This window comes from Deltaproteobacteria bacterium HGW-Deltaproteobacteria-4 (assembly GCA_002841765.1).
Lineage (GTDB): Bacteria > Desulfobacterota > Desulfuromonadia > Desulfuromonadales > UBA2197 > UBA2197.
On sequence record PHAV01000017.1, the window covers coordinates 1 to 57671 of the forward strand.

The 57671-nt window shown below is 56.1% G+C and carries 50 protein-coding genes, 1 pseudogene and 1 riboswitch (1 of these 52 running past the window's edge); of the genes and pseudogenes, 37 read left to right on the forward strand and 14 right to left on the reverse strand.

Annotation, left to right across the window (positions count from 1 at the left end; translation table 11 throughout):
- Positions 1 to 140: 140 nt before the first annotated feature.
- The 6 genes from CVU69_11430 to CVU69_11455 form a co-directional block, all read right to left on the reverse strand.
- Positions 141 to 1301 (reverse strand): hypothetical protein, encoded by a 1161-nt coding sequence (locus CVU69_11430; GenBank protein ID PKN11590.1) that lies wholly within the window; start codon positions 1299 to 1301, stop codon positions 141 to 143.
- A 148-nt stretch (positions 1302 to 1449) separates the two neighbouring features.
- Complete coding sequence (locus CVU69_11435; protein PKN11591.1) at positions 1450 to 2991, reverse strand: ATP-dependent protease; 1542 nt, start codon at positions 2989 to 2991, stop codon at positions 1450 to 1452.
- Between the two features lie 36 nt (positions 2992 to 3027).
- On the reverse strand, positions 3028 to 3972 hold the full coding sequence (trxB, locus tag CVU69_11440; GenBank protein ID PKN11592.1) for a thioredoxin-disulfide reductase: 945 nt from the start codon (positions 3970 to 3972) through the stop codon (positions 3028 to 3030).
- Positions 3973 to 4046: 74 nt separating this feature from the next.
- Positions 4047 to 4325, reverse strand: a complete 279-nt coding sequence (locus CVU69_11445; GenBank protein ID PKN11593.1) for a peptidylprolyl isomerase — start codon at positions 4323 to 4325, stop codon at positions 4047 to 4049.
- A 27-nt stretch (positions 4326 to 4352) separates the two neighbouring features.
- Positions 4353 to 4799 (reverse strand): hypothetical protein, encoded by a 447-nt coding sequence (locus CVU69_11450; protein PKN11594.1) that lies wholly within the window; start codon positions 4797 to 4799, stop codon positions 4353 to 4355.
- 126 nt (positions 4800 to 4925) lie between these two features.
- Positions 4926 to 5630: a zinc/iron-chelating domain-containing protein gene (locus CVU69_11455; GenBank protein ID PKN11639.1), complete on the reverse strand. Its 705-nt coding sequence runs from the start codon at positions 5628 to 5630 to the stop codon at positions 4926 to 4928.
- Positions 5631 to 5768: 138 nt separating this feature from the next.
- Between CVU69_11455 and CVU69_11460 the strand changes: the two genes are divergently transcribed.
- From CVU69_11460 to CVU69_11495, 8 genes are all read left to right on the forward strand, one after another.
- Entirely contained in the window at positions 5769 to 6362 is a 594-nt protein-coding gene (locus CVU69_11460; GenBank protein ID PKN11595.1) for a Cro/Cl family transcriptional regulator, read from the forward strand.
- A gap of 31 nt (positions 6363 to 6393) precedes the next feature.
- Positions 6394 to 7053 carry an isoprenoid biosynthesis protein ElbB gene (locus CVU69_11465; protein PKN11596.1) on the forward strand — a complete coding sequence of 220 codons (660 nt, stop codon included), beginning with the start codon at positions 6394 to 6396 and terminating at the stop codon, positions 7051 to 7053.
- A gap of 69 nt (positions 7054 to 7122) precedes the next feature.
- Positions 7123 to 7281 carry a rubredoxin gene (locus CVU69_11470; GenBank protein PKN11597.1) on the forward strand — a complete coding sequence of 53 codons (159 nt, stop codon included), beginning with the start codon at positions 7123 to 7125 and terminating at the stop codon, positions 7279 to 7281.
- An 86-nt stretch (positions 7282 to 7367) separates the two neighbouring features.
- Positions 7368 to 7553, forward strand: coding sequence for a hypothetical protein (locus tag CVU69_11475; GenBank protein PKN11598.1), 186 nt, complete (start codon positions 7368 to 7370; stop codon positions 7551 to 7553).
- Between the two features lie 12 nt (positions 7554 to 7565).
- Positions 7566 to 7674, forward strand: a riboswitch (TPP riboswitch).
- A 66-nt stretch (positions 7675 to 7740) separates the two neighbouring features.
- The gene (locus tag CVU69_11480) at positions 7741 to 9165 is read left to right on the forward strand and encodes a phosphomethylpyrimidine kinase (protein PKN11599.1); all 1425 of its coding nucleotides are present in this window, start codon (positions 7741 to 7743) and stop codon (positions 9163 to 9165) included.
- 91 nt (positions 9166 to 9256) lie between these two features.
- Entirely contained in the window at positions 9257 to 10561 is a 1305-nt protein-coding gene (locus CVU69_11485; GenBank protein ID PKN11600.1) for a phosphomethylpyrimidine synthase, read from the forward strand.
- Between the two features lie 9 nt (positions 10562 to 10570).
- Complete coding sequence (locus CVU69_11490; protein PKN11601.1) at positions 10571 to 11107, forward strand: hypothetical protein; 537 nt, start codon at positions 10571 to 10573, stop codon at positions 11105 to 11107.
- Positions 10800 to 14006 carry a hypothetical protein gene (locus CVU69_11495; GenBank protein ID PKN11602.1) on the forward strand — a complete coding sequence of 1069 codons (3207 nt, stop codon included), beginning with the start codon at positions 10800 to 10802 and terminating at the stop codon, positions 14004 to 14006. Before CVU69_11490 ends, CVU69_11495 begins: the two co-directional genes overlap by 308 nt.
- Positions 14007 to 14017: 11 nt before the next feature.
- Here CVU69_11495 and CVU69_11500 read toward each other — a convergent pair whose 3' ends face one another.
- A complete protein-coding gene (locus CVU69_11500) occupies positions 14018 to 14467 on the reverse strand; it encodes a hypothetical protein (protein ID PKN11603.1) in 450 nt (149 codons plus the stop codon).
- Between the two features lie 249 nt (positions 14468 to 14716).
- Between CVU69_11500 and CVU69_11505 the strand changes: the two genes are divergently transcribed.
- The 3 genes from CVU69_11505 to CVU69_11515 all read left to right on the forward strand — a co-directional run bounded on the left by CVU69_11505 (position 14717) and on the right by CVU69_11515 (position 19430).
- Complete coding sequence (locus tag CVU69_11505; protein PKN11604.1) at positions 14717 to 17497, forward strand: isoleucine--tRNA ligase; 2781 nt, start codon at positions 14717 to 14719, stop codon at positions 17495 to 17497.
- A 154-nt stretch (positions 17498 to 17651) separates the two neighbouring features.
- A complete protein-coding gene (gene lspA, locus CVU69_11510; protein PKN11640.1) occupies positions 17652 to 18152 on the forward strand; it encodes a signal peptidase II in 501 nt (166 codons plus the stop codon).
- A 9-nt stretch (positions 18153 to 18161) separates the two neighbouring features.
- Positions 18162 to 19430 (forward strand): MFS transporter, encoded by a 1269-nt coding sequence (locus tag CVU69_11515; protein ID PKN11605.1) that lies wholly within the window; start codon positions 18162 to 18164, stop codon positions 19428 to 19430.
- 174 nt (positions 19431 to 19604) lie between these two features.
- Here CVU69_11515 and CVU69_11520 read toward each other — a convergent pair whose 3' ends face one another.
- The 3 genes from CVU69_11520 to CVU69_11530 form a co-directional block, all read right to left on the reverse strand.
- Complete coding sequence (locus tag CVU69_11520; protein ID PKN11606.1) at positions 19605 to 20258, reverse strand: hypothetical protein; 654 nt, start codon at positions 20256 to 20258, stop codon at positions 19605 to 19607.
- A 168-nt stretch (positions 20259 to 20426) separates the two neighbouring features.
- Positions 20427 to 21098, reverse strand: coding sequence for a two-component system response regulator BaeR (locus CVU69_11525; GenBank protein PKN11607.1), 672 nt, complete (start codon positions 21096 to 21098; stop codon positions 20427 to 20429).
- 12 nt (positions 21099 to 21110) lie between these two features.
- Positions 21111 to 22550, reverse strand: coding sequence for a two-component sensor histidine kinase (locus tag CVU69_11530; protein PKN11608.1), 1440 nt, complete (start codon positions 22548 to 22550; stop codon positions 21111 to 21113).
- 687 nt (positions 22551 to 23237) lie between these two features.
- Here CVU69_11530 and CVU69_11535 point away from each other — a divergent pair.
- The 7 genes from CVU69_11535 to CVU69_11565 all read left to right on the forward strand — a co-directional run bounded on the left by CVU69_11535 (position 23238) and on the right by CVU69_11565 (position 30478).
- Complete coding sequence (locus CVU69_11535) at positions 23238 to 23510, forward strand: hypothetical protein (GenBank protein PKN11609.1); 273 nt, start codon at positions 23238 to 23240, stop codon at positions 23508 to 23510.
- A 136-nt stretch (positions 23511 to 23646) separates the two neighbouring features.
- On the forward strand, positions 23647 to 24228 hold the full coding sequence (locus tag CVU69_11540) for a hypothetical protein (protein ID PKN11610.1): 582 nt from the start codon (positions 23647 to 23649) through the stop codon (positions 24226 to 24228).
- 128 nt (positions 24229 to 24356) lie between these two features.
- The gene (locus CVU69_11545) at positions 24357 to 24572 is read left to right on the forward strand and encodes a [Fe-S]-binding protein (protein PKN11611.1); all 216 of its coding nucleotides are present in this window, start codon (positions 24357 to 24359) and stop codon (positions 24570 to 24572) included.
- Positions 24573 to 24574: 2 nt separating this feature from the next.
- Positions 24575 to 25249 carry an FAD/NAD(P)-binding:oxidoreductase gene (locus CVU69_11550; GenBank protein PKN11612.1) on the forward strand — a complete coding sequence of 225 codons (675 nt, stop codon included), beginning with the start codon at positions 24575 to 24577 and terminating at the stop codon, positions 25247 to 25249.
- Positions 25236 to 26975 (forward strand): succinate dehydrogenase/fumarate reductase flavoprotein subunit, encoded by a 1740-nt coding sequence (locus tag CVU69_11555; GenBank protein PKN11613.1) that lies wholly within the window; start codon positions 25236 to 25238, stop codon positions 26973 to 26975. Before CVU69_11550 ends, CVU69_11555 begins: the two co-directional genes overlap by 14 nt.
- 135 nt (positions 26976 to 27110) lie before the next feature.
- Positions 27111 to 28532 (forward strand): peptidase, encoded by a 1422-nt coding sequence (locus CVU69_11560; GenBank protein PKN11614.1) that lies wholly within the window; start codon positions 27111 to 27113, stop codon positions 28530 to 28532.
- A 293-nt stretch (positions 28533 to 28825) separates the two neighbouring features.
- Positions 28826 to 30478, forward strand: a complete 1653-nt coding sequence (locus CVU69_11565; GenBank protein ID PKN11615.1) for a spore coat protein — start codon at positions 28826 to 28828, stop codon at positions 30476 to 30478.
- Positions 30479 to 30857: 379 nt separating this feature from the next.
- Here the strand turns inward: CVU69_11565 and CVU69_11570 are convergent.
- Both CVU69_11570 and CVU69_11575 read right to left on the reverse strand, forming a co-directional pair.
- A pseudogene (locus tag CVU69_11570) lies at positions 30858 to 31192 on the reverse strand (hypothetical protein).
- 92 nt (positions 31193 to 31284) lie between these two features.
- Positions 31285 to 31605 carry a cytochrome C gene (locus CVU69_11575; protein PKN11616.1) on the reverse strand — a complete coding sequence of 107 codons (321 nt, stop codon included), beginning with the start codon at positions 31603 to 31605 and terminating at the stop codon, positions 31285 to 31287.
- Between the two features lie 286 nt (positions 31606 to 31891).
- Here CVU69_11575 and CVU69_11580 point away from each other — a divergent pair, with 286 nt between their 5' ends.
- From CVU69_11580 to CVU69_11630, 11 genes are all read left to right on the forward strand, one after another.
- Entirely contained in the window at positions 31892 to 33736 is a 1845-nt protein-coding gene (locus CVU69_11580; GenBank protein ID PKN11617.1) for a 3-octaprenyl-4-hydroxybenzoate carboxy-lyase, read from the forward strand.
- Complete coding sequence (locus tag CVU69_11585) at positions 33733 to 35751, forward strand: hypothetical protein (GenBank protein ID PKN11618.1); 2019 nt, start codon at positions 33733 to 33735, stop codon at positions 35749 to 35751. The genes CVU69_11580 and CVU69_11585 overlap by 4 nt, the downstream gene beginning before the upstream one ends.
- 12 nt (positions 35752 to 35763) lie before the next feature.
- Positions 35764 to 36369, forward strand: a complete 606-nt coding sequence (locus CVU69_11590; protein ID PKN11619.1) for a LemA family protein — start codon at positions 35764 to 35766, stop codon at positions 36367 to 36369.
- 37 nt (positions 36370 to 36406) lie between these two features.
- Positions 36407 to 37234, forward strand: a complete 828-nt coding sequence (locus CVU69_11595; GenBank protein PKN11620.1) for a hypothetical protein — start codon at positions 36407 to 36409, stop codon at positions 37232 to 37234.
- A 25-nt stretch (positions 37235 to 37259) separates the two neighbouring features.
- Positions 37260 to 39650, forward strand: coding sequence for a hypothetical protein (locus CVU69_11600; protein PKN11621.1), 2391 nt, complete (start codon positions 37260 to 37262; stop codon positions 39648 to 39650).
- The gene (locus CVU69_11605) at positions 39647 to 40456 is read left to right on the forward strand and encodes an MBL fold metallo-hydrolase (GenBank protein PKN11622.1); all 810 of its coding nucleotides are present in this window, start codon (positions 39647 to 39649) and stop codon (positions 40454 to 40456) included. Before CVU69_11600 ends, CVU69_11605 begins: the two co-directional genes overlap by 4 nt.
- A complete protein-coding gene (locus tag CVU69_11610; GenBank protein ID PKN11623.1) occupies positions 40456 to 42285 on the forward strand; it encodes a TIGR04442 family protein in 1830 nt (609 codons plus the stop codon). The genes CVU69_11605 and CVU69_11610 overlap by 1 nt, the downstream gene beginning before the upstream one ends.
- A 739-nt stretch (positions 42286 to 43024) precedes the next feature.
- Positions 43025 to 44290, forward strand: coding sequence for an MFS transporter (locus tag CVU69_11615; protein PKN11641.1), 1266 nt, complete (start codon positions 43025 to 43027; stop codon positions 44288 to 44290).
- A gap of 156 nt (positions 44291 to 44446) precedes the next feature.
- A complete protein-coding gene (locus CVU69_11620; GenBank protein PKN11624.1) occupies positions 44447 to 44842 on the forward strand; it encodes a phage holin family protein in 396 nt (131 codons plus the stop codon).
- A 45-nt stretch (positions 44843 to 44887) separates the two neighbouring features.
- The gene (locus CVU69_11625) at positions 44888 to 46216 is read left to right on the forward strand and encodes a peptidase M23 (protein ID PKN11625.1); all 1329 of its coding nucleotides are present in this window, start codon (positions 44888 to 44890) and stop codon (positions 46214 to 46216) included.
- Positions 46217 to 46456: 240 nt separating this feature from the next.
- On the forward strand, positions 46457 to 47701 hold the full coding sequence (locus CVU69_11630) for a hypothetical protein (protein PKN11626.1): 1245 nt from the start codon (positions 46457 to 46459) through the stop codon (positions 47699 to 47701).
- 86 nt (positions 47702 to 47787) lie between these two features.
- On the opposite strand, the gene CVU69_11635 is transcribed toward CVU69_11630, so the two are convergent.
- Positions 47788 to 49704 carry a hypothetical protein gene (locus CVU69_11635; protein PKN11627.1) on the reverse strand — a complete coding sequence of 639 codons (1917 nt, stop codon included), beginning with the start codon at positions 49702 to 49704 and terminating at the stop codon, positions 47788 to 47790.
- Positions 49704 to 50162 (reverse strand): hypothetical protein, encoded by a 459-nt coding sequence (locus CVU69_11640; GenBank protein ID PKN11628.1) that lies wholly within the window; start codon positions 50160 to 50162, stop codon positions 49704 to 49706. Before CVU69_11640 ends, CVU69_11635 begins: the two co-directional genes overlap by 1 nt.
- A gap of 202 nt (positions 50163 to 50364) precedes the next feature.
- On the opposite strand from CVU69_11640, the gene CVU69_11645 reads away from it, so the two are divergent.
- The 8 genes from CVU69_11645 to CVU69_11680 form a co-directional block, all read left to right on the forward strand.
- A complete protein-coding gene (locus tag CVU69_11645) occupies positions 50365 to 51237 on the forward strand; it encodes a hypothetical protein (GenBank protein ID PKN11629.1) in 873 nt (290 codons plus the stop codon).
- Between the two features lie 11 nt (positions 51238 to 51248).
- A complete protein-coding gene (gene gspD / locus CVU69_11650) occupies positions 51249 to 53321 on the forward strand; it encodes a type II secretion system protein GspD (protein ID PKN11630.1) in 2073 nt (690 codons plus the stop codon).
- Entirely contained in the window at positions 53314 to 55002 is a 1689-nt protein-coding gene (gspE, locus tag CVU69_11655) for a type II secretion system protein GspE (protein PKN11631.1), read from the forward strand. The genes gspD and gspE overlap by 8 nt, the downstream gene beginning before the upstream one ends.
- A gap of 1 nt (position 55003) precedes the next feature.
- Positions 55004 to 56215 carry a type II secretion system protein GspF gene (gene gspF / locus CVU69_11660; GenBank protein ID PKN11632.1) on the forward strand — a complete coding sequence of 404 codons (1212 nt, stop codon included), beginning with the start codon at positions 55004 to 55006 and terminating at the stop codon, positions 56213 to 56215.
- An 84-nt stretch (positions 56216 to 56299) separates the two neighbouring features.
- Entirely contained in the window at positions 56300 to 56734 is a 435-nt protein-coding gene (gene gspG, locus CVU69_11665) for a type II secretion system protein GspG (protein PKN11633.1), read from the forward strand.
- 23 nt (positions 56735 to 56757) lie between these two features.
- Entirely contained in the window at positions 56758 to 57270 is a 513-nt protein-coding gene (locus tag CVU69_11670; protein ID PKN11634.1) for a hypothetical protein, read from the forward strand.
- Positions 57248 to 57646, forward strand: a complete 399-nt coding sequence (locus CVU69_11675; GenBank protein PKN11642.1) for a hypothetical protein — start codon at positions 57248 to 57250, stop codon at positions 57644 to 57646. Before CVU69_11670 ends, CVU69_11675 begins: the two co-directional genes overlap by 23 nt.
- Positions 57643 to 57671 carry the start of a hypothetical protein gene (locus tag CVU69_11680; GenBank protein ID PKN11643.1) on the forward strand. Its footprint extends 586 nt past the window's final position, so only the first 29 of its 615 coding nucleotides appear in the window; its start codon is at positions 57643 to 57645; its stop codon lies off the right edge, out of view. Before CVU69_11675 ends, CVU69_11680 begins: the two co-directional genes overlap by 4 nt.

Here is a 57671-nt window from a genome sequence, read left to right on the forward strand (position 1 = left end):
AGGCAGTCGAGCACGTCTTTCGGTATGGCCATCGGTTCCTCCAGTGGTTACGGGTTGTAACCGACGATGACCATTTACACAAAGTTTTTTACACCCTCTCTTGCTTTCAAATATAACGAATAAATTTTTCATCTTCACCTCTATTTAAGTGGACATTTCTTGTTGTAACAAACGTCGACACCGAGTGAAATTCCTATCCCCAAACTTAAAGGGGATTTTACCCCACCACTTACAGAAACACCTGATGGTCCTCCACTTACGCCGCCACCAGCACCCTCATTAAAGTAAGCAAAATCTGCTCCTGCACCTACACCCCAACTTTCCTCACAAGACTCTTCACATACATCTTTTGAGTCAGAATCGGGGCCAATAGATCCGCCAATTTCGGTTCCGCCCCCTAAAAACATACCGGGACCCAGCCTCCCGCAAATTGAGGTAATAGTATAACAACCACCCGAACCGCATTCGATATGTGAATGAGCGTTTAAGCCTATGAAATACAAATGAAATCCCCCTCCTAAACCTGCGCCACCAGTAGCTGACAATAATCCGTAAGGGTCGACAAAATTTGTTGGACTGTTTTGAACATAGCCATAAAGCACCATATCGTTGCCTTTGAAGCCAATCGGATCCTTGCTCACAAACCGTCCCTCCATCGGATCATAATACCGCGCCCGGTAGAAGTAGAGCCCGATCTCCTTATCCCACTCCCGGCCCGTGTAGGTATAGCTGTTCACAAAATCCGTCTGCGGCGTCACCATCCCGAAGGAATCATACTCGTAACGCTGCACGACATTCTTCGCGGTATCAGTGATGGCGACGATGCTACCCAGCCCGTCGGCGTGGTAGTAGTGGAAGCCACCGCTGCGCTCCAGCGCCAGATGCTCGTCGACGCCGGCGCCGTGGGTGTAGTAAGTCGAGGTGATCGCGCCACTGTCGTCGGTGTAAATCTCCAGGGCGATGTTGTCGTTGTCGTAGATGTAGCTCCAGCGGCTCGTTTTGGTCACTCCGTCGATGACCGTGGTCAGCTCCTTGCTGATCCGCCGTCCCTGAGGATCGTAGGCAAAGGTCACGGTCCTCTTTTCCGTCCCCTTGACCTTCTCCATACTTGTCAGCCGGTTCTCGTCATCCCAGCTCTGCACCCAGCTCTTCTCTGCCGCGCCGGGGACAATCTTGACGGTCTGGTTGCCGTTGTCGTCGTAGCCGTACTGAAGCTGGCGCCCCTGCTCCATCCGGTTGGCCGCGTCGTGCTGGTAGCCGCTGTCCTTGGCGCCGGGGCCACTCTCGCGGTTGGGTGCCAAATAAGGGTGTCAGGGCTACACATTTGACAGAATGCCTTTAGCTGATACTGTTTCGAGCTATCAAAAAGTCCTTCGATAATCACCGAACGACAAAGCACCGCCATCGTAGCGGGGTTTTGTCGTTCGGTGATTATTGAGGCATTTATTTTTACCCCATCCTTCGGTCCAAACTCCGATACTGAATCGCCTCGGCGAGATGCTGTTCGCGGATATGCTCGGAGCGCTCCAGATCGGCAATCGTCCGTGCAACCTTGAGGATGCGCGAGTAGCTGCGGGCGGAGAGGCCGAGGCGCTCGGTGACGAGTTTGAGGAGGCGGTGGCCGGCTTCGTCCGGTTCGCAATGTTTGCGGATGAGGCGCGCCGGCATCTGGGCGTTGCAGTGGATGCGGCTGTGGCTGTGGCTGTGGCTGAGGCGTTCTTTCTGGATGGAGCGGCAGGCTTCGACGCGACCGGCGATGATCTCTGACGCTTCGGTGTCGGTGCGGTCGACGAGATCGCGATACTTGACCGCCGGGACTTCGATCTGGATGTCGATGCGGTCGAGCAAGGGGCCGGAGATCTTGGAGCGATAACGCTGGATGATCACCGGTGTGCAGGAACAGGGATGGGTCGGGTCGGAAAGGTAACCGCAGGGGCAGGGGTTCATCGCCGAGACGAGCATGAAGGAGGCGGGGTAAGTGAGGCTGGTGGCGGCGCGGCTGATCGTCACCTGACCGTCTTCGAGGGGCTGGCGGAGCATTTCGAGGACATTCTTCTTGAACTCGGGGAGTTCGTCCAAAAAGAGGACACCGTTGTGGGCCAGGGAGACTTCGCCGGGGCGGGGTATGGCGCCGCCGCCGATGAGGCCGGCATCGGAGACGGAATGGTGCGGCGAGCGAAAAGTGCGGTGGGTCATCAGCGAGCGGTTGCAGGGGAGGAGACCGACGATCGAATGGATCTTGGTCGTCTCCAGCGCTTCGTCGAAGCTCATCGACGGCAGGATGGTCGGCAGCCTGCGGGCGAGCATGGTCTTGCCGCTGCCGGGGGGACCAATCATTAAAATATTGTGACCACCGGCCGCGGCGACTTCGAGGGCGCGCTTGACGTGCTCCTGACCCCGCACTTCGCTGAAGTTGTCGGTGTATTCGGTAGACTGGGAAGAGTGTTCCTGGGGATCGATGACGCAGGGAGGAATGTTGATTTCGCCGCGCAAAAAGGTGACGAGGGTGCCGAGATCGGGGAGGCCGTAGACCGGTACACTCGGAACGATTGCCCCCTCTTCGGCATTCTCGGTGGCGACAATCAGCCCGTCCAATCCCCAATCGCGGGCCCCGACCGCTACCGGCAGGATTCCCCGCACCGGCTTGATCCGTCCGTCGAGGGAGACTTCCCCCATGAAGAGATAGCGGCTTGCCGCTTTCTGGGGGATGACGCCCATCGCCACGAGGATGCCGATCGCCATCGGCAGGTCGAAGGCGGCGCCGTCCTTGCGGATATCAGCTGGGGCGAGGTTGATGGTGATGCGGCGGGCGGGAAATTCGTAACCGGAGTTCTTGATCGCTGATTTAACGCGATCCTTGCTCTCTTTGACTGCCCCCTCCGGCAGACCAACGGTGGAGAATTGCGGCAGCCCCTGGGCGATATCAACTTCAACCTCGACGCGGTAAGCGTCGATGCCGATCAGGGCACCTGAAAAGATCCGTGCAAGCATTTGTTTTCCCCTCCCTTTGCTTTGTCAGTAGCTCCGTTATTCTTTCAAAGATTCCAGATAATGTTCAGCATCGATGGCGGCCATGCAGCCGGTTCCTGCCGAGGTGATCGCCTGCTTGTAGTACTGATCCTGCACATCGCCGGCGGCAAAGACGCCGGGGACGCTGGTGGCGGTCATATTCCCTTCACCGCCGCAGAGGGTGCGGATGTAGCCGCTCTCCATCTCCAGTTGTCCGGCAAAGATCTCGGTATTGGGTTGGTGGCCGATGGCGATAAAGACCCCGTGCACCGGAATTTCTTTGGTCGAGCCGCTTTTATGGCGGAGGCGGATGCCGGTGACGCCGCTGGCATCGCCGAGGACTTCGTCGAGCTGGTGGTGCCATTCGATAGTGACATTCCCCCCCTTGGTCTTTTCGATCAAGCGGTCGGACAGGATCTTTTCGGAACGGAATTTGTCGCGGCGGTGGACAACGGTGACGTGACTGGCAATATTGGCAAGGTAGAGCGCTTCTTCGACGGCGGTATTGCCGCCACCAATGACCGCCACCGCCTTGCCGCGATAAAAGAAGCCGTCGCAGGTGGCGCAGGCCGAGACCCCCTTCCCCTTGAAAGCTTCCTCTGAGGGGAGGCCGAGGTATTTGGCAGTGGCGCCGGTGGCGATGATTAGCGACTTGCACTGATAGGTAGCGTTGGCGCCGGTGAGGGTAAAGGGACGCTGCTGCAGGTCGACGGCGCTGATGTGGTCAGAGATGATCTGCACATCAAAGCGTTCGGCATGACGGCGCATCCGCTCCATCAACTCCGGGCCCTGCACCCCGTCGGGGTCGCCGGGCCAGTTATCGACTTCAGTGGTGGTCGTCAATTGCCCGCCCGGCTCCATCCCGGCAATCAGTGCCGGTTTGAGGTTGGCGCGGGCGGCATAAACCGCCGCGGTATAGCCGGCCGGGCCGGAGCCGAGGATAATCACATCATGGACAGACATCGTGCTTAGCGTCTCCAATGTTTAAAAGTTAAGAGGGAAGATGAAACAGAAAGGGGCTGCCTGCCAAGAGCATACTACCAGCGCTTGGTGATCTCGATCAGGTGGTAGCCGAACTGGGTCTTGACCGGGCCGAGGCACTCGCCGACCGGGCCGGAGAAGACGACTTCGTCGAATTCACGCACCATCTGCCCCGGCGTAAAGGCGCCGAGATCGCCGCCCTGCATGCGCGAGGGGCAGGAGGAGTTGGCTTTGGCCACCGCGCCGAAATCGGCGCCGGCCTCGATGTCGCTCTTGAGTTTCAGGCATTCAGCTTCGGTGGAGACAAGGATGTGGCGGGCTGTTGCAGTTGCCATGGTGAACTCCTGTATGAATTTTCGGGGTTAATTTTCGTTGGCGCCGGCTTCCGCCTTTTCGGCGGCCTCGGCTTCCGCCTGACAGCGTTCCACGGCCTCTTTCAGCCAGACAATCTCTTCCGGAACAAATTGTTTCGAATGGTCGGTCCCGACATTCAGCGCCCAGCACAGCGGCGGCTCCGAAGTGGCGGCGAGGAGAAAGCCCGGCACTTCGACACATTCAATCTCGGCGTCAGCCCAGGCATTCATCCGCTCGCGGCTGTCAAAGAGCATCAGATAGTCACAGCCCTCCGCTTCAATGACCAGGGGTAACACCCCTTGTCCGGCGGAAATCCCGGCCTTTTCCTTTTCATCTTCCGGGACAATCGGCACAAAGAAAGTGGTATTGAGAAAGAGATCGAAGAATTGCGATTGGTTTTCCTGATTGTTGGTGTCCTGGCGGAAGATTTCCAGGGCTTTGTCGATAGCGGTCATGGAATGGGTTGGCCTTTCTGTTCAGCGGTAGGGATTACGACGATGGTTTTCTTGCTAAAATGGTCGTTAGAATAGAGGATTGGTGCGGGAAGGTAAAGAGAGAAGATTACGTTCAAGGGTGTAAAGTTAAAAGCCGGCGGACTCATGGCCCGCCCGATGAAAATCCGCGCGCTGTTGCTCGCCCCACGCTTGCCAATCAAAGCCGTCGAAATCGATCAGCATCGCAAGGGGGATAAAGGTATCGAGCTCGGCGCTGTCAAGACCGCAGAGCTCCTTGGCAAAGGCGCGCAATAAGATAAACTCTTCAGTAAAGAGTTGCTGGAAGTCATGGCGCAGTTTGTCGATCTCCAGCGGGTTGAGGCCGATAAAGTTGCGGGAGCACCACTCCCCGAGAAAGATCTCACCGCTGAGATCGATCTGCGGCAGGCCGTGCAATCGGCAGGTCATCGGGCGATAGGCATAAACGAGGCAGCGGCCGGCGGGATCAAGGAGAGGGCAGGGGGTGAGATCATTCTCGGGCATCTCGGTCCAGAGGCTGTCGTCCATGTGGTTGAGGAGGTAGGGAGGGGAAAAACCGGGCCAGCGTTCCTGCAAATCCACCAAGCGGGTTTCGGCCTTGGCCACCACCCCGGCGCGAATAACGGCGGGGAGTTGATCGAAGCCGGCCCGCAACAGGCAAGCATCAAGGAGGGAGATATCGAAGAGGCCGCGGCAGCAGCCGCTGCAACCGTCGGCGCAGACTATGGCGTTCGGCATTTCGCCCTGTTGGGCGGCAAACCATTGGTCAAGGGAGGTGAGGAGAGCGCGATAGCGCCGGAGAAGTTCGTGCATGGTCGCCATTGTCGCAGAATCGCAGCGGCAGTGCAATCCGGCGCAAAGAGGGAGCGGAAGCGCTTGACTTGTCGATTGGGGCAAAGTAAAACATTGTCACAGCAGAAGGAATGTGCCGAATCAATAAAAGGTGAGCTTATGGATTGTTTTCGTGAAGAAGTCCGGGAGTTACAGATCGGCTTTAAAATCCGCCGGATCCGCCAGGAACGGCGGATGACGCTGCAGGCTCTTGCCGATGCCACCGGCCTCTCCAAGCCGCTCCTTTCCCAGATCGAAAATGAGCAGGTGATTCCGCCGCTGGCGACTTTGCTGCGCATCGCCAAGGCCTTTCGCGTGCCGCTGCAATCCTTCTTTCAGGAAGAGGGGAGTTCGGCCCGCTGTGTTCTGACCAAAGCCGGGGAGAGCCGCAAAATGTTACGTCGCCCGGTCGATGGTGAGCATCCTATCCTTTATACGTATCACTCCCTCGCCTACGGCAAGAAGAATCGCAGTCTCGAACCGTTTCTCGTCGAATTCGATCTGGGTGAATGGCGGGATGAAATGATGGTCAGCCATGAAGGGGAGGAATTTGTCTTTCTTCTCGACGGTGAAATCGACCTGCACTATGCCGACCAGATTTATGCCATGAGTGCCGGCGATTCGGCTTATTACGATTCAACGGAACCCCATGCCTTTATCGCCAAGGGGACGGTGCGGCCGCGCGCGGTGGCGGTAATTTTTTCGCGGAATTGACAAAAAAATATTTCAGTAAAGGAGTGCGACGATGAAGAAGATCGGTGTCATCCTCTCAGGCTGCGGCGTTTATGACGGCAGCGAAATTCACGAAGCAGTCATCACTCTACTCGCCATCGATCGGGCCGGGGCAGAAGCGGTGTGCATGGCGCCGAATGTGGCGCAGCTGCATGTCGTCAACCATCTCAGCGGGGAAGTCGAAGCTGGCGTGAGTCGCAATGTCCTGGTCGAAGCGGCGCGTATTGCTCGCGGCAAGATTCGCGATCTCAGTACGGTCAGTGCCACTGATCTCGATGCGGTGATCCTCCCCGGCGGTTTCGGTGCGGCGAAGAATCTTTCGACCTTTGCTCTGAGTGGGGCCGATTGCTCCCTCAATAGCGAGGTCGATCGTTTGCTCAAGGAGATGTTTGCCGCCAGGAAACCGATCGGCGCCATCTGTATCGCTCCGGCGGTCCTGGCCCGCGCCCTCGGTAAGGTCGCCCCGATTACCGTGACCATTGGCAACGATATCGGGACCGCGGCGGCGATCAAGGCGACCGGGGCGCAGCATGAGACCTGTCCGGTGCGGGAATTCGTCATCGATCGCGAGCACAAGATCGTCAGTACGCCGGCCTATATGCTTGCCGGTCGGATCAGTGAAGCCGCCGACGGCATTGAGAAGACCGTGCGGGCGGTGATCTCTCTTCTCTGATTTCTCCTTGCGTCCTAGTGCAGATCTGTTAGTCTTTTTCGCGTTAACCCTCAACCTAAGGAGCGAACTATGAAGAGTTATCGTTGTGTGATCTGTGACTACATCTACGACCCTGTCATCGGTGACCGGGACAATGGCGTTGCTGCCGGCACCCCTTTTGAAGATATCCCTGACGATTGGGTCTGCCCGATCTGCGGGGCAGACAAAAGCAACTTTGAAGAGGTCTGATGGTTGTGGTAAAAAGGAGTGTTTGCGGTTGACAGCAAACGCTCCTTTCCGCTAGTTTGAACATCCCTTACTCAGAAGGTCTATCCATGTGCAGCGATCACGGCCCCTTCCTGCTCGTACAGGGAGAACAAGAAGAGTCTCTGGCTGAAATCAGTTCGATTCTGGTCCTTGCCGACGGACTGAAACTTGTCGATGTTTATGGCAGGAGTCGCACTGTCAGGGGGGCGATCCGGGAGATAAATATCCTCGAACACCGGGTCATCATCGACTGATATTTTCATTGTAGCAACCGCTAGGGGAGTGCAACGGCACTGAGAGTTCCATTTGACGATGGAACGACCCTTCGAACCTGATCCGGGTGATACCGGCGTAGGGAAGCGGCAGGACGGACCGATAACGGACCGCCGTGCCTTCCCGGTACGGCGGTTTTTTCATGCGCGCACGCGCGACAGAAGAAATATGACGATTTCCGGCCTTTACCTGATCACTGACGATAATCGCGATGGCGCCCTGCTCGGCCGGATAACGGCGGCGCTGCGCGGCGGCGTCCGTATTCTCCAGTACCGGGATAAGCACGCCACGCCGACCGAGCAGGGGGCGATGGCGATGCGCCTCGTTGCCCTCTGTCATCAAGCCGGAGCGATCCTGATCATTAACGACGATGTACAGCTCGCCCGCGACTGCAACGCTGACGGTGTTCATCTCGGTCAGAAGGACGGCGAAGTTGCCGCCGCCCGCGCTCTTCTCGGTCCGGAAAAATTGATCGGTGTCTCGACCCGCACCGTGGCCGAGGCGCAACGTGCAGCCGCGGCCGGCGCCGATTATATCGGTCTCGGCAGTCTTTATCCGACCACGACCAAGGGTGACGCCGTCGTCATCGGCCTCGATGGATTGCGGGCGGTGCGGGCCGCGGTGGCTCTGCCGATCGTCGCCATCGGCGGCATTGCTCGCGACAATGCCGGCGCGGTGATTGCCGCCGGCGCCGACTGCGTCGCGGTGGTCTCGGCGGTGATGGGCACGCCCCGTCCTGAAGTGGCCGCCAAAGAGCTGAACCTCCTCTTTAACCGTCTGCTCCCCAGGCCGCAAGGGCGGGTGCTGACGATTGCCGGCTCCGATTCCGGGGGCGGCGCCGGTATTCAGGCCGATCTCAAGACCATCACCCTCCTCGGCAGTTACGGGATGAGTGCCATTACCGCTTTGACCGCCCAGAATACTTGCGGCGTCAGCGCCATTCACGCCGTGCCGCCGGAGTTTGTCGACGCGCAACTCGAAGCGGTCCTCAGCGATATCGGCGCCGATACGGTCAAGACCGGTATGCTCCTCAACGCCGGGATTATCGCCGTCGTTGCGGCGGCGATCCAGCGTCACAGCCTTCTTGCGGTGGTCGATCCGGTAATGATTGCTAAAGGGGGGGCTGCCTTGTTGCAGGACGAAGCGATTGCGACGCTGCGTCACGAGTTGATCCCGCAGGCCTATCTCCTTACCCCTAATCTCCCCGAGGCCGAGGCTCTCACCGGATTGACGATCAGCAACGAAGCGGAGATGAGCCATGCCGCCAGGGCGTTGCAAGGATTCGGGGCTGCCAACGTTCTCCTCAAGGGCGGGCACCTGGCCGGTGACGAGGCGGTCGATCTCCTCCTTTGCGGCGACCAGTTGCACCGATTTGTCACTCCGCGCATCGTCACCACCAACACCCACGGCACCGGTTGCACCTTTGCCGCGGCCATTGCGACTTTCCTTGCCCAGGGCTGGCCGTTGCCGGAAGCGGTCGGCCGCGCCAAGACGTTTCTGCAGGCCGCCATCGCCAGTGCTCTGCCGCTGGGAAGTGGGCACGGCCCGGTCAATCACTGGCAGGGAGCAAAGGCAGTGACGCGTGACTTGTAACGCGTGACAGGCCGCAATTAAAATATTATATTTTACCAGCATTTGTCACCGGTCACGCGTCACGCGTCACCGCTTTACCCGCGAGGTTCCCATGACCACACTTGAAGCCGCCCGTTCGGGCCTGATTACTGATCTCATGCAACAAGCTGCTGTTGTCGAAGGGATCGATCCGGAGCTCCTGCGCCAGCGCATCGCCGACGGCACCGCCATCATCTGCCACAACAACCGCCGCCCCAACGGCATCCCTCTGGCGGTCGGCCTCGGGCTGCGCACTAAGGTCAACGCCAATATCGGCACCAGCCGCGACGATACCAGTATCGACAAGGAGCTGGAAAAGGCGCGGGTGGCGGTGGCCGCCGGCGCCGACGCGATCATGGACCTCTCCACCGGCGGCCCGGTCGACGAGATCCGTCGCGCCATCATCGCCGAGACCGATGCCTGCATCGGCACCGTCCCCCTGTATCAGGCCGCACTCGACGCCATCAACCGCCAGAAGAAGGCGATCGTCGACATGACCGTCGAGGATATCTTTGCCGGGATCATCAAACATCTCGATGACGGCGTCGACTTTATCACCGTCCACTGCGGCGTCACCCGCGCCACCGTCGAACGGATGGATCGCGAAGGCAGGATTATGGATGTCGTTTCGCGCGGCGGCTCCTTCACTGTCGAGTGGATGGCGCACAACAATGCCGAAAATCCTCTTTTCGAGCATTACGATCGCCTCCTTGAGATCGTCAAACCTTACGATGCCGTCCTCTCCCTCGGTGACGGTTTCCGCCCCGGCTGTCTCGCCGATGCCACCGACCGCGCCCAGATTCACGAACTCATCCTCCTCGGCGAACTCACCCAGCGCGCCTGGGATGCCGGCATCCAGGTGATGATCGAAGGGCCGGGGCATGTCCCCCTGCATCAGATTACCGCCAACATCCAGCTGCAGAAACGCCTTTGTCACGGCGCCCCTTTTTATGTCCTCGGCCCCCTGGTGACGGATATCGCGCCGGGCTACGATCACATCACTTCCGCCATCGGCGGGACGGTCGCCGCCGCTGCCGGCGCCGACTTCCTTTGTTACGTCACCGCCAGCGAGCATTTGCGTTTGCCGACGGTGGAGGATGTCCACGAAGGGGTCATTGCCTGCCGGATTGCCGCCCATGCCGGCGATATCGTCAAGGGGGTCAAGGGGGCGATGGAGAAGGATATCGCCATGGCCCGCTGTCGCAAGGCTCTCGATTGGGAAGGGCAATTCGCCCTCGCTCTCGATCCGGCCAAGGCGCGGCGCCTGCGCGCCGAATCGGGGGTCGATGAAGAACACGGCGCCTGCACCATGTGCGGCGAGTTCTGCGCCTACAAAGTGATGAACGAGCGCCGGGAAAAACAGAACGCCAGCCACTGAGGATAAATTATGAGCAAAGATCTTTACGTTAAAAACCTGTCGCAGCAAACGACGGAAGAGGATATCCGCAACCTCTTCGCCGTAGCCGGCAAGGTGACTTACATCCACATGGTCGTCGATCCCAAGACCGAGCAGTTTCTCGGTTGCGCTTATGTGAAGATGTCGAGCGAGGCGGAAGCCAAAGATGCCATCAACGCCCTCAACGAAGCGCGCTATATGAATTCGTATATTTCGGTCGATGTCGCTTTACCGCGCACCCCGGCGGGGAGTGTTCGTCCAGCGCCGCCCAAGAAAGCCGCCCGGCCGGCAACCGCAGTTGCGACCCAGAAAAAGCGCGACAAAGCGATCGCCAAGGGCGACTGGACGGCTCCAGCGCCGGGCAGGAAGGCGACACCCCGCCGCAAGGAAGGGGAGGGGGAAAGAAGCAGCACCCCGGACTGGACTGCCGCGCCGACCGGGAGCACGCCGACGCAGCGCCGCAAGAGCAGCGCTCCCCCCCGGAGTGGTTCGCCGCGAAAAGGGCCGGGTACGAAACGGGACAAGTAAAGCAGGAAATGAGGAGGAAGGGATGAAACGTTCAACGTTCTGTTTGTTACTCTTCCTCCTCGCCGCTTTGGGCGTCCCATCGCCGGGGGAATCCCGTCTCGATCCCCGCTTGAACTGGTCGACCCTGGAGACCCCGCACTTTTCCATCCTCTTTCACGACGGCGGGGACGTGATCGCCGCCCGCGCTGCAACGATCGCCGAAGAGGTCCATCAGTTACTGTCGCCTGATCTGCTCTGGCAACCGGCGGAAAAGACCCGCCTGATCCTCGCCGACGTCAGTGATGCGGCCAACGGTTTGGCCACCCCCTTCCCTTTTAATCGCATCATTATCTATCTTCGTTCCCCCCTGGAAGAACCATTTTCGATCACCGACAATGAGGATTGGCTGCGCATTGTCATCATCCACGAATATGCCCATATTCTCCATCTTGACAATGTCCAGCAGGGCCCGGCGATTTTACGCCGGATTTTCGGTCGCCTCTACTTCCCGAATCTCTTCCAGCCGAACTGGCTGATCGAAGGGCTGGCGACCTACGAGGAGACTGCTCTGAGCCAGGGCGGTCGCGGGCGCTCCAGTTATACGGAGATGCTGCTGCGCACCGCGGTGCTGACCGGGACTTTCCCCGATCTTGCCCAGGGGGCAACGTCTCCCGACAGCTGGCCGGGAGGTGAACTTCCCTACCTCTACGGAGTAAAGTTTTATCAATATCTCGTCGCCAAGTATGGCCCGACCCTCCCCGGTGCGCTCAGCCAGCGCTACGCCGGGCGCTCCCTTCCCTTTATGGTCGATTCGACTGCTCGCGCCGTCTTTGGCTCTACTTTCAAGGCAGAGTGGCTCCACTGGCAGCAACAGTTGCAGCGCGAATATGAAGCCAAAGCGCTGGAGCTCACGGCCCTTGGTCTGACCGAAATAACCACCTTGAGCAGTGACGGTGGCTATACCCTCTTTCCCTCCCTGGCCCCGGCTGGCGACCGCATCGCCTATAGCAACCGTACGGCCGACCGCTCCTCCTCGCTGATACTGGCAGGGGCGGATGGGAGCCATTCCCGGCCGCTGCTGCGGCGGGCGGTGACGCCGGAAAGTGCCGCCATTGCCTGGCTGCCGGATGGCTCGGGACTGATCTACGCCAAGCTCGAAAGGGATCGTTACGACAATCTCTATAGCGACCTGTACCGCTACGACCTCTCCTCCGGAGCAGAGACCCGCCTGACGCACGGCTTGCGGACCGGCAGCCCTGATCTCTCTGCGGTCGGTCATGAAATCCTGTGCACGGTGGCCCATTCTCAGGGTAATCGATTGACCGTGGTCACTCTGGACGGCCAGGTTAAGCGTTATCTTTCCCCGGAAGGCGACCCGCGCCTCTTTGCCACCCCGCGCTGGTCGCCGGACGGGAACAAAATCGCCGTTGCGGTCAAGGAGCCGGACGGGCGTTTTCTCCTCCAGCTTCTTGATCCGGACGGAGCCCTTCTTGCCACCCTCCCGGAGGGCGGGGCGATCAATGCCAGTCCGGCCTGGAGCCGCGACGGGGAGTTCCTCTTCTTTACCTCCGACCGCGGCGGAATTTTCAATATTCACGCATATCGACTGGCTGGCGGCGCTCTCTTCCAGGTGACCAACCTCCTTGGCGGCGCCTTTTCACCGCAAGCGAGCCCGGATGGGCAGAGCCTCCTCTTTGTCAACTACGGGCCCGCCGGTTTTGATCTCGCTCGCCTCCCTCTGCGCCCGGAAGAGTGGCAATCGCTCCTCCCTGAAACAGAGGCATCCTCGATGGTTGCTTCGGAGTCGGAAAGTTCAAGCGCGCCGGCGCATCCGGTCCGCCCTTACTCCCCCTGGAGCGACCTGCGTCCGCGCTATTGGCTCCCCTGGTTCGGCGTCGATGAGCTCGGCACCCAGCTCGGACTTTATACCTCCGGAAACGACGCCGTCGATCGTCACAGCTGGGCGGCTGCCGCCACCTACGGGCTGAAGACGCATCGTCCTGCTTACAGCCTCCTTTACCGTTATGAGGGCTGGACGCCGACGCTGCAACTCCTTGCGCGCGATGAGGCGATTGCTTATGCCGATTTCTTCACTTTTTCCACCGGGGCAAAAGAGAGCTACTGGGAGCGCCGCCGTTCCCTCGGCCTCGATCTGATCTTCCCCGGCGCCGGTCTTTGGTCGCGCCAGGAACTGAGCACGGGGCTGCACTATCAGGACTTTGCCGCCGCAGCAGATCCTCCCTCCAGCTTTATTCCCCCGGAAGAAGGGCAGTTGGCGAGTCTTCGTTTTGCCTACTCCTTTACCAATAGCGTCCGTCCGCCCAAGGCGATCAGTCCCGAGGAGGGCCGGGCGTTGACTGTGGCAGCAGAGATCAGTGCGGCCGGCCTGGGGAGCGACTTTTCCCGGCGCAAATACACCTTGGACTGGCACGAGTTCACGATTTTGCCCTGGGGCGCGCATCAGGTTCTCGCCACCCGCCTCTTCGGCGGCCTGGCGCAAGGCGACCTTCTCGCGCAGCGCGCCTTTCAGGTCGGAGGCGACAGTCCTGGCGATCTTCTCCTCGGGCTGGATAATGAGAATCTGTCTTTGCGCGGCTATCCGCTCAATGCGCTACGCGGGCAGCGGGTCCTGTTGGCGGGCGCCGAGTATCGCCTCCCTCTCCTGAACCTGGAGCAGGGGATCGGCAACGGCCCCCTCTATTTTCGGCGCTTGCATGGGGCGATCTTTGTTGAAGGGGCCGATGTTTACGACGAGGGTGGCGTGACGATCAACGACTTTCGCACTGCGGCCGGCGCAGAGCTGCGCTGTGATCTTGATCTTGGTTACCGGTTGCCGCTGACCCTGCGGCTGGTTGTTGCCAAAGGTTTTGATCAAGGGGGGGAGGGGCAGGGCTATCTCACGCTGTGGCTGCGCTTTTGAGGGGGAGAAGATCAGAAAGGAACTTGAACTCCAAGCTTGAAGCATTTACCCTCACTCCCGGGTTCAATGTCGACCCCAAAAGGGCGAACGAGCTCGTCGACTTGATCTGAGGGGAGGGTGTAGCCGAGATTGAATTTTACCGTGCCGAGATTGATATCGACCCCCGCCGTGACTTCCGTTCGCTCCAGAGGCCCGACATCATCGGCGGCAATGGCCGGCCGCTCCAGAGGAGACTGAAGGCTTGGCACCTGTCCGGTGTCGATAAATGGGGTGATCGCCCCCGCGGATTTTTCCTTTGTCACCATCCCTTTCTGACACGGCAGGGGGGCAAGGAAGGCGGGGGGATCGACCATGGCAATAACCAGTCTCGGCTGGAAGTCCTGCTGGCCCGATGGTATCAGCACCGGGTCGTAAGCAAAGACCGGAGGGATCAAGGTGCCAAGACAAAGGACGAGGATCATACCGATTCTGCACAAAAGATTCTTTTTAGGTGACAAATGTTGCATAACGAACACACCCTCTGCGCCTTGCGCGGAACATCACCAGGTATTTCCCGTGAGATTCCGCTTACCCAATTTAAATATTATAACTCTTACTCTCTTTTGAAGCACGAAGCGTTCCATTTTTCCGGTTTTCCCTTGACTTTTCAGGGAATTTTGCTAAGTTGTGAGGCTTGTTTTTGCCCAAAGACTGACGGACTGGAGTAAACCATGGACTATAAAGAGACGCTCAATCTGCCGAATACCGACTTCCCGATGCGCGCCAATCTCCCGCAGCGTGAGCCTGAACTCCTCAAGAAATGGGAAGGGATGGGGTTATACCGTCAGATCGAAGTCGTCGGACAGAATCGCCCGTCCTTTATCCTCCACGATGGCCCTCCTTATGCCAACGGTCATACCCATATCGGCCATGCCCTCAACAAGATTCTCAAGGATGTCGTCATCAAGAGCCGGCGCATGAGCGGTTTTTATGCTCCGTACGTTCCGGGCTGGGATTGCCATGGTCTGCCGATCGAACTGATGGTCGACAAGCAGCTCGGCAACAAAAAGCGGGAGATGACCAAGGGGGAGATCCGCAAGGCCTGCCGCGCTTATGCCGCCGACTGGGTTGAGATCCAGCGCCGGGAATTCGAACGTCTCGGTGTATTTGGCGAGTGGGAGAATCCCTACCTGACCATGAGCGAAGGCTACGAAGCCGCCACTGCCCGTGAATTGGCGAGATTTGCTGAGCGAGGCGGTCTTTTCAAGGGGAAGAAGCCGGTGCACTGGTGCTCTTCCTGCGTCACTGCCCTCGCCGAAGCCGAAGTCGAATACGCTGATCACACCTCCTATTCGATCTACGTCAAATTCCCCTTTAACGGATCGTTGCCAGCGGAGCTTGCCGCTTTTAGCGACAAGGCCCTTGCCTTCGTCATCTGGACGACGACCCCCTGGACCATCCCCGCCAACCTCGGAATCTGCCTTAATCCCGACCTCCCTTACGCCATGGTTGAAGTCGGTGGTGAGTATCTGGTGATTGCCGAAGGCCTGGTTGAAGAGGTCGCCAAGGTTCTTGGCTGGGAAGAATACCGGATCGCCACGACTTTCGACGCGGCCCTCTTTGAAAAGCAGACTTGCCGTCACCCCCTGTATGATCGCCCGTCGCTGATCGTCCTTGGGCAACATGTCACCCTTGAAGCCGGCACCGGCTGTGTCCACACCGCCCCCGGCCACGGCCACGACGACTATCTCACCGCTCTGCGTTACGGTCTGGAGATCTATAATCCCGTCGATGATTACGGCAAGTACCGTCCTGATGTCGAGCTCTTTGCCGGACTCAAGGTCAATGAGGCGCATACCCTGGTCAGCGAGAAGCTCGATGCCGCCGGCGCTCTTCTTAGGATGGGCAAGATCAGTCACAGCTATCCGCACTGCTGGCGCTGCAAAAAGCCGGTGATCTTCCGCGCCACCGAGCAGTGGTTCATCTCCATGGAGGCGAACAGTCTACGCGATCAGGCCTTGAAGGCGATCAACGATGTCGAGTGGATTCCGCGCTGGGGCAAGGAACGCATCTTCGGCATGATCGAAAACCGTCCTGACTGGTGCGTCAGTCGCCAGCGCAGCTGGGGAGTGCCGATCACCGTCTTTTACTGTGCTGCTTGCGGCGAAGCTCTTGCCGACGGCAAGACCATGCATCATGTCGCCGATCTCTTTGAACAGGGCGGCAGCGACCTGTGGTACGAAAAGGAGGTCGAAGAGCTTCTGCCGATCGGGACGCTCTGTGGCCAGTGCGGTCATGCCAAGTTTACCCGCGAAAGTGACATCCTCGATGTCTGGTTCGATTCCGGCGTTTCGCATGCTGCCGTCCTCGAGCGGCGCGGCAACCTTGGCGCCCCCGCCGACCTTTACCTTGAAGGCTCGGATCAGCATCGTGGCTGGTTCCATTCCAGCCTGTTGGCCGCTGTCGGTACCCGCGGCATCGCTCCCTACAAGGCGGTCCTCACCCACGGTTTTGTCGTTGACGGAGCCGGCAAGAAGATGTCGAAATCGCAGGGGAATGTCGTCGCCCCGGATGAAGTGATCAAGAAGTACGGCGCCGAGATCCTCCGCCTCTGGGTGGCGGCGCAGGATTATCGCGATGACATCCGGATCAGCAACGAAATCCTTGAGCGTCTTGCTGATGCCTATCGCCGCATCCGCAATACCGCCCGCTATATCCTCGGCAATCTTCACGACTTCAATCCGGAATCGGATTGGGTGAGCGATGGCGATCTCCTTGAGATCGACCGCTGGGCCCTCTCCAAACTCGAAGGGCTGATCCAGCGGGTGGAGCGTTGTTACCAGGAGTATGAGTTCCACGTCCTGTACCACGCCGTCCACAACTTCTGCAGCGTCGAGCTCTCATCTTTCTATCTCGACGTACTCAAGGATCGTCTTTACACCGCCAAGGCGGGGAGTCTGGCACGGCGCAGTGCCCAGACCGCCATGTACCGGATCCTCGATGCGCTCACCCGCTTGATCGCGCCGGTCCTCTCCTTTACCGCCGATGAAATCTGGTGGTGCCTCCCCGGGACACGGGAAGACAGTGTCCATCTCGCCACCTTCCCGAAGATTGAGACCAGTCTCCTCGACGCTGCCCTCGAAGCCCGCTACGAGCAGATCCTCATGGTCCGCTCCGATGTCTCCAAGGTTCTCGAAGTCGCCCGCATCGCCAAGACTATCGGCCACTCCCTCGATGCCCGCGTCACCATCTATGCCCCGGCCGGCCCTTGGCGCGACCTTTTGGCTGCTTATTGCGACGAGCTTGCCACCCTCTTCATCGTTTCTCAGGTCGCACTGGCGGAGATCGCGCCGAGCGGCGGCGTGGCCGGCGAAGAGCTCAAGGAGTTGGTGATCCACGTCGAAAAGGCAGCGGGCGACAAATGCGAACGCTGCTGGAACTACTCGACCAGCGTCGGCGTCAGCTCCGCCCACCCCGCTTTGTGTCCGCGCTGCGAAGCTGTTATTGGTTGATTTGAACCGACCACCCCCGCCCCTCCTTAAAAAAGGAGGGGAGCTAAAAGCTTAAAGCTTGAGTCCCCCTCCTTTTTTAAGGAGGGGTTAGGGGTGGTAAGGTGTCAGCTTGAAAAACTTTTTAAAATTTCCCCTGCAACCCCCCAAGGAAAATATTGTGCCCTTTCGTACCCGTCTCCTCCTCATCGTCGCGCCGCTGCTCCTGGTCCTTGATCAGCTCAGCAAGATCTATATCGACCGCAACTTTTTTCTCGGCGAATCGGTCACCGTCTTTGAGAACTTTTTTCACATTACCTATATCCGCAACAAGGGTGCAGCCTTCGGCATCCTCGCCGGCAGTCCCTGGCGCGTCCCCTTCTTTGTCACTGTCGGCGTGATCGCTTGCGTCGGCCTCCTTTGGTACCTCTACGCCACGCGCGCAGATCAGAAACTTTTACAGATTGCGCTGGTGCTGATCTTCGCTGGTGCCATCGGCAACATTATTGACCGGGTGCGCCTTGCCGAAGTCATCGACTTCCTTGACGTCCACTGGTATCAGTACCACTGGCCCGCCTTCAATGTTGCCGACTCGGCAATTACCGTCGGCGTCGGGCTGATGATCCTCGACCTCTGGTTTGAAGAGCGGCGGAATAAGAAGGCTAAACGAGCGGAGTAATTCTCCACCATGGATACCTTCTCCCTCCCAGCTCACCTCTCGCGCCGTCGCTGGTCCCTCTTTGCCTTCCTTGCTCTCATCTACATGCTCGTCTACTTCTACCGGGTCTCGCTGGCGGTGATCGCCGGTGATGTCAGCCACGACCTGCAGCTCACCCCTGAAGAACTCGGCACGCTGGCCGGCATCCTCTTCTATGTTTACGCCTTTGCCCAACTTCCCCTCGGCCCCCTGATCGATCGCTTTGGCGGCCGCCTGGTGATCAGCGGCTGTGGCCTCCTCACCACCGCCGGCGGCCTCCTCTTCAGTCAAGCGCAGAGTTATGGCAGCGCTATGGCGGCACGCATGCTCATCGGCGTCGGCACCGCTTCGGTCCTGATGGCAACCTTTGCCATCTTCAGCCGCTGGTACAGCCGTCAGGAGTTCGGCCGCGCATCGAGTCTGATGATCGCCTTCGGCAACCTCGGCAACCTCTGCGGCACCGCTCCCCTCGCCCTCGGGGTTGCGGCAATCGGCTGGCGCGCCTCCTTCCTCACCATTGCCGTGATCCAGGGGCTCGCCACCCTCCTGATCTTCAGCATGGTCCGTGACCGTCCGCCCACAGCTACCAGCGCCGCAGCCGTGGAGATAGCGCGGCCGATCGGCATCTTCGCTGCTTGGAGGATGATCTTCAGCAGCGGCAGCTTCTGGCTTTTGGGGATTCTCTGCTTCTTCTGGTATGGAAACTATCTCGCCGTGCAGGGATTGTGGGGCGGGCCGTATCTGCGGCAGGTCATGCAGCTCAGCCGCACTCAGAGCGGGCAGATGCTGATGTGTATTTCGGTCGGTTTTGTTGTCGGCAGTTACTTCAGTGATCTCTGCGTCCGCCGCCTCTTTGCCGGCTCGCAGAAGCGGATGCTCATCGTCGGCTCATCTCTTCTCGCCCTGCTCATGACCGCTTTTCTCGGCTGGGGGGATGGACTTCCTCCCTTCCTCCTCGGACTCACGCTTTTCCTGATAGGGATTACCGTCTCCAGCGGTGTCCTCATCTATCCGATCATCCGCGCCAGCTTCCCGGTGAGTATCGTCGGCACCGCCATGACCTCGCTCAACTTTTTCGTCCTCCTCGGCGCCGCCGTCACCCAGCAGCTCATGGGGATTATTATCGGTGCGCAGACCCCGGCCGGAGGAATCTCGCCGCCAGCGGCCTACCACAGCGCCTTCCTCCTGCCGATCATCGGCCTCGTTGTCGCCATCGCTCTTTACACCTTCGCCCGCGACACCTCGAAAGAGCACGGATGATTTGGTGCTGAAGTACCTCTTGGGGATGTTTGTAAAACCGTTGGGTCCCGGTCCGACAGCCTAGTTTCCCTAGGAAGAGGCATCGGGTTAGCCCGCAGGGAGTAACCAGGCGCATGCACGCATTCGACCAATGTCGGGTTACGCTGCACTAACCCGATCTGCGAAGCTGTCGTGCTAATGGACCTTGATAAAGGCATCGAGCTCGGCATGCCATTGGTCAGGCTCGAAGGTGCCGGGATCGGTCTCTTCGCCGAATAACAGGTCGACCAGGTAGCGAGGCTTTCTGCCGCCGATGTGCATCGCCTTGATGCAGGAGACACAATAGACGACCACGTCGGTGGCGGGCATTTCGCCGGCACGTCTTTGCATCTGCTCCTTGACCTTTTCGACGGGCATTTTGCCGTAAAAGCTGTCACCGCAACAGCTTCCCTGCGGACCGGTCTTTTCCGGTTCGACCAGATCAACATTCATCTTTCGCAGCAGGGTTCGAATCGCCTGATGCACTCGCACCTGGTCGCGGGTGGGGCAGGCATCAAGGATCGTCATCTTGCGCTGGCGATAATCCGGAAAAGGGAAAGTTTCGCTGCTAGCCAGAATTTCCCAGAAAGAGACGGTCGTAATGCCCTCGTAAAGTTCCCGGTAACGCCGGTCACAGCCAGCGCAGGTGTTGATTACCCGGGAACCCATCGCCAACTGCGGCTCATGGTGACAACAAATGGTATACTCCTCGAAGCTGGGGAATTCCTTTCTCAAGAAATCCATCATTTTTTCCGCCAGCTGCGGTTTGTAGATAGAGAGGGCGCAACCCGGCGCAAACACATGATTCATCAAAAGACTCCTGTTAAAGTTATTGCAGCAGCTTCGAGGCCGTCACCAGTTCAAATCCGCGCTGCGGGGACACTTTTTTTATTTCTGCGTTTTGCTATGGACCGGACAGGGACTGGCAGTATTACCGTGTCTGCAACGGAATCGCTCAAAAAGATGAGGCAAAGAGCTTCAGGGGGTTTCGTATTTATAGCCGACGCCATAGATAGAGTGGATCAACTCTAAATCAGGGACGATGCAAGCGATTTTTTTTCGCAGATTTTTGATGTGACTGTCGATCGTCCGGTCACAGATGATGCGCTGATCGAGGTAAAGTCGATCCATCAGTTGATCGCGGGAATAGATTCTCCCCGGCTTGGCGGTGAGAATGCTCAGCAGTTGAAACTCGACGGCGGTGAGTTCAAGTCGTTGTCCGTGCAACGTCGCCAGATATCTCTCCTCATCAAGGAGCAGATGTTCACCCCCCTGCGGTGAGGGATGGGAACCGCGGCGTAGAACAGCCTTGACTCGTGCCACCACTTCCTTGGGACTGAAGGGTTTACAGATGTAATCGTCGGCACCTGATTCAAGGCCAATGAGTCGATCGATCTCTTCGACGCGAGCTGTCACCATGATGATCGGTACGTTGGAGAAAGTTCGAATCTCTTTGCAAATATCCAGACCATCCCGGCCGGGGAGCATGAGATCGAGAAGGATAAGATCGGGTCCGTTCTCCCTGACCCAGGGAATCACCTTCCTGCCATCCTCCAGCCAGGCACTTTCATAGCCGGCTTGTACGAGATAATCACGGTGCGTTTCTGCCAACCTCTTTTCATCTTCAACGATCAGAATCGTCAACTTCATTTTACTCTCTCCTCATGAACGCAGGGGGAACTCAATCTTGATATCGAGACCGCCAAGGGAAGAGATGTTCGCATCGATCTTTCCGTGATGGGCCTCAACGATATTTTTACAGATCGCCAGGCCGAGTCCTGCACCGCCCTTGGTGCGATTGCGTGACTCCTCGCCCCGGTACAAGCGATCGAATAACTTCGGCAGTTGTGACGGGCTGACGCTCGGCGCTGAATCTTCAAAGTGGAAGAAGACAGAAGACTTATTGACGAGCATATGGATTTCCAGCAAACCCGGTGTGTCGGTGTAGCGCAGGCTGTTCTCCAATAAATTAGTGAAGAGTTGCTGCAATCGGTCGGGATCGGCCAGGACTGAAATGGCGAGGTTCGCCGGCAGGTCGACCGTGAGTCTGATTTTGTTCTGGGACAGACGTTGCTCAAAGAGTTCGATGGACCCCTTTAATATGCTGACGGGATCGACCATGACTTTTTTATAAGTAAGCGCCCCGATATCGGACATGGAGAGCTCGTAAAGGTCGTCGACCAACCGTCTCAGGTGCACGGTCTCTTCATGCAAGATCGCCAGGTTTTGTGGGCTGGGATGGCGGATTCCGTCCTGTAGTGCTTCGATATCGCTGTACAGGACCGCCAGCGGGGTGCGTAATTCATGGGAGATATCGGCCACCCATTGCTGCCGTGCTTTTTCGTTCTCTTCCAGCGTCATGGCCAGGTTGTTGAAATCGCAGGATAGCTGACCAAGTTCGTCGTTAGTCATGACCGAGATACGGGTCTTGAACTGCCCGGCTATTAGCTTGCTTGTCCCCCCGGTGAGTTCCTTGATCGGGCGCAACAGGTGAATAGTCATCGGATAAGAAAGGAGCAACGATAGCACTGCCATTGCCATTGCCATCAGCGCAAAGGATTCGCTCTGTTGTTCAAGAAAGAGGAGATCGCCCTCCCCCGAGAGCTTCTCCGCCGGGATCAGTCCCAGGTAACCAATGGTCAAAGATTGATAAATGACCGGTTTCAGCTTGAGGTCGGGCTCGAATACTGCATCATGCGGCCCCCCAATGACCCTCTCTTTGTTGACGTCGAAGAGGACGAGCCTCGGACCAATGCCCTTTAAATTCCCGGGAGGAGGTTGTGGTCCGCCCAAACGGTTATGCCCCCCCCCTTGTTCCGGATGTCTCCCCATTGATGGCAAAGAGAAGATGTCACGATGGAGTTGCAGCCAGAGCCTCTTGTCTTCTATCAAAAACTGCCAACTGCCATGCTCGGCGTAGCCTTTCGCCAGTCGTTCATCGAGTTGGTCCAGTTGTTCTAATTGCGCCAATTCCTGTCTGTTAACGTAGTGGAGGAACCCACGATCAAAACTTATTTGGATAAACCAGAACATGCCGGCGGCGACCACGGTACTGGTCAGTAGCAGGGTGAAAAATAGTTTGTGCTTAATTTTAATCTTCACAGTGGCCTCTTAAGAAAATCAAATTTTTGAATACAGAAAAATAAATCAGCTGAGAGTTTCTCCTCCTCTTGGCAGCAGTGACAGCATAGAGCGCAAATGTGGAGGAAATATGAAGGGTTTGATTTCTCCCGTTGTATTTTGGATCGTCCGGATCAGGCTCATTCTCGCATCATATAATATCTTAGTATTGCAATAAATTGTGAACTCTAGATCTTCTTCTGAAGAGGAAAAATAAAAAAGATCTCCTCCATAATCTCTCCACATTTCTCCCTTACAGTTCACCTTAACCTTCAGGAAGACTCGTAGATGCAGGAAACAAACAAGATTGAAAAAGGGAGTAAGTACGCAGCTACTCTATCGTAGATACTGGTCAAAAAGACTGCTACGACAGTGGTGTTGAGATCTCCTGCCCAGCCGATGGGGAAGCGTTCTATGGCCAGGATGCGCAACACGCTGGCAATCCTGCCAGCTTTACAGATAATGGCGACGGAACCATCACCGATCAGGTCACCGGCCTGATCTGGCAGCAGAGGGCCGTTACCGACGGCGATGGCGATATCGGGCGAACCCGGCTGATTATCCCACCGGCAACGGCCCTCAGGGCGACGCTATTCGTATCTACAACTTCGTCCGCCTAGTGTGGGACGCTAACCCAGAATAGGTCGATAGACCTAAAGGAGTTTCGAGATGAAAAAAACTCATTTGATCAAAGTGGCACTGATCGTCGGTTTGATAAGCGTGATGCCAATGTACGCCTCTGCCGCCGCCAATCAAGGTCAGGGGCGCCCGTCTAAAGGCGCGCCGCCTGAAGCGATTGCCGCATGTAAAGACAAGAGTGCCGGCGCGAGTGTTGAATTCAAGGGCCGCGAGGGCGAGACTCTCGAAGCGACCTGCCAGGAGAAAGACGGTCAAATGGTTGCTGTCCCCAAGAATATGCCGCAAGGCGGTGGCCCGCGCTAAGAGAGAATTGGCCCCCTTTCCGTTCTGAGAAACAAAAAGACCAGGGGAGCCAGGCAATTCTGCCTGGGCCCCTGGTCTTATTTGTCTCCATAGCCCAGCGCAGAGCCATTTATACTGACAATAATCGGAGAATATAATGTCCAGAGCATACGAATTTCGGAAACAACTTGCGATACTTGCCTGGTTTCCCCTACTCCTCTTGGTCGGCTGCGGGAGCACGACTACACCACCGAGCATTACAGGGTTTTCACCCTCTGAAGCCACGGTTGGCACGACCGTTACCATCACCGGTACGGACTTCGACACAACAACGACATACAATGTAGTTACATTCAATGGAGAGGAAGCTACCGTCTCCAGTTGTACCAGCGAAAAAATTGTTACCACCGTTCCGTCTGGAGCAACAACAGGTCCAATCAGCGTGACCATTGATGATGTCACAGGAATATCTGACGATGATTTTGGCGTGATCCCGAGGATCACAAGTTTTTCCCCAACTTCCGGCGCGACTAGCTCGTATATTACCATCGTCGGAACCGGCTTCACTTCTACCGACCCCGACATTATTGTCACGATCGGCGGCACGACAGCTACAGTCATAAATTCCAATAGTACTTCGATTATTGTCCAAGTTCCATCAGGTGTGACGTCAGGGCAGATTACCGTGACGATAGCCAGTCTAACTGCTACGACTTCGACAAGCTTTACTGTCGATTAATTGGTACGCAAAATGAAAAATGGAAGCGAGTTAATTCGGCGGATATCATAAAAGACGGGCCGCTTTGCGCTCGCTATAAGGAGAGCCCGCCCCATAGGGATCGGTCACGCGATGGAAAGGAGACATACATGCCCATTAAATCAATCAAGGGGTGCATCGGCTGTGGCGACTGTGTAAAAACCTGCCCCACTGATGTTATTCGCCTAGATGCGGGGGCAAAAAAAGCATTCATCAAATATCCGGCGGATTGCCAGATTTGCCACCTCTGCAGGATGTACTGCCCGGTGGACGCCATCACTATTTCACCGGAAAAGAGCATCCCGGTTGTGGTTTCGTGGGGGTAGCGATGAGTGAATATCTGAAAAGTCGATTTTTCGTTCAGTCAATGTTGATCTTTACCGGCGGACCGCTCTTTATCTGGGGAATGGGACGTATGACGGAGCGATCGTTTTTGAAGGAATCCCTCTCGATTCTGACTATCCTGGCCTTTTTTCAGGTGATCAGTCAGTTTTATCTCTCTCGGTCGAACGGGCCAGCGGTTGCAGAAGTGACGATGGGCAGAATGGCCCGCGTGCATAATTTCAGCGGCTATACGGCTATCACAATATTGCTTATCCACCCTGTCCTTCTGGTCATTCCCAGGTTTTTTGAATCAGGCGTTACCCCACTTGATGCTTTCTGGTCCATTTTGACCAGAGCTGGCGTTGCCATCCAGACATTTACCACCCCGGGTGTTATCCTGGGCGTCATCGCCTGGTGCCTGCTTCTACTGCTTGGTGCAACCCCTCTCCTCCGAAAAATACTACCTCTTAAATATACGACCTGGCGGCTTATACACGGCATGTTGTCAGCTCTGTTTATCTTCAGTGCTTCATGGCACGTTATCGATCTCGGACGTCATTCAAATAGTTCCATGGCTCTGTATATCGGAATTTTGTCCGCCAGTGGAGTTTTCCTTCTGCTGAAGAACTACTGTTCAAAATCTGCAAAGCTAAATGGAGATACCAATGGAAACGTCTGAAAACACGAAAGGCCTGTCACGCCGGAATTTCATGGCGATTGCCGGTGGTGCGGCCGGTCTGGCCGCCGTGGCCGCCATGGGGTTCTCCGCACGGGATGGAGAGATAGGCGGAAATATCGCTGAAATCGATATCGACAAAATGACCTATTCCGAAAATGAAGCGGATGTGCTGGTGATCGGCAGTGGCATGGCGGGGCTCTTTGCCGCAGTCAAGGCCTATGACGCCGGGGCGAAAGTGCTGATGGTCTCCAAGGGGAGGCTGGGGGCTTCGGGACAGACACCCTTTGCCAAAGGAATCTTCGCCTACGATCCGGCCAAGGAAAAAGTAGGCCTCGATGAGTTTGTGGCTACGGTCTCCCGCTCTGCACTCGGCACCAATAATCCGGTCTTTACCCGGCAGATGGCCGAGCACTCTCTGGCCCGGGTCAAGGAGTTGCGGGAATGGGGTTTTTTTGACTCACCCCTGTACTTCAATTCGTTCAGCAAACCGCTGAACGAGCGTGGAATTGCAGTTATCGAACGGGTCATGCTGACTCATCTGGTCAAGGAAAACGGGAAAATTGTCGGGGCTGCCGGTTTCAGTCTTGATGAAGCAAAGGTTCACTTCTTCACCGCCAAAAGCGTAATCCTCTGCACCGGAGCCGGTGGTTTCAAGCCCAATGGTTTTCCCATCTGCGACCTGACCCATGACGGGACGATGATGGCCTATGAAATCGGCGCTAAGGTCACCGGCAAAGAGTGGAACGACGGCCATGTGGGGTCAGCGACCAACTCTGCGGCCTGTTTTGACGGCTGGCATGGCATGTTCGAAAGAAAACCGGACACAACAGGAGTAGAGGTTCATCACGACCTGGGGGTAGAAGATTGCTACCAGGCATATATGCAGGGCAACCCCATGGCAGGTGGCCCTCCGGGGCAAGGAAGAGGAAGAATCGTCACAGGCGGCCCCTTTCGGCCGAAAGAATTTGCTGAGGATCAGAGCCGCAGACCTCCACCGCCCGGTGGTGACTCAAAAAAGGGTGGTCCGCCTCCCGGCAGAGGTGGGGGGGCCTCTGTCGCCGGCTCATCCGCCGGTATGTCTATTCATAAATCGGAGGGGCTGGTGCCGATCAACGACCAGGGCGCCACCAATATCCCCGGGCTCTTCGCCGCCGGAGACGCGCTCGGCTCCCATATGGCGGGCGGCATCTATACCCAGGGTGGCTCTTCACTGGCCGGATCTGCAGTTCAGGGTGCCATTGCCGGCGAAGCGGCGCAGAGTTATGCGACCGGCCTGGCGATGCCGGTAATTTCCAGAAACAGACGCAAGGAAATCGAGGCCGATATTCTGGCACCACTGAAAAGGAAACAAGGCTACGGGCCGGCCTGGGTGACCCAGACCCTGCAGGGGGTCATGATCCCCAACTTTGTGCTGTATATCAAAAAGGAGAAAATGCTGACTGCGGCCCTGGCCTATATTGAAGAGCTGCGGGATCATCATCGGCCGATGCTGCGCGCCGCCGACCTGCATGAACTCCGGCTGGCCCATGAAACCGCCAACATGATTCTGAATGCCGAGATGAAACTGCGGGCTTCAATCATGCGCACAGAGAGCAGGTGCAGCCACTATCGACTCGATTACCCTGAGGTGGACACTGAAAACTGGAATGCCTGGATCAATATCTACAAAGGAAGTGATGGTTCGATGCAGTTGGAAAAACAGGCTTTCGGGACGTGGCCATCGTGAGTTGTCAGATCAGATTGCGGTCCCTCCCCGCATCGCGGGTTTTCCAGCACGGATTCTTGCTTCTCCATCTTCGGCTGCAATTTGTTTCTTTGTTATTAATGGTTCCATCTCAATTCATCCATATTGATAAGGAGAATGCAGATGCGTAGATCAATCATGGCCGTCAGTACAGTGCCTTTACTGGCAGTCTTGTTCTATTTGTTCCTGGCAGGCGCTACAGGGGCTCAGATTCCTCCTTCTGATTGGGGAACTGTTGCCAAAGCCACCAAAAACATTGTAGTCAACATCAAAGTCATTAAGCTTTATTCCCAAAAAGGTAACTCCAAGGAGATAGGCGTTACCGACAAAAGAGATGATTTGCCAAGCGAAAATGAGCCGTCCGTGGGAGAGGGACTGTCACCCCGCTCCTATAAGGAACAGGCTTCCGGTTCGGGCTTCATCATCAGCAATGATGGATATATCCTGACAAATAGCCATGTTGTGGATGGTGCTGCCCGAGTAAAAGTGAATCTTTCCGACGGGCGATCTTTTGCGGCAGTCATAAAGGGGCTTGACAGAAAACTCGATCTTGCACTCTTGAAGATCGAAGCAGAAGCACCGCTTCCGGTGGCGAATCTCGGTGACAGCGATCTTCTAAACGTCGGCGATGGAGTGATCGCAATAGGCAACCCCTTTGGGCTTACGCAGACGGTAACGGCTGGAATAGTCAGCGCCACCGGGAGAATGCTCTATGAAAATAACCCCGACAATTTCATTCAAACCGATGCCTCGATAAATCCCGGTAACTCGGGCGGTCCGCTGGTCAACAGCCGTGGTGAAGTTGTCGGAATCAATACTGCCAAGATAGCTGGAGGTGATGGGTTGGGCTTTGCCATTCCAATTAATGTGGTAAAGACAGTCCTCTCCCAGTTGAAAGAGACCGGTCAGGTGAAAAGGGGCTGGATTGGTTGTTCCTTTCAGCCCCTTACTCCAGATCTAGCCAAATCGTTTGGAGCGCCCAACTCTGAAGGGTTACTTATTGCGAATATCGACAAGGGGCATTCCGCCGATCGTGCCGGATTCAGGCGTGGTGATTTAATTCTGGAGTTTGATGGAAAGATCATTCGAAATATAAGTGATTTCGTCAGTATTTTTCATGCCACTCCTGTCGGGAAGAAAGTCGCAGTGGTGTTATTGCGTAATAATAAACGGGAAAGTGCAGAGGTCTTGATCGAAGATCTTAATGAAGTAAAGGCAAGCGAGCGGAAAAGTCTCGTGTATGAAAAACTTGGTCTCATGGTCGTCGATTATTCTGATGGGGAACCCCGCAACATTGCGGATAAAGAGGCGAATGGACTCCTGGTTGCTAGTATTAAATTGGGGGGAGTTGCAGATGAGGCCGGAATAAAGGAGGGGGATGTCGTTAAAGATGTTGACGGAAACTCCATCGACGGATTCGTTTCATTTGAAAAGGCCATGAATGACCACAATCCCTCAATACCCCTACGATTTCTGATCTTTCGAGGGGGTAGCTGGATATACATCACTTTACAGCCTGACCGAGTGCTTGCAGTTTAGGAGTGGAGTTCGGTCACGGGGACAAATCCCCCCGCCGGTCGAAAAAAAGCTCTATTCACGCCGACCACGGGTCTCGCTCTTCAATACTTAACAGCGTGTAAATTTTTCCCATGCAACATTATCTCCATGAAGTTGAATTGGTCGTGTCACACTCCAGAACGCATAATAATGTCAATGCACTGTTGACTCCGGAACAGCGGGAATTGCTGTCTAATCTCATGGAAAATGGTAGATAGTTTAGTTAGGAAGAGATAAGCGAAAGCACTTTTCAAAAACAACAAGGAGAACTCACTATGAGATACCGCTTTCTTCTATTTAGCACAATCAGCCTGTTTATCTTCTCTCTGATCATTGGGTGCAGTGGGGGGGATATATCATCCGACAGCAACGTAGCAAGCACAAGCAAGCCAGTCATTTCAGCCATGTTCCCGGCGACCACCTACGCAGGGTCATCGGCACAGACTCTTACCATTGTGGGAAGCGGCTTTCTAAGCGGAGCCATGGTAAGTTTCAATGGCATCAGTCGCCCGGCTACGTATGTCAGTAACACCCATCTGACGGCTGAACTCACGACTGAAGAACAGGCAGTAGCGGGTACGTACCCTGTGACCGTTACCAACCCGGAGCCCTCCAGCGGGACATCAAGCAGCCAGGTCTTTACACTTACCAGCCTGATCTTTGGCGATACTGTCATCGCGACACCTGATTGGACTGCCGAGACGCATGGAAAGCTTAAAGCCCCCGCCATTACGACCAACTTGAGTAAAGTCTTTGATAACAGCCAGGTACAAAGATTGGATATTACCATCGATGCCAGCAACTGGGCCGTGATGCAGAGCAACCTGACAACACTCAGAACGAAACTGTTGGCACCGAACAATTATTATCTGATGGATGATCCGATCTGTGTCCCTGGCGAGGTCAAGTATAACGGCAAAGAATGGTATCGGGTCGGTATCAGATATAAGGGGAACTCCAGCCTTTATGGCGCCAATAGTAACAAGCTCCCCTTTAAGCTGAAGTTTAACGAATTCGAGGATATTTATCCTGCTATCGCCGGGCAACGTTTCTACGGCATCAAAAAACTAAGTCTCAAAAGCAACTTTAAGGATGAATCAGAAATCCACGAGAATGTCGCAGCCCAACTTTTCCGTGATTTTGGCCTGAAAAGTTCACACACCTCGCTCTGCAAGCTCTATGTGGATTACGGAAGTGGACCGGTCTACTACGGATTGTACACACTGGTGGAAGAGGTGGATGATACCGTCATTAAAACGCAATATGCCGACGATACCGGAAATCTTTATAAGCCGGAGGACGGTGCTGCCTACCTCTCGACAGGAAACTTCAATACTTATGAATTTGCTAAGAAAACTAACGAAAGCGCCTTAGATTACAGCGATGTGCAGGCACTTTACGATGCGCTGAACTCAAGCCTTCGCCTGACTGACACGGCAACCTGGAAAGCCAATCTCGAAAAGATTCTTGATGTTCCGATTTTTCTTAAATGGCTTGCGGCGAATAACGTCATGCAGAATTGGGACACCTATGGCGTTATGACACACAATTTCTATCTGTATCGAAATCCTGCAACCGGGCTTTTTGAATGGATCCCGTGGGACAATAACGAGGCACTTGCATCAAACAACCGTTGTCTGACTCTGGGCGCTTCGGAAGTGACATCACAGTGGCCGCTTATCAGGTACCTGCTGGATAATGCTGATTACGCCGCACAATACCGGTTGAATGTGCATGACTTCGCCACAAACTATTTCAATGCAACGCGGATGGTCCCTATCTATGCAGCCCAGTCAGATCTGATACGGGAGGCGGTTTTGAGTGAGGGGACTGGATACACGTTTACTTCATCCAGCAAGTTTGATGCAGCAATATTAATGTTGAAGAGTCACGTTGCGCTCCGTAATGCGGCGGCACTGGCATATTAGTGGAACACTGCAAACATGGGGGCATTTTCGCCTGAAGTTCGAGAATGCCCCCATTGAAGCTGACCTTTATGCAACGAGTGTCAGGTGAACTATTCAACCGCTCCTTTGGTCACAGTAGGTAGTCCTGTCGGCGCTGGCACATATGTGTCTGCCCCAGGCGATGCCAGGGTTACGTCAAAAGTTTAGAGTTGAGATTTTTATGCCCTGGCAAATTGTCATTCCTGCCGCGATTCTGAGCTGGAATCCAGCCTTTAAGCTGCTGAAATCATGGCCCCCGATATAGGCGTCCGGGGATGGCAGATAGAATTTGCGAATACAACAATAATTGGTCTTAAATTGAGACACAAAGGGCGTAAAGCAGCCGGTCCTCGTCAAGAATTTAATGCGCCACCCGCCAGTTCTTCCTCACCTCGACCGCAACCGTTAGCGGCACCGAGAGGCCATCGCCCCTTCCATCTCCTCCTTGACCAATCGCTGCATGATCTCCACCTCTGCCAGCGGCACATCGAAGACCAGTTCATCGTGGACCTGTAGCAACATCCTGCTCGTCAGTCCTACCTTATTCTGGCGCTTAAAAACATTGACCATCGCCACCTTGATGATGTCGGCCGCCGAGCCCTGCATCGGGTAGTTGACGGCGTTGCGTTCGGCGTAGGAGCGGATGCCACCGTTGCTGCTGGTGGCGTCGGCCATGGCCATCTCACATGAAATCATTATAAAAATAATGGGCGAAGGCTGGCACGGCAGACCGGCAACGACAAGATTTTTTCTTAATCCCTCCTCAACAGAACATGTATATTCCTGCGTTATTTTTTGACGTGACAACGTTCACAATTTCCCTTGGCTTCAAAGGCTTTTTGTCCGTTATGGCAAACACCGCAAAGTTTACCAGCATAAATCTCTTCCATGGTGATCTTTACGGTTCCCTGCTTCATTTTCGGGAAGAGTCCTTCCTTGTGACAGTCTTTACAGCTGGTGACAGCCTCTTTATGCATTGCACCATCAAAAGTCACGACGCCGGTTTCACTCCCCTTGAATTCGAGGGTCTTGCCTGAAGAAACGGCGAAAGCGGTGCTGGCAAAAAGAGCAAGAGAAGTGGCTGTAATGACAACGATAAGATTCCGCATGGTGTGTGCCTCCTGATGAAGTGTTGGTGTTTAATAATGATACAAAATACCTTGAAATATTAAATCAATCCAGAAAATTAATTATGCCAGTCGATTTAATAGCATCCATCTTTCGAGGGCCGTGGCCGACGGAGAAATGTCGATCGCCTCCTTGCTGTTTTCTGGATTGTCGGTGAGAGATTGAAGTAGAGATTGACAGCTTGTCGGAATGGGGGAGACTGTCTTGCTCCTGTTCGGGAATTACATTAAGATGAGCCAGTTTTAGAGACCTTTCGAGGAGTCAACCGTGGGCTATCGCAATCTGCAAGAGGCCGTTCAAGATCTCGAGAAGAACGGGCAGCTGCAACGTATCAATGTCGAGATTTCGGCAAATCAGGAGATCGGACTGATTCAGCGCCGCGTCTTTGCCGCTGGCGGCCCGGCCCTCCTCTTTACCAACGTCTCGGGTTGTGCCTTCCCCCTCCTCGGCAATCTCTTCGGGACCATGCAGCGTACCCGGTTGATCTTTCGCGATGCACTCCCCCGGATTGAGCAGCTGGTCAAGAGTAAGGTCGATCCCATGACCCTGTTGCGCGCCCCCGCCGGGATCCTCCCCGCCGTGGCCGGAGCCTGGCATCTGCTGCCGAAGAAGGTTGCCGCCGGACCAGTTCTGGCACAGCGCATTGCCCTGTCGCAGTTGCCGCAACTTAAATCGTGGCCGGATGACGGTGGCGCTTTTATTACCCTCCCCCAGGTCTACAGCGAATCTCCGGCGCGCCCAGGAACAGCGGGGGGGAACCTCGGTATGTACCGGGTGCAGTTGAGCGGCAATGATTATGACCCGGAGCGAGAAGTCGGGCTGCATTACCAGATACACCGTGGTATCGGTGTCCACCATGCTGAAGCGATCGCACGCGGCGAGCGGCTGCGCGTCAATATCTTTGTCGGCGGTCCGCCAAGTCTCACTGTCGCTGCCGTCATGCCGCTACCGGAAGGGATGAGCGAACTTTCCTTTGCCGGCCTCCTCGGCGGCCATCGTCTGGCGATGATTGCGCGTCCCGGCGCCTTGCCGATTCCCGCCGAGGCCGACTTCTGTATCGTCGGCAGCATCGACCCGCAACGCACCAAAGAGGAAGGCCCTTTTGGCGATCATCTCGGTTACTACAGTCTGCGCCATAATTTCCCCGTCCTCGATGTTGAAGCAGTCTATCACCGACCCGGCGCCATCTGGCCCTTTACGACCGTCGGCCGGCCGCCGCAGGAGGATACCATCTTCGGCGCTTTTATCCATGAACTGACCGGCCCGCTGATTCCGACGGTCCTGCCCGGGGTCAAGGCGGTGCATGCTGTCGATGCCGCCGGCGTCCATCCTCTCCTCCTTGCTCTCGGCAGCGAGCGCTACGTCCCTTATAGCCGTGAGCGCCGGCCGATGGAGCTCCTCACCCAGGCCAACGCCATCCTCGGCCAGGGGCAGCTCTCCCTTGCCAAGTTTCTCTTTATTATGGCGCAAGAAGACGTACCGGGGCTCGATCTGCACGATGTCAAAAGTTTTTTGACCGCCTTTCTCCAGCGGGTCGACTGGCAGCAAGATCTGCACTTTCAGACCCACACCACCATCGATACCCTCGATTACAGCGGCAGTGGCCTCAATCAGGGCTCAAAGGTCGTTCTTGCTGCCGCCGGTGCTATGCGGCGCGAGCTGCCAACGACGATCCCGCCAGACCTCCGCCTCCCCGCCGATTTCGGTGCGCCGCGGCTCGCTTTTCCTGGCGTTCTGGTGCTGAACGCGCCCGCGGCTGCCGGCCAGCGCGGCCTCCCTGATCCGCTGATCGATGATTTTTGCACCTCCCTGCCAGAAGACCATCCGGTCAATCGCTTTCCGCTGATCGTTGTGGTCGATGACAGTGATTTTGTTAGTGCCACCACCGACAATTTTGTCTGGACGACCTTTACCCGCGCCAACCCCGCATCGGATATTTACGGTCTCGGTGCCGCCACCATCGCCCGTCATTGGGGCTGCCGCGGCTCTCTGGTCATCGATGCCCGAGCCAAGCCCCACCATGCCCCTCCGCTGATCGAAGATCCGGCGCTGGTGCGCAAGATCGAAGCATTGGCAACGTCAAACGGCCCCCTGGCCGGGCTCTTTAAATGACAGTATCGCCCACTGATTCCAATGCGCCGCCGGCCACGACCGCGGCTGGCTCGGAGCATTGGCTGATTGTCGATCAGCAGGCAGCACCGCCTGCCGATTTTGACGTGCTGTTGCCTGAGATTGAGCGCCGCTGTGGAGTCGATCTTTATACGGCCCGGCAACGCTTGCTCGGACGGGGTTATAGCCTCTTTTTGCGCGGCAGCAGGAAAAAACTCACCCCTCTGCTCGAACTGCTGCACACCTATACGATTCCAGCCCGACTTCTGGTGCCGTTGCTGCCAAAGGCGCATCCGTCTAAGCTGCAGAGTCTGCGGCACGGCGATAAGGTTTTGACCCTGATTGCTGATAACAGCGAACTGACGATTCACAGTGAAGTTTATGTCGTCGCTGTCTTCGCCGACCTTTCCGGCACCGTCGTTGCCAACGGCGTCAAGCAACTCCTCGTCCGGAACGCTTATCAGGGGGCGGACGCCGCCGCGCAACGTCATGATGAAGAGGCACTGTGCCGGGCGATCAGTCGGGCCCGGCCGGTTCTCGATCTTTATCTCCTCGATGCTCAGGGACAAATGACGGGGGCGGTGCGCGCCCACCCCGGCCGCTATGATCCGGAGGGACTCGGTGACGCGCGTACTCTCAGTGCCGGCCTGAACCTGTTGGCGCTGATCGAAATCTCCCGCCGATGTGCCAAAAGTTTGACCCTGCGCAGCGATTTCGGCCTGGCGAATCTCCCCGGTTGTCAGCTCGATGCCCCGTTAACTGATGCCAATCTCGGCAAGAACCTTGTGGCCCTCAGTCGTTTCGGGGCGTTGGCAGCGCAATTTGTCGGCCAGGTTGGTTTTGCGGAGCCGAAGGGGAACGGGCCCCCCCAACTCCTTCCCGTCTTGCCGTTGATCCAGGATTTACCGCCGCTGTTGCCAGGGCGGCTGTCGCAGGTCGATAGGACCGCAGCTGCCGTCAGTGAAACCGCGCGGACAGAACCGGGTCGTCCGCTCCCGGCACCGCCGGAAGACAGGAAAACTGCAGCGCATCCCTGGTTACGGTTCTGGCGATACGGCATCCCGGCCCTGTTCTTCTTTGGCGGCTGGACGGTTGTCCAGAAAGGGCCGGGCGGTTGGTGGCCCTGGTTGTGGCAACAGGGGGTGGGGAGCGGTTTGCTGCCGGCACTGCTGGCGGGTTTTTTACTGTGGCGAGCCTTTACTGCGGTGCGGCTGAAGCGGCAGATTGAGAACACCCCGGTCAGTCGCATCCGCTCCCTCGCCACCGGCATGGTCGAGGTCCTCGGTCGCGCGGAGCGTTGTTGCTCCCTGGTCACGCCGGTGACCCAGACCCCTTGTATCTATTACCGTTTGCTGCGCTATCGGCGCGACAACCGAAATGACGCATGGCGGCTCACCTCCCAACGGACGAGCGGCTTGCATCCCTTCTGGCTGAGCGATTCCACCGGCAAGGTCCTGATCGATCCGTTGGCAGCCGATCTTCGTCCCGGTCATCGTCAGGAAGGGAATGGTGACGGCTTGAACAATGCCTTTTTCGGACGGGAGAGTCAGCCGGACAGTGATGAAAAGTGGGTAGAGGAGAGTATTCCTGAAGGGGAGATGCTTTATGTCCTCGGTTTTGCCGCGCCGCGCCAGCGCAGTGGCGAGTCGTTGCACGAAGCGACCAGCGAGCGACTGCGGGATTTGAAAAAGAGCCCTGAACTGCGACAGCGTTTTGATAAAAATAACGACGGCAAAATTGGTGTCGACGAATGGGACGAGGCGCGTCGTGTCGTTGCCGGCGAAGTGGCCAAATCCCGCCTGCAAGGGCAGCAGGAGCGGCGCAAGCAGCAAGAATTTCTGGTGATCGGCGCGTCTCCCCGCCGCTCCCTCCCTTTCTTGATTGCACAAACGATCAACGAAAAGGCAGTAACCCGAACCCTGTGGTGGCAGGCCCTCGCTTTACTCCTTGCCGGTCTGTTACTAAGCCTTTGGGCCTTACGACAACTTCTCCATTTTCTGCCCGCAGCGGGCAACTAACAGGAGGTAAAAATGACAGGATTAATAGTCCTCGGGATACTGCTCGGCGTCAGTACCATCCTCGGACTTTACGGGGTTGTCCTTTACAACGGCTTTGTGCAGATGAAGAACGATATTGACAAAGCCTGGAGTAATATCGATCTCCTGCTCAAGCAGCGCTATGATGAACTCCCCAAGTTGCTCAAGGTCTGTGAAGGATATATGCAACATGAGCAGCGCACCCTGGAGGCGGTCATTCGCGCCCGCTCCCAACTCTCCAGCGCCGGGAGTGGTGCTGAGCAGCTGGCGGCCCAGAACTTTCTCAGCGAAACCTTGCGCTCCCTTTTCGCCGTGACTGAGAATTACCCGGAACTTAAAGCCGATGCCGGCTTTCGTCAGTTTGCCAATCGGATCAGCGAGATCGAGGACCAGATTGCTGACCGTCGCGAGCTTTACAATGACTATGTCAATATCTACAATATCCGTCTCGATCAGCTTCCCGACCTGGTGATTGCCCGCCTTTTTAACTTCACGGCGCGTAAACTCTGGGCGACCGATCCAGCCCACCGCGAGGACGTACAAATTTCTTTTTCCGCGGTGGAAAAGGGGAATAATGAGAGAAGGGACTTGCCTGGCTGAAGCTGAAATGTTATTTATGTCCGAACTTTAACCAGTTATGGAGATGTGCATGTTTTTTTCGCTCCGCTTTATAGCTGTCATCGCCTTTGCCAGTTTTTTCCCTCTCTTTCCGGGGGAGAGCGCAGTTGGCAGCGAGGTTTTCCACTATGCCGGCGTGACAACTTTGCAGCGCGATTTCATGCGCGAGGCTTCACACCGGTTCAGAACCGCCCATGACGTCCATTTTGAATTAGAAGGAGGCAGCAGCAGCGCCGGGATCAAGGCGCTAAGTGCCGGAGTGATCGACCTCGCCGGCAGTGGTCGTTATTTGACGCCCCAAGAGAAGGGTGCGGGTCTTGTGGAGCATCTCATCGGCTGGGATCCTCTGGTTGTGGTTGTGCATGTCACCAATCCCCTAGGGAATGTCAGCAGCGAAGATTTGCGTCGGATGATTTTGGGCACCGTTATTAACTGGAATCAGATCGGTGGTCGGGATCTGCCCCTGCTGCAAGTCGCCGCGCCACTAGGTTCCGGGGTCTACGAAGCGGTCGAGCAATTTCTCTTTACCGGGCAAAAAATCTCGTCCCGCGCGATCGTCAGCCTGGTCGTGGCTGATGCCGACAAAAATGTGTCACTCCTCCCGGCCGGTTTTACAGTGACCAGTATGAGTATGGTCGATGTTGACCGGGTTAAAGTTATCAAGGTCGATGGCTTCAGCCCCAACCGGCAGACGGTCACAGCCGGTGAATATCCCTTGAACAAGCCTCTCCTCCTCGTTACCAGGGGGAAGGGCAAGGGGGCACTGGAGCTGTTTGTCAACTTTGCGAAAAGTCCGGAAGGCCAAACAATTATCGCGAAAAAATTCATCCCTTTGGTTAATAAATAAACCCGCTACCTCATAGGCATCTTTAATGAAAATAAAAAATATTTATGGCCGACTCAACCTGCGTCGGAAGATTCTGACCGCACTCCTGTCTCTGCCCTTGCTCCCGCTGCTCATCACTTTGGTCGTCCTGACGACCATGGTTGAGCGACAGATGACGCACGAGATCGAAAAACGTGGCAATCAGGTCATGGTTTATGTCAAGAAGAGTATTGAGGTCAGTACCCGGGAAATCAGCAGTTTTGTGACCTTCTTTTCGCGCAATACCGATCTGGTCAATGCTGTTTACTATGCGTCTCTCACTGGTGATAATGAGCAGATCAAGCGGATCTCCGATGAAGCCATTAAAGGGTCCCGTGCCGATCTTCTTATGATCCTCGACATGAACGGCGCATCGATCTTTACGGGGCGGAGAAACGGAGGAGAAGGGGATGCTCATACGGAAGTTTTGGACAGCCCCGCGGTCAAAACCGCTTTGAAGGGAACGATGACCGATGGGATCGGACTCTTCGGCGATCAGCTGGTCCTCCTTTCCGCGACCCCGATCCGCTTGCAACAAGAGCAGATCGGTCTCGCCGTCGCCGCGATTTACATCAACGATGACTTTGCCACGCCCTTGCAAAAAGAGAGTGATGCGGAAGTTGCTTTCTATCATGATAAGAAATTTGTCGGCACTTCCAACCAGGACTTCAAAAAAGGAGACCTCGCGACGATCATCGAGGAAAAGGGAGGCGAGCTTGAACTCAGTGGCGCCGACCATCTCCTCTTTTCCGGTGATCTCGGCAGTAATGCCGGCATCCTTCTCGCTCTGAATAACGCCGAGAGGAATACCGCCCAACTCCGTTTCCGCATCGCGGTCCTTATCCTTCTGGTTGGCGCTGGGATTTTGGCTTTTTTCGTCGGCAATTCGATCTCCCATGACATTGTCAAGCCCCTCCTTTTGGTGAATGCGACCTTAAAGGAGATGGCAGAAGGGGAGGGGGATCTGACCCGGACCATCGAGGTGAATTCGAATGATGAAGTCGGTGAACTGGCCGCTAGCTTTAACAACTTTACCGAACGCCTGCGCGACATGGTGCGCCGCACCCGTGATGTCTCTGTCGATCTCAACACTGCGACCGACCGGATTCGCAACTCGTCAAGCCAGGTCAATGCCGGGACGCAACAGCAAGCGCAATCTCTCGCTGAATCTTATCTGGCGGTCCAGGCGATCGAAGGTTCGATCTCCGGAATTGCCGAGAGTACCGGTTCCCTGGTAGAGGCGGCGGAAGAAAGTTCGTCTGCCACTCTCGAGCTCGGAGCGACGATTGAAGAGATTGCGCACCAGATGGAGAAGCTCTTTGCGACAGTGGAAGATGTTTCGAGTTCAATCAGTGAAATGTCCGTCTCCAGCCAGGAGATCGCCGAGAATGTCGAAATCCTTTCCTCCTCGACCGAGGTGACAGCATCGGCGATTACCGAGCTTGACGCCTCGATCAAAGAGATCGAAGAGAATGCCGAAAAGACCAGCCGGCTCTCCGAGGAAGCCGCCGTCGATGCCCAGAAAGGGAAAGAGACGGTCGATGAAACGATTCAGGGGATCCTTGCTATCCGCGAATCGGTTGATCGGGCCAGCAGCGTTATTCAAGATCTTGGTAATCAGTCGAATGCCATCGGCAAGATTCTCACCGTCATCGACGAAGTCGCGGATCAGACCAGCCTCCTTTCCCTGAATGCCGCGATTATTGCTGCGCAGGCAGGCGAACACGGTAAAGGTTTTGCGGTCGTTGCCGATGAAATTCGGGAGCTTGCCGAGCGGACGGCAGTCTCAACCCGGGAGATCGGTGCCATTATCACCAATCTGCAAAATGGCACCAGAGATGCGGTCCGGGCTATGGCGGCCGGGAGCGAGCGGGTGCACCAGGAGGTTGAGCGCTCCAAGAGTGCCGGCCAGGCTCTCGACAAGATTCGCAGCAGTACGATGAAGGCGAGAGAGCAGGTCGGCGGCATCGTCCGCGCCACGCAAGAGCAATCCCGCGGTAGTCGGCAGATCACTAATTCGATCAACCAGGTGTCGTCGATGCTTGATCAGATCGCTTCGGCGATCAAGCAGCAGAGCGAAGGGACCCGCCAGCTCGCTCGTGCCTCGGAGTCGATGAAGGAGATTGCCGCCCAAGGAAAACTCTCCACTGGTGAACAGGCCAAGGGAAGCCGCCAAATTAATCTGAGTATGGAGCGGATTCGCTCCATGATCGAGCGCATCGATGAAGCGACCCGTGAGCAGACCGAGCGCACCCGTCAGGTCGTCGAAGCCGTGTCGAGTATTCGCGAAGTTTCGGAATCGACCACTCTGCGTACTGCCGAGCTTGATCAGGTGGTTGAGATCCTGTCGCGCCAGACCACGGCCCTGGAAGGTGAAGTCGGCGCCTTCAAAGTATGAGCAACGGGGAAGGGTCCCTGTTGATCCTCGGTTCCGGAACGAGTACCGGAGTGCCGATGATCGGCTGTCACTGCCCGGTCTGTCGTTCCGACGATCCGCGTAATCAGCGCAGCCGCTGTAGTGCCCTGATCCGTTGCGGTGGGGAGCATATTCTTGTCGACACCGCGACGGATCTCCGTTTTCAGGCTCTGCGCGAAGGGCTGCAACAGATTGATGCGGTCCTTTATACCCATACGCACGCTGACCACGTGCATGGTATCGATGATCTGCGCTCCTTCAATCGTCGCGATCAGCAGCCGATTCCTCTTTACGGATCGCCGGAGTGCGTGGCCACTCTGCAGCGGAGCTTTCCTTATATCTTTCTGCCGGAGGATAACAGCAGCTTTCGACCGCGCTTACGTCTTGAGACGATCACGGGGCCATTTTTGATTGGCACCGTCCCGATCATCCCCTTGGCCATCGGGCATGGAGAGGAACAGGTGCTTGGCTACCGCATCGGCAATCTTGCTTATTTGACGGACTGTAATCGCATCCCCGCCGTCACGCGCGCCGCTCTGGTCGGGATCAAGACGCTGGTCATCGATGCACTGCGGTTCTCGCCGCATCCGACGCACTTTAGCATTCCTGAGGTGATCGCTTTTGTTGAGGGCCTCGCTATCGACCGGACCATCCTCACCCACTTGAGTCATGATGTTGATGCTCGTCAGCACGGTGCTGCCTTGCCAGCGGGGATCGAGCTCGCATACGACGGGCAAGTCCTCCCCTTGGTATTCACCCCTTCCTGGTCTGCAGGAGAAATCAGCTGATGCTTCAGGAAATTCGCCTGCACGGCCAGATCAATGCTTCGGTGGAATATTTCTCTACGGGTGCATCCCGGGACATCTATCACAGCTACTTCTACGAAGTTCATGACGGTGGTCAACTTCGTTTTTTCTCCCCCGGCAATGAACTGCATATCGATTGCGACGGTGTCAGTTATAATGGCAATGGCGGGACATTTTGTGAATATATGTTCGGGGTCGATATGCCGTTGGCCGACCTCGCCAAGGAAGAAGTCCGCAACCGCCTTGTCCTGTACGGCACCACCTATCATGAAAACGATCGTACCCTGCGCTTCACCCGCCAGACCCAGGGACGGATGTCCTTCGAACGGCTCTTCTTTGACGGCAATGCCGTCTGCAACTATCTCTTCTTTATCTCTGGATCCTTTCCCGGTCCGGTTCATACGCAACAGGAAGAAATTCTGCGCCTCCTCGGCAAACTCCTCAAGCGGAGTGAATATGTCGGCGAAGCTGATGACAGCCTCCTCATTCAAGAGATCTTCAGCCTCCTCGGCCTGCGCAGCTCTCTTTATCTGATCCGACTCATCAACACGAAGCACAAAGAATATCACGATGCCTTCAAGCGTCTTTATCACACCTATCGCGCCATTCCTGATCATGAATTTGGCGCGCTACAGGAGCTTGCTGAACAACTAGAAATCGATAGTTATCAGCAGGAGCGGATCCGTGTCGACATCATGTACAAGCATCCCGAGAACCGCCGGATCGTCGACGAGTACAAAAACATTCTGATCAATTGCGATCGCAAAGGGAGCATCAATAAACTCGAAAATGCCCGCCTCACCCGTCTGAAGACCCTCTCGGTGCGTAACAAGATCCCCTCGGCGCTTTTCTATACGCTCGATGAAATGCTGAAAAATGATAAACAGGTCGATCTTGAAGAGGATTACATCTCTGAGACTCGGCAGATCCTCGATGGCATCTTTCTGCACGAACGGCAGATCGACGCGAGTATCGATGAACAGGATATGGTCCGCCTTCTGCACGCCAAGCGCCGTGCCAGTGAAAACCGCGATCACACTTTTGAGCAGATTCTCCTCGATACCGGAAAAACCTGTGACGAGATGATCCGGGACGGCGCCGACTTCTCCTTGATGGAGAGTCTCTCTTATATCATTACCTTCTTCGATCGTTACGATACCACTTCCGCCCACATCAGCCAGCTCGCCTTTATGCCAAACAGTCGTTTCAACGAAGATATGATTCGCTCTCTGCTTGGCAGTCTGCGCGCCTTTGAGGAGCTATCGACCGGGCTCTTTACCTCCCTCTTTTTCGGCGATATCCTCAGCAATAAGTATATCAGCAACTATGGCCGCAAGAAGATCCTGATCCTGCGGGACGGCCTTGCTACCATCATTGCTGATCGTCAGACCGTGCAGCAATTGCTGCAGGCAATGCGGGATCTTGACGCTCAGGAGAACCTTTACACACTCCTCCTCAGTCACATCAAGGAGCGAATCCGTAAGTTCTATTCACTGTACAATACCCGTGCCGAGCAGGAAGCTCTCCTCAGCGAGGTCTCGGAAGAATTACACAACAAGGGGTTGTTGAATGCGCCGATTCCGGTGCAGCTCTTTCGCGATGTCGTTGTCAATATCAAGACGGAGGCTATCTATCTGCATAACCTCCTGCCGCAGATCGTTGCCAATCGCGATACTTTACTGCGTGAAGATTTTCTCGAAAACAGCGGTCTGGACCGTTTTTATGTCGAGGAGCTTGAACGGGAATATTTTGAACTTAATGAGTTAGCGATCGACGATCTTTATCAGATTCGCAAAGGCCTCAATGCCTGACCGAAAATTTCCACCCCCTCCTGCCCCGCTCTTTTGCACTTCTGCAAAAAAATCCATTGATGTAAAAAACGTTTATGCAAATTAATTTTTAAAAAACTGAAATCATTGATTTTTTTCTTCATCCCTCCATGCGTAATGCGTCTGCTCACTTCCTTCTCCCTTCCGGTATTAGCAATTTTGCAAAAAGATCAATGGCGAAAAGAGCTGCGAGGCCATAGATTCTTTCACTCTAACTATTCGTAATTAAGTAAGAAAAAATTATTCTTGTGAAATTTAAAAAGTTGGTACAGCGGTTGCTGTAAAGAGAGATACGACGAACGCAGTCGGAACGAGTCGCGCAACAATCACTGTAAGGGAACAGCATATGGCGAACAACAATATCTGCCCTTTTTTCGGCAAGGATGATGATGTGTGTGATGTTGGCTGTGGCTACATTTCACCGCACGACGTCCGGATGATGGTCGCCTACTGCAATAATCGTTGTAGTGACTGCATGAAATATCGGGAGCTGGTCGATCGCTTCCCCGAACACGCCGCCGCCGTTCCTGCGCCCGAGCAACTCCCCCCCCCCCCTGTCGCGGCCCCGGTGCACGAACCGGCGGTTGCCGCCTTTGTTGCAACTGCCTCTCACCCTGTGGTCAAGCCTTTCAAGGCTCGCTGGTCTTTAACCCATCGTTTGCACTGTCTCTCCACCCATCATGGTCTGCAGTCGACCCCTACTCGCAAGGAGGAAAAAACAATGAGCAAATTTTCGATCAGTCGTGGCTGGACCGTCGTTATCGCCGGTACCTGCATCAACCTCGCCCTGGGCATCCTTTACGCTTACAGCATGCTCAAAGCCGATATCGGCAAGCTCTTTACCGGCGCGGGTGACCCTTATGCCGTAGCCTGTCTCTCCTTTGCCGTGTCGATGATTATCGGCGGGAAACTGCAGGACAAGGTCGGTCCGCGCATCACCGCCATCATCGGTGGACTCTTTGTCGGCGCCGGCTTTATCCTCTGTTCGCAATCCTCCAGTTACTGGGGATGGGTCCTCGGTTTCGGCGTCCTTGCCGGCCTCGGTTTCGGTTTCGGCTACTCGGCCGCCACCCCGCCGGCGCTGAAGTGGTTTCCGCCGGCTAAAACCGGCCTCATTGCCGGCATCGTCGTCGCCGGTTTCGGCATCGCCCCGGTCTACCTCGCCCCGGCCTGTAAGTACCTCCTCGGTGCTTACGGTCTGCACCAGACAATGATGATCCTCGGCATCGCCTTTATCGCTATCGTCTGCGGCATGGCGCTGCTGGTCAGTAACCCTCCGGCCGGCTTTGTTGTCGAAGGAGCCGGAAGCGCAGCAGCCAAAAAATCCGCGGTTGCTGATATGACCCCCAGCCAAGTCCTCCGCGACAGCCGTCTCTACACCCTGTGGGTCACCTTCTTTATCGGTGCCGGCGCCGGACTGATGGTCATCGGCAGCATGGCCGGAATGGCCAAGCAGAGCATGGGCGAGTATGCCTTTGTGGCGGTGGCAGTCATGGCCATCGGTAATGCCGGCGGCCGGGTCATTGCCGGCTTGGTCTCAGACAAAATCGGCCGCGGCGCCACCTTGACGATCATGCTCCTTTTTCAGGCGATTCTCATGTTCGCTGCCATCCCGGTTGTCGGTAGCAGCACGGCCAGCCCGATCATCGTCACCCTGCTTGCCACCTTTATCGGTTTCAATTATGGTTCCAACCTTTGTCTCTTCCCCTCCTTTGCGAAAGATTTCTGGGGGGCCAAGAATTATGGCATGAACTATGGAATTCTCTTCTCGGCCTGGGGTGTTGGTGCCTTTGTCCTGGTGAAGATCTCCGCTGCTCTCAATGATAAATTCGGCAGCGCCACCATTTCCTTTGTCTCGGCCGGTGTCCTCCTCCTTATCGGTGCAGTTATGTCGCTCTCCTTGCGTGCCCAGAAGGCGGCCGTCGAAGAAAAGGTCCTGGTGGCGATCGAAGAAGACGAGCTGGCTTACAACAAGGTCAACAACTAAACGTTTCGCTGCTATTGTACTAACAGAAAAAGCCCGGCATTCCGCCGGGCTTTTTCTGTTGGAAGCTGTGCTCTTCACCCTTGCCGTGCTTATCTAGTTAGTGCTATAAAAATTCCTCTTCACCCCCCATCCTTGTAACAAACAGGAGTGCAAACGATGAAAGGTATCTTACTGCGCTGGCTTATTCTGACGCTCGCCATTCTTGCTGCCGCGTATGTCCTTAAAGGGATTGATGTCACCGGTTTTGTCCCCGCCTTGGCTGCGGCGGCGATTCTCGGAGTCCTGAATGCCTTTGTCCGGCCTCTCCTCCTCCTTCTGACGCTCCCCCTCAATATCTTGAGTCTAGGGCTCTTTACCTTTGTCATTAACGGCTTTTTGCTTAAAATTGCGTCCCTCATCATTGAGGGTTTTACTGTGCAAGGTTTTTGGGCCGCGCTCTTCGGTTCCCTCTTTATCTCTTTTGTCAGTGCTCTCCTCAACCTGTTCGTGCGGGAAGACGGAAAAGTCGGAGTGGTCCAGCTGCGCCGTAACCGTGATGGCAATTGGGAATAACCGCTGTTCACGGCCTGTTTTGCAACCTCTCTGCAAGGAAAAAACGTGAGAAAAAATCGCCTTCGTCGTCCTCCTCGTCCCTTCAATGGTATGCGCTATGTGCGTTTTTTATTGTTAATTGCTGTGATTGCCGGCTTTTACGGCTATCTGCGTGATCTCAAGGCACCAGTCATTGAAGTTTCACCCGCGCAAGGGATGCTCTCCGCCCAGCGACCGCTGACGATCAAGGTCAGTGATTCCGGGAGTGGGTTGAAGTCTTTGCGGATAATCGCCCGGCAAGACGGCAGCGAGACAGTCTTGACGCAAAAGGAGTTCTCCGGCGAGAAGAGCAGTGAAATTCAACTGGATCCGGGGAAAACCGGGTTGATCGACGGCAGTGTTGAATTTGGTTTTGAAGTGCGCGATCAGGCTCTCTTTCCCTTTGGCAACGGTAATCGCGCGCAGCTGAATTTGACCTTGACCCTGGATCGGCAGCCGCCGCAGATCGAACTGCACAGCGACACCACGCCGATCTGGCAAGGAGGGGCAGCGACGATTGTCTACACGGTCTCCGAAGAGACCGGCCGCTGTGGAGTAGAGGCCGACGGTCTTTTCTTTGCCGGATATCGTCAGAGTGACGGCCGTTATCTGTGTGTTGTCCCCTTTCCTGTTTCGGCCAACACCGCAACTTATGTACCGAAGCTGGTCGCTGTAGATCTCGCCGGCAATGAGACGCGTGTCAGCCCGGGCTTGCGTCTCCTTGCCCGTAAATTTCCACAGGCGAAGATTAACGTCTCTGACGCCTTTATTGCCGGCAAGACCGAAGAGTTTCAGGCATTGGTGCCGGGCGGGAGCGGGATCGACCTTTTTTTGAAGGTCAACCGTGACATCCGCGCCGAAAACCGCAAGACCCTTTTTGAGCTTGCGGTCCAGAGTAGTGCCACTCCCCTGTGGAGCGCCGCGATGCTGCGCATGCCGCGCGCCATGACCACCGGTGCTTACGCCGAGGCGCGGGACTACTTTTATAACGGCCGGCTGATCGATCAGCAGACCCACCTCGGCACCGACCTCGCTTCCGTGGCGCAGGCACCGATACTCGCCGCCAACCCCGGGAAAGTCCTCTTTTCTGGGTATTTCGGTCTGTACGGCGGCTGCGTTATCCTTGATCACGGTCTTGGTGTCCAGACCCTTTACGGGCATATGAGCAATCTCAGTGTTCAGGTGGGACAGAGCGTGACCCGCGGCGAAGAGATCGGCCGCAGTGGCAATACCGGTATGTCCGGCGGCGATCATCTCCACTTTGAAGTGCTAGTCGGCGGGGTGCCGGTGCGACCGGAAGACTGGATGGAGGAGAAGTGGATGGCAACGTACATCCTCGACCCGATGCAGAAATAGGGGGAAAATTGGTAACGAGCCCGGGAGCTGGATGGTCAAGAGTGGGCCGGACAGATCCCCATACTAAAGTTTAGATAAGACTTTAAACCTTCCCGCGGGTCTCTGTCTCTTCTGGCTAATCCCTTCGGTTGAAAGAAATGGTCTTTGGGTCGATTGCACTTTCCCCTTTGTAAATTATAGTCGTCACAACAGGATATTCTGTGCAGACACAATAATTTCAACAAAAAGCGGGAGGTTGAAATGGACGGGATAAGTTGGATAAAGATTTTATCAATTTTTTCGCTGGCTTCTCTCCTCCTTCCCGGTTGTGGCGGTGGCGGCAGTAGTGGCGGTGGTCCTGGTGCAGCTCCGATCACGACCCCGGCGCAAGCCCAGCAGGCCGCAGCCTCTTTCTTACTGGTGAGGGGCGATGGGCTCAGTAATCTGATCTCATCCCCAGCAGGCGTGGGGAGTTCTGCGAAGATTTTTACTTCCCGTATCGTCAGCGAAAATTTGCCGGATACAGAGAGCTCTCTTGCCATCCAGAAGTTTCTCGCCAAGTCGGCGCGGGCAATGACGGTGCAAAAGTATGCACTCACAATAACGAATTGTTCTGTGTTTGGGACAATTACAGAAGATTATATCGAGAAACCTGACGGTGGTGGTTTTAAAAGAACAACAACCTACGATGAATGCCGGGAAGATAGCCTTCTAATAAACGGCACTTACTCCCTGGAAGAGATTTATGATGGCGCCACTTCACAATCAATTGTCATTGAAGGGAATGGCGATCAAGACGTTAATGATGAAACAGATTTTGTTATCCAGGAGCTTGATAGCGGCGGGCTTGTCGTGGCAACCAGGAAGGCTTCCGGCACCGACTATTGGACCGAAACCGTGGTCACGGATACTCCAACATTATTTGCCAGCCATCAATCCTCATCCTTCAAGGGAATGTACACATATAGTGATGCCGCGGATACCTTTAGCTTTACTGTCGATATGACCGACACCGGAACGAGTAAAAACACCCTGAACGGTGGGGTTGTAACTCATACGGAAGAGGAGTTTGTCTCGAACGGAACGATGGCTTTTTCAGGGACCTTTTCCGGTGAAAGTGTTGGTCTGATCTTTACCGCCAACCAGCTGAAAACAAAAGACGTTTATGACTTAAATGCAACGGGTGAAACCGGGTTATGGGAAGCCAGTGGCTCCTTTGCAACGGTCATGACCCCGGCGACCTGTCTGGCTGGTTCCTACACAATAAAAACGATTAAACCGATAGAGTATACCCTTGATTATAGTAGTGGGGAGGAGACGACAAGCTCAGGGGAAATTGAGCTGAATAGTGCTGCGCGAATTCTCCTGTCCAACAATGGAGCAGACAATATCGTCACGATTTATCTCGGTACCAATCCAACACCGGTCTTTACGGGGACAGAGGAATCTTTGGCGGCCGCAACACTAGAAGCTTGTCCGATTTTCGGACTTGCCGGTGGGCTTTAAATAGATGTTAAGAAAAGATTGCAGCAGGAAAAAGGCGGGCGAAGCAGAGGATTCTTGCTTCGTCCGCCTTTTTTGTAAAAACAGCGTCAAAAATACCAGTTGAAGGCGGCCGTGGTGCCGAGTTGTGAGCGGTGGTAACGCTCTTCCCAGTTGGTGCGGATCGTGATGCCGCTTAAGCGGGTCACTTTGAAGTTTTGATCAAAAAGGAGCCGGAAATGGCTGTGGCGTTCCGGCAGGTAGGTGAGGGCGCTGGCAACCAGATGTGTTTTCCAGCGCGGATGCAGTCGGGAGATTGCGCCGATAGAGAAGCCGCCGCCGATCTCGACATTTTCGCGTAACTGGTCCGTCGCATTGACCTGTCCCTCAACCATCAGGTAACCAAGAGTTTCTGCCGAAAGTTCCCAAGCGAGGCCGCCCCCGGTATTGAGAATAAAGGCGAGAGGCTCGTTTTCATCGGCGAGCCGAAGTCGCTCAATCCCGAGATTAACTTTCCAGGAAATCGGCTGAAAAAAGAGGTCACGAGGGGCGAGGGAAAGGATATCGACCGGGCGGAAGCTCTGTAGACGAAAGTCCTGGTCATCAAGACGATAACGGGTTTTCAGGGCGAAAAAATTGATCTGCGCCCCTTGCGTATACCCTTCGTCAGGATCTAGGAGGTCATGGTAGGCCGGCCGCCAGCTGAACTCCAAAAACGGGCCCTGCCCTTCATTCCCGCCGCCGATACTGATTCGTCCCGCCTCATGTCCTGCTTCCGGTTGTTCCGGAGTCGGCATTTGTTCCACATCAACCGCTCCCGGCCCCAACTGACTGCGCACCTTGAGGATGGAAAGAAACTGGGGCCGAAACTCCTCCGGTGGCAATTCCTGGCGGGAATAACGGTATTGGACATATTCTGCTGCGAGATCGAGTATCTGCCTTTCCTCTTCCGGAGAATTCTGCTGCAGTGTCGGAACATGGGCCGGCTCTTGCTGCATGGCAACGGAAAAGGCCCGCTGCCTACCCTGTTCCGTAAGGAGGCTGGCACGATGGCGAATGCGCGTTGCCTGCGCCGGGCGATAAGTGACATCAGTAATCAGCCCGGCCCGGCGGATGGTGGCAATCGTATCGACAGGGATAACCCAGAAGGAGCGACGCTCCCAGTATTCTTCCGCCAGGCGCAACTCCGGCCGTGCCGCTTCTAGGAGGAAGAGGAGCATGAAAGAACAGTTTTCATCAAAAAAATAGTACTCGGAAGCGATCGCCTGCAATTCCCAAGTGTGCAACATCAGGCGTCGTGATTCTTCCGGGCTCAGATTCAGGCTGTACTCCCAGATATCGCGATGTTCAACTCCACTGTAATCATTTAGCTTTTCATAGTATGGAAGAAGAGCAAAGTACCCCGGATAGAAGCCGAAAATCCCCTTGAAGGCGTAGAGGAGACCATTGCTGTCCGTATCGTTGGCGGCGTAATTGACCGCAGCGGAGAGGAGGGGACTTTTGTAGGAACTGCCAACGCGCAGCAGGGTGTGACCAAACATCGAAGCCGGGCCATTATTGTGGGCCGCTGGAAAGACCAGGACGACGGAACGGGGATCGACAGAGGTCAGGGTTTCATTGAGTTTGTTGCAGTGAGGTTGCGGCAGGGCGAGTTCATTGAGATTGAGGACGGAGATCAGCCATTCCGTCCGGGCCGGGAAGCGGCAGCGAAAATGCTCATCATCAATGTCAACAGGTTGCAGAAGTGCCTGAAGACTGGCATTCATTTCGGCTTGTGGGTTGGTCTTCCCCTGCGGCATCAGGAAAAATTTCGGATCATCGATCAGGCTGGTATAGCGATCTCCCTGCTGTCGGTAATGCATTAATACCTGCCAGGTTCGTTCCTCTGACAAGGATCGCATCTCCTCCTCTGTTCCGGAATCCGCTGTTGCCAACGCAGCGTAGAGGGAGAGTGTGATAAAAAAAAGGTATGCGACGCCCCTTGCGCCGCATACCTTTTGCTCTTTTTGCTGATAGCAAAAGAACATTAATTGATAACGCTTACGGTGTTATCAATGACGTCCGCCATCACAACCTGGTCAGAGGTGAAGACTTTGTCAAAGTTTTCCTGAAGCTTGTTGGCGAATTCGACCTGCTCTGCCGCTGGAATCTGCAGTAGTTCGGCAAAAGCGGTCAGGGTGGCGCCCTGTCCCTGCGCGATGTCACGGGCCAGAGTATCCATGTTCTGGGCGACAAAGTTATTGATCTGGTTGTTGCTGGCAAAGAGGGGGGAACCGCAATTCAAGGTGCCGCTGGTGATACCGAAGGTCTGGTTACCGGAGATGCCGTTGGTCGTTGCCGCAACAACTTGGATGGGCCCCGGTTGATCTTTGAAGAGAACGGAGCCGAGACCGCAACCAGCTGCGCCGTAGCTGGCGGCAAAGGAGGTCGAGGCCATAGCGACCGCGACAACGGTGAGACAGGTAGTGACGAGCAGTTTTTTCATAGAAACCTCCGTATGAATGAAGTAATGAGGCATCCCCTATGGATTCCCCGTGGTTGCTTGTAGTTGAAATTGTTTCTTAAAGTTAAAGCAGGGATGAGAAACTGTCAATCTATAATCTTTTATCTTTTTGCTAATAGTTGCAATTTGCCGGACTGCCATGTAATCTTGCCTATTATTCCACCCCTTACCAAGATAGCTAATAATGCTGAATTTTCCCCTGCGACATTTTCCGCTTCTCCTTCTTGCCGCTCTGGCCCTGCTTGGGTTGACCCTCGGGCATCTTGGCGCGTCGCTGGTCGGGATGCGTTTAGCCCGCGCGCCCTCCGTAGTCCCTCCCACTGCGGTCAGCACGGCGGGGGGGCCGATGCGACCGGCGACGGCTCTCCTTGATTACGAGATTATCGTTCAGCGCAGTCTCTTTGCCCCGCATCTTGCCGGTCAATACAGTCTCGCGAGCAAACAGGAGAACAGTTCCAGCGTCGCTGTCCAGCCCCGCAGCAACATCCTTCTTCTTGGCACTATTGCCGGGGGTAATCGGCCGATCGCCCTGATCCGTATTGGCAATGAAAACAGTGTTCTTCGTCTGAATGATAGTCTCGCTGACGGCAGCAAGGTCATTGCTATTGCCCGCCAACTTCTCAAACTGCGTTACCCGGATGGTTCTGAACAGATCATTCTGCCGCCGGAGATCCCGGGCGAAGAGGGGGGGACGAGTGTGCCAACGGCAACGAATCCGGCGATTCGCGGCACGAGTGATAACCGTTTTGCCATTTCCCGCGCCGAGGTCGAGAAGGCGCGCTCCAATCTCGGTGAATTGATGAAGCAGGCGCGTATGGAACCGCATGTTGTCAATGGCAAGACCGACGGCTTCGAGGTGAAGATGCTCCGGCCGAACACGATCTTTACCTCTCTTGGTTTGCAAAAGGGAGACATTATTAAAGAAGTTAATGGGCTGGCTCTTGACAGTCCGGAAAAAGCGTTGCAGATCTTTCAGCAGTTACGCGAAGCGCAGCATATTGTCGTTGCCGTTGTGCGCAACAATGCGCCGTTGAGTCTTGAATATAATCTCGATTAGGAGGCCTACCGGTGCAGAGACGACCGTTCATCCTGGCGACACTTGCCCTGTTTTTTGCCTTAACCTTTGCCCCTCTTTGTCCGTTGGCAGAAGCGCAGACCGCCGTTAAAAAAGAAGCAACCACGACCAGAAAAGCGGCCAGTGTCACCCTCGATTTCAAAGACGTTGAACTCACCGATCTCATCCAGACGATCAGCGAGATGACGGGAAAAAACTTTGTTTATGACGATACCGTCAAGGGGAAGGTGACGATCATTTCGCCGCGGGGGATGTCTCTTGATGAAGCGTATCAGGTCTTCCTCTCCGTCCTTAGCGTCAAGGGCTTTACCGTCATCCCGGCCGGCAAGATGAATAAGGTCGTCCGCGCTCAGGACGCCAAAGAGAATACCGTCCCGACCGGTAGCGACGCGGCGTCGAGCGGGGCAGAGCAGATCGTCACCCGCCTCGTCCCGGTGCAAAACATCGATGCGGCGACTTTTGCCACCTCAATCCTCACCCCTCTCATTCCCAAGTCCGGGAGCGTCGTCGCTTATGCCCCGACCAATACCCTGATCATCACCGATTCGATGGCCAACATTGAGCGGTTACTCAAAATCATCGACGAGCTCGATGTGCCGGGAACCAGCAGTAATTTTGATGTGATCTTTCTCGAGAATGCCTCCGCCGAAGAGCTGGCCCTGATCGGGACGCAGATCCTGGCGCAGGGAGGAACGCCAACGCGCCGGTCGCGCGGGACGGCGGCGACAGCCCCGGGGAAAGTTTTGGCATATCCGCGCTCCAATGCCCTGATTGTCCTTGCCGAAGCTGAAGAAATTGTGACGATTCGTGCTCTAGTGCTCAGTCTCGATCGTAAAGAGATGGGGACCCCTCGTTCGAATATCAATGTCTATTATCTTGAGAACGCCGATGCCGAAACATTGGCCAAGACCCTCAATGAAATTATCTCCGGCGTGAAGAGCACTCAGGCGAAGAAGGTGTCGGGACAAGCGGCGGCCCCGACTGAGCCGGTCAGTATTACCGCCGACAAAGCGACCAACGCCCTGATTATCAATGCTCTTCCTGAGGACTACGACGCCCTCAAGACGATCGTCAAGCAGCTCGATATCCGCCGCAAGCAGGTCTTTGTCGAAGCGCTGATCCTCGAACTCTCCATGGAGGCGACGCAAAAGCTCGGCAGCACATTGCAGGGGGCGGCTGTCAGCAGCACCAATGGCGGCGTCTTCGGGGTTTCCAATCAGACTACAAGCAGCAATATCGGCATGTTAGCTTCTCCTGCCAGTCTCCTGACCACAGCGGTTGACGGCATCATGCTCGGCGGCTTTTCCAAAATGGTTAACGTCACGGTCGACGGCGTAACGACACAGATCCCGGCCCTCTCGGCCTTGATCAACCTCTCCAAGACCGACACCGATGTCAACATCGTCTCGGCGCCCCGCCTCCTCACCTCGGACAACGAAGAAGCGCAGATCGTTGTCGGCTCGAACGTGCCGATCATTACCTCGCGCTTGACCAACGCCGTCAGTACCTCCACCAGCAGCAGCAGTGGACTGGCGACGAGTGTGTCGGTGGAACGCCAAGATGTCGCCCTGACCTTGCGCTTCACCCCGCAGGTGACCGAGGGGAATCTCGTCCGGCTCAAGATCTTTCAGGAGATCACCGACCTGGCAACGAGTAGTGTCGGCTCCGTCGATCAGGTCGGCCCGACCTTTACCAAGCGTCTGTTGCAAAATACCGTCGTTGCGGAAGACGGCAAGACTGTTGTCCTTGGCGGCTTGATCGGTAACAGTGTGCAGGAAGTCATCACCAAGGTCCCATTTTTTGGCGATATCCCTTTGATTGGCTGGCTCTTTAAACGCAAATCGACGACCGTAAAGAAGACCAACCTGCTAATCTTCATCACCCCGCGGATTGTCCGTAATGGTGAAGATCTGGCGCGGGTGACGCAGTCCAATCGCGAAGCGATGAACAAGTTTCAAAGTAGCGAGATGAATGATTCTCTGAAGAAGAACAAGTACGCTGATGCGGCGATGGAGCAGCTGAAATTGTCCGACCCGACCCTGCTTGAAAGCGTTCCCCATGAGTGAGTGGGTTCTCCTCGGCGAAATTCTGGTCGCAGCGGGGGATCTTTCCGCCAGCGTCCGCGACATCGCCCTTTCCCAGCAGCAGGCCAAACCGGGGCGCCGCCTCGGGGATCTCCTGCTGACCCAAAAGAGTGTTACCCCGTTGCAACTCGCCCGCGCCCTGGCTTGCCAGAGTGGCCTGCCGCTGCTGGAGACGATCCCGCCCGAAACCTCCCTTGCCGATCTCGGTAACCGCTTGAGCCTTGCCTATCTCAAGGATCTCCGCATCTTCCCTCTCGGCCGGCAGGAGGATGGACTGCATGTTGCGGTGGCTGATCCCTATGATAGTCGGCCCCGCAATGATCTTGCCATCCTCACCGGGGAGCGTATTCTGCCGGTTGTTGCCCCGGCCGACGAAATCCTTCGGGCCATCAATCGTGACTTCGAACGCCGCTCCGAAGGGGCGAAGGAGATGGTCGAAGAGATTGCCGCCGGCGACAATGACAGCCGCGCCCCGGAACCCGAAGATCTCCTGGATGTCTCTGACGAAGCGCCAGTCATCCGCTTTGTCAACAGCCTTATCACCCAGGGGTACAAAGAGCGGGCGAGCGACATTCACATCGAACCCTTCGAGACGGAGCTCATCGTCCGTTATCGCATCGACGGCATCCTCTACGAAGCGCTGCGGCCGCCGCATAAATCCCATGCTGCCATTGTGTCGCGTATCAAGATTATGGCGGCTCTCAATATCGCCGAAAAGCGCCTCCCTCAGGATGGCCGCTTTCGCGTCCGTATCGCCGGCAAGGATGTCGATGTCCGCGTTTCGACCCTGCCGACCGCTTTTGGCGAACGGGTGGTGCTGCGTCTCCTCGATCACGGCAGTCAGGTGCTGCAGTTGGAGGATATCGGCCTTGAAGCGGATCTTCTCCGCCAGCTTGATGCCATGATCCGCAAGAGTCACGGTATCTTCCTGGTTACCGGCCCGACCGGATCCGGCAAGACGACGACCCTGTATGCCGCCCTGACCCGCCTCAATAATCGTGAAAAGAATATCATCACCGTCGAAGATCCGATTGAGTACCAGCTTCCCGGCGTCGGGCAGATTCAGGTCAACGCCAAGATCGATCTGACCTTTGCCAATGGTTTGCGCTCTATCCTCCGGCAGGATCCCGATATCATCATGGTCGGCGAGATCCGTGATGCCGAGACCGCCGAGATCGCCGTGCAGTCCGCCCTCACCGGTCACATGGTCTTTTCGACCCTGCATACCAACGATGCGGCCGGTGCCCTCACCCGCCTCGTCGAGATGGGGATCGAACCCTTCCTGGCGGCTTCCTCCATCGTCGGTATCATCGCCCAGCGTCTGGTCCGGCAAATCTGTCCACACTGCCGCGAATCGTATCACCCCTCCCCTAATCTCCTGGCCGACGCCGGTCTCCCCAATGATGGCGCCCTTTATTACCGGGGTCGCGGCTGCGAGCGCTGCATGGGGCTCGGTTATCGCGGACGTAGCGGCATCTATGAACTCCTGCCGGTCGAGGAAGAGACCCGCGAGCTCCTGCTGGCGCGCAAGGATGCTGCGACGATCAAGGCAGCAGCGCAGCGCAAAGGGATGAAGTCGCTACGCGATGCCGGTCTGGCTAAAGCGGCCGCCGGCGAGACCACTCTCGAAGAGGTGCTGCGCGTCACTCAGGAGGAGGTCTAGAATGCCCCTCTTCGATTACGCCGGCTTTGACGCCAATGGCCGCAAAGTCAACGGCAGTGTCGAAGGAGCGGGACGGCGTGCCGTCCTTGCCAAGCTGCGCGAGGAAGGGATCTACGCCACCGAGGTGCAGGAAACGACTGGCGCGAGCAAGGGGTTTTTCGGCGGCTTCGCCCGGCAAAAGGTCGCCGTCGATGAACTGGCGATGGCGACGCGGCAGATTGCCGTTCTCCTCGCAGCCGGTTTGACCCTTGACGAAACGCTCGCGACTGTTGGCGGTCAGGTGGAAAACCGCCAATTCGGCCGGGCCCTGGCGCTGGCGCGCGAAGCGGTGATTCAGGGGGAGGCGCTGCATATCGCCCTGAGCCGCCATCCCCGTATCTTCTCCGATCTTTATGTCAACATGATTCAGGTCGGCGAAAGCAGCGGCACCCTCGAACTGACCCTGGAGCGCCTTGCCGATTTCCTCGAAGACCAGGCGAAGCTGCGTGGCCGCATCCTCGCGGCGATTACCTATCCCCTGCTGATGGCAGTGGTCGGCGGTTCGGTGTTGGTCTTTCTTGTCGCGTTCGTCGTCCCCAAGATTACCCGGATGATCGAAGATCTCGGCCAGGCGCTGCCGCTGCCGACCCGCCTCCTCATCGGTGGCAGCCATTTCCTGAGCAATTACGGCTGGATCCTCCTGATCCTGCTGGCGATCGGCTTCGTCGTTCTCGCCCGTTATCTACGAACAACGGAAGGGCAGCTACGGCGTGACACGATCGCCCTCAAACTCCCCCTCTTTGGCCGGCTCAATACCCAGATTGCTTCGGCGCGGCTGACCCGCACTTTGGCAACGCTGCTGCAAAGCGGCATGCCGATGCTCAAGGCGCTGGAGATTGCCCGGCAACTCGTCGGTAACCGCGTCCTGCAACGCGCCCTGGCGGAAACGAGCATGGCGGTGCGCGAAGGGGAGGGGCTGGCTGAACCGCTGCGCCGCTCCAAACTTTTGCCGGCGATGGTGACCCAGATGATCGCCGTCGGCGAAAAGAGCGGTGAGCTCGAAACCATGCTGCTGCGCGTCGCCGATACCTATGAACAACAAGTCGATTTGGCGATCAATCGCCTCCTCTCTCTCCTTGAACCGCTGATGATCCTGGTCATGGGGAGTGCCGTTGGCTTCATCGTCATGGCTATCCTCCTGCCGATCTTCGAAGCGAGTCAGGGGATGAAGTAGGGGTACGGCGTGCCGTGCCCGATCTGTAAACACAATGACGTTAAGGGGCACGGCACGCCGTGCCCCTACAAAAAAGGGATTTTTATGAAAAAACACCAAAACAATCGCGGATTCACCCTCATCGAAATCATGGTCGTCGTCGTTATTCTCGGCATCCTCGCCGCCTTTGTCGTCCCCAAGCTCCTCAGCCGCCCGGACGAAGCGCGGATCACCAAGGCGGCTACGGATATCAAGGGGATCGAGCAATCCCTTGGCCTCTTCAAACTCGATAACGGCTTCTACCCGACAACCGAACAGGGTCTGACGGCGCTGGTGAGCAAGCCGACGATCGGTCGCATCCCGACCAAATATCCGGAGGGTGGTTATCTGAAGCGGGTTCCGACCGATCCTTGGGGGACGCCGTACATCTATCTGTCGCCTGGCACCCATGGCGACTTTGACCTGATCTCCCTTGGCGCCGACGCCGAAGCCGGCGGTGAGGGGAATAATGCCGATATCGAAAGCTGGAAGCTCGACTGATCGCCACACGGCGGAGCAGATTGATGAACGTCGCAACGGGTCCGTACGCGTCACGTGGCTTCACCCTCATCGAATTGATGGTGGTCCTCTTTCTCATAGCCCTCTTTTCGTCGCTGGTCATCCCCCGCCTCCCGGAGATCGATGCCGGTGGCCCGGAGCGCGGGGCGCGGCGGATTGCCGGAACCATCAAGTTCCTTTACAACGAGGCGGCCCTGAGCGGCAGAGAGCATCGCTTGCTCTTTGATCTGGATAGCAACTCCCTGCGTCCCCGCACCCTGAATGATCTTCGCGAAGTGGTGGCGGTTAAAGGCTTGGCGGCGGAGAGCAAGCTGCCGAGCGGGGTGAAGCTCCTCGATGTGTCGGTGGCCGGGCAGGAGAAGGTGACCAGCAGCATAACGACTCTGACCATCTCGCCGACCGGCTGGCTGCCGCAGACGGTCATTCATCTCGAAAGTGCGGATCGTCAGATTTTGACCATCCGGTTCCTTTCTTATACCGGCAGCGCCGAGGTTTATGAGGGCTATCGTGAGTTCTGAGCGATCGGTGCGCGGTTTCACCCTCCTCGAAGTGATGATCGCCACGGCGATTGTCGCGGTGGCGGTGACCGTCCTCCTCGGCCTCGGCAATCGCTCGCTGGCGGTGCACGATCGCTTGCAGCAGACCACTCGCGCCACCCTGCTCGCCCAAAGCCGCCTTGCCGAGATCGAGGTCGCGGCCCGCAAGGAGAACAGCCGTCAGGACGAAAGCGGCGATTTTCCGGCTCCCGACGAACGCTTTCGCTGGCAAAGCGTCTGGCTCGATACCCCGCTGCCGTCGGTGCGACGCATCGATCTGACCGTGAGTTGGGGAGCAGTTGAGCGCAACGAAGCAGTGACGCTGACCTCCTTTGTCCGCGATAGCAGTTCGTTATGAAACGCAGCGCCGGCTTCACCCTTAT

Coding starts and splice junctions, on each gene's coding strand:
- CVU69_11565 (PKN11615.1), top strand. CDS start 28,826: ATGAGATACCGCTTTCTTCTATTTAGCACAATCAGCCTGTTTATCTTC.
- gspG (PKN11633.1), top strand. CDS start 56,300: ATGAAAAAACACCAAAACAATCGCGGATTCACCCTCATCGAAATCATG.
- CVU69_11635 (PKN11627.1), bottom strand. CDS start 49,704: ATGTTCTTTTGCTATCAGCAAAAAGAGCAAAAGGTATGCGGCGCAAGG.
- CVU69_11605 (PKN11622.1), top strand. CDS start 39,647: ATGAGCAACGGGGAAGGGTCCCTGTTGATCCTCGGTTCCGGAACGAGT.
- CVU69_11445 (PKN11593.1), bottom strand. CDS start 4,325: ATGGCAACTGCAACAGCCCGCCACATCCTTGTCTCCACCGAAGCTGAA.
- CVU69_11520 (PKN11606.1), bottom strand. CDS start 20,258: ATGAATCATGTGTTTGCGCCGGGTTGCGCCCTCTCTATCTACAAACCG.
- CVU69_11540 (PKN11610.1), top strand. CDS start 23,647: ATGTCCAGAGCATACGAATTTCGGAAACAACTTGCGATACTTGCCTGG.
- CVU69_11500 (PKN11603.1), bottom strand. CDS start 14,467: ATGATCCTCGTCCTTTGTCTTGGCACCTTGATCCCTCCGGTCTTTGCT.
- CVU69_11505 (PKN11604.1), top strand. CDS start 14,717: ATGGACTATAAAGAGACGCTCAATCTGCCGAATACCGACTTCCCGATG.
- CVU69_11465 (PKN11596.1), top strand. CDS start 6,394: ATGAAGAAGATCGGTGTCATCCTCTCAGGCTGCGGCGTTTATGACGGC.
- CVU69_11645 (PKN11629.1), top strand. CDS start 50,365: ATGCTGAATTTTCCCCTGCGACATTTTCCGCTTCTCCTTCTTGCCGCT.
- CVU69_11455 (PKN11639.1), bottom strand. CDS start 5,630: ATGCACGAACTTCTCCGGCGCTATCGCGCTCTCCTCACCTCCCTTGAC.
- CVU69_11515 (PKN11605.1), top strand. CDS start 18,162: ATGGATACCTTCTCCCTCCCAGCTCACCTCTCGCGCCGTCGCTGGTCC.
- gspE (PKN11631.1), top strand. CDS start 53,314: ATGAGTGAGTGGGTTCTCCTCGGCGAAATTCTGGTCGCAGCGGGGGAT.
- CVU69_11450 (PKN11594.1), bottom strand. CDS start 4,799: ATGACCGCTATCGACAAAGCCCTGGAAATCTTCCGCCAGGACACCAAC.
- CVU69_11460 (PKN11595.1), top strand. CDS start 5,769: ATGGATTGTTTTCGTGAAGAAGTCCGGGAGTTACAGATCGGCTTTAAA.
- CVU69_11675 (PKN11642.1), top strand. CDS start 57,248: ATGAGGGCTATCGTGAGTTCTGAGCGATCGGTGCGCGGTTTCACCCTC.
- CVU69_11595 (PKN11620.1), top strand. CDS start 36,407: ATGGAGATGTGCATGTTTTTTTCGCTCCGCTTTATAGCTGTCATCGCC.
- CVU69_11610 (PKN11623.1), top strand. CDS start 40,456: ATGCTTCAGGAAATTCGCCTGCACGGCCAGATCAATGCTTCGGTGGAA.
- CVU69_11630 (PKN11626.1), top strand. CDS start 46,457: ATGGACGGGATAAGTTGGATAAAGATTTTATCAATTTTTTCGCTGGCT.
- CVU69_11550 (PKN11612.1), top strand. CDS start 24,575: ATGAGTGAATATCTGAAAAGTCGATTTTTCGTTCAGTCAATGTTGATC.
- CVU69_11590 (PKN11619.1), top strand. CDS start 35,764: ATGACAGGATTAATAGTCCTCGGGATACTGCTCGGCGTCAGTACCATC.
- CVU69_11575 (PKN11616.1), bottom strand. CDS start 31,605: ATGCGGAATCTTATCGTTGTCATTACAGCCACTTCTCTTGCTCTTTTT.
- CVU69_11475 (PKN11598.1), top strand. CDS start 7,368: ATGTGCAGCGATCACGGCCCCTTCCTGCTCGTACAGGGAGAACAAGAA.
- CVU69_11600 (PKN11621.1), top strand. CDS start 37,260: ATGAAAATAAAAAATATTTATGGCCGACTCAACCTGCGTCGGAAGATT.
- CVU69_11480 (PKN11599.1), top strand. CDS start 7,741: ATGACGATTTCCGGCCTTTACCTGATCACTGACGATAATCGCGATGGC.
- CVU69_11670 (PKN11634.1), top strand. CDS start 56,758: ATGAACGTCGCAACGGGTCCGTACGCGTCACGTGGCTTCACCCTCATC.
- CVU69_11535 (PKN11609.1), top strand. CDS start 23,238: ATGAAAAAAACTCATTTGATCAAAGTGGCACTGATCGTCGGTTTGATA.
- gspF (PKN11632.1), top strand. CDS start 55,004: ATGCCCCTCTTCGATTACGCCGGCTTTGACGCCAATGGCCGCAAAGTC.
- CVU69_11640 (PKN11628.1), bottom strand. CDS start 50,162: ATGAAAAAACTGCTCGTCACTACCTGTCTCACCGTTGTCGCGGTCGCT.
- CVU69_11525 (PKN11607.1), bottom strand. CDS start 21,098: ATGAAGTTGACGATTCTGATCGTTGAAGATGAAAAGAGGTTGGCAGAA.
- CVU69_11470 (PKN11597.1), top strand. CDS start 7,123: ATGAAGAGTTATCGTTGTGTGATCTGTGACTACATCTACGACCCTGTC.
- CVU69_11560 (PKN11614.1), top strand. CDS start 27,111: ATGCAGATGCGTAGATCAATCATGGCCGTCAGTACAGTGCCTTTACTG.
- CVU69_11485 (PKN11600.1), top strand. CDS start 9,257: ATGACCACACTTGAAGCCGCCCGTTCGGGCCTGATTACTGATCTCATG.
- CVU69_11490 (PKN11601.1), top strand. CDS start 10,571: ATGAGCAAAGATCTTTACGTTAAAAACCTGTCGCAGCAAACGACGGAA.
- CVU69_11585 (PKN11618.1), top strand. CDS start 33,733: ATGACAGTATCGCCCACTGATTCCAATGCGCCGCCGGCCACGACCGCG.
- CVU69_11615 (PKN11641.1), top strand. CDS start 43,025: ATGAGCAAATTTTCGATCAGTCGTGGCTGGACCGTCGTTATCGCCGGT.
- CVU69_11555 (PKN11613.1), top strand. CDS start 25,236: ATGGAAACGTCTGAAAACACGAAAGGCCTGTCACGCCGGAATTTCATG.
- trxB (PKN11592.1), bottom strand. CDS start 3,972: ATGTCTGTCCATGATGTGATTATCCTCGGCTCCGGCCCGGCCGGCTAT.
- CVU69_11545 (PKN11611.1), top strand. CDS start 24,357: ATGCCCATTAAATCAATCAAGGGGTGCATCGGCTGTGGCGACTGTGTA.
- CVU69_11495 (PKN11602.1), top strand. CDS start 10,800: ATGTCGCTTTACCGCGCACCCCGGCGGGGAGTGTTCGTCCAGCGCCGC.
- CVU69_11620 (PKN11624.1), top strand. CDS start 44,447: ATGAAAGGTATCTTACTGCGCTGGCTTATTCTGACGCTCGCCATTCTT.
- CVU69_11435 (PKN11591.1), bottom strand. CDS start 2,991: ATGCTTGCACGGATCTTTTCAGGTGCCCTGATCGGCATCGACGCTTAC.